We start from the raw sequence: 55,543 nt of genomic DNA, 5'->3' as shown, positions 1-55,543 counted from the left end.
TTCACGCGCTGCGTGCGCCGGGCGTCAGGCTCGTCGCTGCGTGGTATCAATTTCTCGACGCCGTGGGTGCATGAATGACGACAGCCAAACGGATGCTTCAAGACCCGACCATGCTGCGCGCCGCCACCATCGATCCTGCGGTGCGCCATCAGCGGCGCGAAGATCGCACGATGCTGCTGCTGATGGCGCCCGCGCTACTGACGATCGTGGTGCTGCTGGTGGTGCCGCTCGCGTGGCTCTCGTGGCAGTCCATCTATCACGACGGCGCCTTCACGCTGGTCAATTATCGGCGCGTCTTCACGGGCGCCTATCTCGACACGTTCCTGCTGACGTTCAAGCTCAGCTTCATCGTGACGGTCGTGACCTTGCTGCTCGGCTATCCGGTGGCGTATTTTGCCGCGTCCATCTCGCCGCGCTGGAGCGCACTCGTGCTCGGCATGGTGATCCTGCCGTTCTGGACCAGCGTGCTCGTGCGCACGTACGCCTGGCTCGTGCTTTTGCAGCGCACCGGTCTCATCAACAAGGCGCTGCTCGGGCTGGGTTTGATCGACCGGCCGTTGCAGCTTTCGTACAACCAGTTCGGCACGGTCATTGCAATGGTGCATATCCTGTTGCCGTTCATGGTGCTGCCGCTGTATTCCGCGATGCAGAAGATCCCCGCGAACCTGGCGCAAGCCGGCGCGAGCCTCGGCGGCTCGCCCCTGCATGTGTTCCTGCGCGTGTTCCTGCCGTTGTCGATGAGCGGCGTGCTCGCCGGCGTGACGCTGGTGTTCGTGCTGTGCCTCGGCTTCTACATTACGCCTGAGCTGATGGGCGGCGGCAAGTCGATGATGGTGTCGATGATCGTCAGCCGCAACGTCGAGATCTACAACAGCTGGGGCGCGGCGAGCGCGGTGAGCGTGGCGTTGCTGATCTGCGTGTTCGCGATCTTCTATGCGGTGAGCCGTGTGATTCCGCTCGAAAAAACGCTGGGGGCGAATTGATGCAGACGAATAACCAACTTTCGTTCGGACGCGTGACGCTGGGCGCGTCGGTGATGCTGATCCTCGCGTTTCTGATGCTGCCGGTGGTCATCGTCGTGCCGCTGTCGTTCTCCGATGCGCGCTTTCTGACGTTCCCGCCGCCGGGCTATTCATTGCGCTGGTATCACGCGTTTTTCGACAACCCCGAGTGGATCGACGCCGCCAGAACGACCTTCGTCGCGTCGACGTGTGCCGCGCTGCTCGCAACGCCGCTCGGCATCATGGCGGCTTACGGCATCCAGAACGGCTCGCACTGGTCGATGCGCTACCTGCGCACGCTGCTGATGCTGCCGCTGATGGTGCCGATCATCATCGTCGCGGTGGGCGTGTTCTTCGTCTATACGCAGGCGGGCTATGTGAACACGTTGAGCGGCCTGATCGTCGCGGACACGATGCTTGGCCTGCCGTACGTGCTGATTTCCGTCGGCGCCGATCTGCGCACCTTCGACCGCACGCAGGAAATGGTCGCGCGCAGCCTCGGCATGAATCGCTTGCGAGCCTTCATGACGGTGACGCTGCCGCAGATCAAGGCGAGCGTCATCGCGGCCATGGTCTTCGTTTTTATTCAGGCGCTCGATGAAACCGTCGTCGCGCTGTTCGTCTCGGGCGGCAACAATCAGACGCTCACGCGGCGCATGTTCGTCACCTTGCGCGACGAGATCGACCCGACCATCGCCGCGATCAGCACGATGCTCACGGCCATTACGCTGTGCCTCGTGCTGATCGTCGTCGTGAGCCGGCGCTCTGCTTCGGCGGCGCGCGCCTGACCTTTCTGGAGCGAGCATTGATGCAACATCTGCAGCAGTTCTATATCGATGGCGAGTGGGTCGAGCCGTCGGGCACCGCGCGGCTGGCCGTGATCGATCCTTGCACGGAGGAATCGCTGGGCGAGGTCGCGCTCGGCGATACGCTCGACGTAGACCGCGCAGTCGCGGCGGCACGGCGCGCTTTCATCGGGTTCTCGCAAACCGGCGTGCAGGAGCGGGTTGCGTTGCTCGAACGGATCCTCTCGATCTATCTGCAACGTTATGACGAGATGGCTGCGATCATCTCGCGCGAGATCGGCGCGCCGGCGCAGTTGTCGCGCGCGTGGCAGGCGGCGCTCGGCAAGCGCCATCTCGAGGAAACCCTGCGCGCCTGCGCGCAGTTTCGCTGGCAACGCCGCAAGGGCACGACGCTCGTCAATCATGAGCCGGTGGGCGTGGCCGCGCTCATCACGCCCTGGAACTGGCCGATCAACCAGATCGTCTGCAAGGTGGCGCCCGCGCTCGCGGCGGGCTGCACGATGGTGCTCAAGCCGAGCGAAGTGTCGCCGATGAACGCGGTGCTGTTCGCGGAAATCATCGACGCAGCCGGCGTGCCCAAAGGCGTCTTCAATCTCGTGAATGGCGATGGCCCGACGGTCGGCGCGGCGCTCGCGGCGCATCCCGATGTCGAGATGGTGTCCTTTACCGGTTCCACGCGCGCGGGTATCGAGATTGCCAGGCTCGCGGCGCCGACGGTCAAGCGCGTGCATCAGGAGCTCGGCGGCAAGTCGGCCAACATCCTGCTCGACGATGTCGATTTCGAAGCGGCGGTCACATCGGGCGTGCTTTCGTGCTTCAGCAACAGCGGCCAGTCGTGCAATGCGCCCACACGCATGCTGGTGCCGGCCTCGCGTCACGATGAAGCGGCGCGGATCGCCGCGCGGGTCGCCCGGTCGCAGCGCGTGGGACCTTGGGACGGCGCCGACACGACGATGGGCCCGGTTGTCAGCGACGTGCAGTTTGGGCGCGTGCAGCGGCTGATCGGGAGGGGTATCGAGGAGGGCGCTACGCTGGTCGCGGGCGGCCCTGGAAGGCCCGATGGTCTCGAGCGCGGCTACTTCGTCAAGCCAACCGTGTTCTCCAATGTGAGTCCTGCGATGACCATCGCGCGAGAGGAAATCTTCGGGCCGGTGCTGGCGATCATGCCGTATCGCGACGAAGCGCAAGCGGTGGCGATCGCGAACGATACGCCGTTCGGGCTGGCTGCCTACGTGCAATCGAAGGATCAGGAACGGGCGCGGCGCGTGGCCCTGCAAATGCGCGCGGGAAGCGTGTATGTGAACTACCCCGCGTGGGACCCGGCATCGCCATTTGGCGGATACAAGCAGTCCGGCAACGGACGCGAGTACGGCGAGTGGGGCCTGGAGGCGTTTCTGGAGGTCAAGGGGATCGTCGGTTACGGCGAGTGACGAGCGGGGCGCGCCACGGCTTCATGCGTGGCGACGCAGTAGATCCGCTACCCGTTCCGCGATCATGATCGTCGGTACACTCGTGTTCGCGCACGGAATGGACGGCATCAGCGAGGCATCGCACACATACAGGCCTTCCACGCCATGCACCGCGCCATCTGAATCCGTCACCGCGAGCGGATCACTGGCCGAACCCATGCGGCACGTTCCCGACGGATGCCATGTCCCGCCGACCGAACGCCTGACGAAATCCGTCATCGCACGATCATCGTCCAGCAGCGCGGCGAGCGTCACACCTTGCGTCACGACACGTTTGATCAAGCGGCCCCGCCAAGGCCCGGAAACCTCCAGCAAGCCGCTCAGCAAGCCGCGCTGCACCGCGTTCCACATGCCGGGCACCGCCACCGCCGCCACCCGCGGCGAATAGCTCGACGGGAAGATCACATCGCGACGCCCCGCCATCGCAGGCGAGGCCAGCGTCGCCGCGCCGAAGCGCAGCGCGAGCTTGAGCCGTTCGAGGTCGCGCACATCGGACAGCATGGCGAAATCGACTTTCGGCTCATCGAATACGCTGGACGAAGCAAGCGTCACGCGGCCGCGCGAATACGACTTGTTGACCCAGAAGAAGAGGGTCCCGAGCCGACGGCCCACCGAGTGCCATCCCGAGCGCGACAGAATCGCGCCGTGCATGTCGCCGGGCACGGTGCCCTGCAGCGCCGACGAGAAACGCACGATCGCCTGCTCATGATGCTCGTCGGGAAACGGCGCGCGTGCGCCGCGCGGCAGAAACGCGGACACCGCTATCGATGGATGCTCCATCAGATTGCGCCCCACGCCCTCGCAATCCGCGACGACGTCGATGCGATGGGCCGCGAGTTCATCGGCCGGACCAATGCCGCTGCGCATCAGCAAGGCGGGGCTATGAATCGCGCCGGACGACACGATCACGCGCCGCGCCTTCACGTCCTCACGCGTACCGTCGGCACGCACGATGCGCGCGCCGATCGCTACGCGCCCATCGAACAGAATGCGTTCGACGACTTCGCCGGTGCGTATCGAAAGATTGGGGCGGGCACGCGTGGCATCGTCGAGATAGCAGACGGAAGTGGGAATGCGCTCGCCTTGCGCGCTTACCGCGATCGACCCGATGAACGTACCGTCTTCCCACGGGCCGTTCTGGTCGTCATGAAGCGCGTAGCCGTTCTTGCCGAGCGTCTCCAGGACGGCGCGCACGAAGGGCGAGATACGCGGCCACTTCGTACGCTGTATGCGCAAAGGCCCGTCGCCGCCGTGACCCGGGCCGCGGAAATCGCAGTCGGTTTCGAGCTTGCGGAAGTAGGGCAGACACGACTCCCAGTTCCAACCCGACGCACCGAGCGCCTCCCATTCGTCGTAATCGGCCGGCGCGCCGCGATTGGCCATCAGCGCGTTGACGGCGGAGCCGCCGCCCAGCAGACGCGCCTGTTCATAACTGCGCACGGCGGCGCTCGCGCTCATGCGCGCCTTCAACTGCTGCCAGATGTTGCGCGTATCCAGATACGCGCGTCCCGGATAGCGGCTGCGGATCGCATCGGGCATCGTATGCGCGGAGATATCGCGGCCTGCTTCCACGAGGCAAACCTTCACGCCCGCATCTTCCGACAAACGCGCGGCCAGCACGCATCCCGCCGAGCCGCCGCCGAGGATCAGATAGTCGAACACGTCTGGATGGAGTGAGCCGCACATGTCAGACGATGCGCGGCACGTCAGGAACGAGGTGAAAAGAGCGGTGCGTTACTGCATGAACTTGAGCCAGCGCGCCTTCGCCTGAATGCCCGGCTCCGATGCCCACCATTCTTCCGCCATCAGTGCCTGCTTCGCCGCGTTGGCCGGCGAACTCGGCAGTTCGGCCGCGCGCTTTTCGGAGATCTTGCCGGTGTTGAACGCAGCCGGATTGCCCGGACCGTAATCGATAAACAGCGGCAGATTGGCCTGCAAATCCGGCGACAGCGCCGCATTGATGAAGCGCATCGCATCGTTCAGATTCGGCGCGTTCTTGAGCACGCACAATTGGGTGTTTTGCAGAATGCCGTCGTTATACGTGAAGCCGATGTCCGGATCGTCCTTCATCACGGCGCTCGCGCGCCCGTTCCAGATCATCGCCATGTCGACTTCGCCGTCATGCAGCAATTGCGCGGACTGGCCGCCCGATGTCCACCACACGGTAATGTCCGGCTTGATCTGCTCGAGCTTCCTGAACGCGCGATCGACGTCCAGCGGATACAGCTTGTTGCGCGGCACGCCGTCCGCGAGCAGGGCGGCTTCGAGCACGGTCACGGGATCGTTGCGCAGCGCGCGCGTGCCGGGGAAGTTCTTCACGTCCCAGAAGTCCTTCCAGCTTTGCGGCACTTTCTTCAGCGTTTTCTTGTTATAGCCGATGACCGTCGAGTAGAACTCGTACGCGACGGAATAGGGCGTGCGGTACTTTTCGGGCACGCTCGCCGCGTTGGGAAGCTTCGAGAAGTCGAGCTTTTCCAGCAAGCCCGCGCGGCCGCCGCGCAGACAGTTGGCGGTTGGGGTATCGACTACGTCCCAGACCGGCTTGGCGGTTTCGCCCTGTGCCTTGATCTGTGGCCACGCATCGGGAATGCTGTCCTGGTTGATGGTGATGCCGAGCTGCTTCGCCGCCGGGTCGAGAATCGCTTTGGTCTGGGCTTCCTGATAGGCGCCCCCCTGCGATACGAAAGTGATCTTGCCCGCCGCGAAGGCGGGCGCGGCGCCCGCGATGGTGAACAGCAATGTCATGGCCAGCGGGCGCAGCGGCAAACTCGAACAGCGGAACCTTGCAGTCTTCATCACGACATTTCCTCGACAGGGGTGAAGCGGTGGACGTCATGCAGGCAGCGCGCTTTCCCGGTACTACGTGAACGGGAAAGGCGAGTGTTCGAAGTGAATATATTGAGTCAATTTCGCGGCAGCAATGCCGGAATTGTTGGAGTGTCCATGACCTGATGTTATGTCCGGCAAACCTCATGCCTGCAGCCCGTCGTCGCAAGATCGACTTGTCTCGGTGATCCGAATGATCCCTTTCACACACCCATTCCTGCGGTTAGCAACTACAGTTAAGTGGGTGCGGACGGTCCTGCACGTTGGCCCCGCCGTTGCCTGATTGCTGTCCCAGGGTGTGAACGCCATGAAGAACTTCCTTAGCGCGCTAGTGCTCGCCTGTGCGCCGTTCGTCGCCTGGGCCGAAACGCCATTTCTCTATTCACATAGTGCAATCGTCTACGACGTCGGGCGCGGCGAAGTCCTGCTGGAAAAAAACGCCGACGACGTCCAGCCGATCGCGTCGCTCACCAAACTGATGACGGCGATGGTCGTGCTGGACAGCGCCCAGTCATTGAGAGACACGGTGACCGTAGCCGATGACGACATCGATCGGTTCAAGCACTCAGGGTCTCGCATCCCGGTCGGTGCGTCGCTCGAACGGGGAGAGATGCTGCGCCTTGCGCTGATGTCGTCCGAGAATCGCGCGGCGTCCGCACTATCGCGGGCGTTCCCGGGCGGCCAGCCCGTATTCGTCCGGAAGATGAACGAAAAGGCGCGCGCGCTGCATCTGGCCAATACGCGCTTCGACGATCCAACCGGGCTTTCGCCGGACGATCTCTCGACGGCACGCGACGTCGTGAAGATGGCGCAAGCCGCGGCGCACTATCCGTTGATCAGCGAATACACCACACTTCCCCGTTACGAAGAGGAGATCGGCACGAGGACACGGTTCTATCACAACACCGACCCGGTAGTCCGAGCCGCCGAATGGGACGTTCTGGTCGCCAAGACCGGCTATATCCGCGAGTCGGGACGCTGCATCGTGGTCGATGCGCAGATGCCGAATGGCCAGGTGATGATTGCGCTGCTCGGCTCGAAAACATCGTGGGGGCGCTCCGCCGATCTCGTCACGATACGTCGATGGCTGAACGGCGACGAAACGCCGGTCGTCGAGCCGCCTTCTTATTACGCAAGCGCCCGGCAGCATCATCACCATTCGATGCTCGCGCGTTCGCATCGCGTCAAGGTGGAGTTCGCATCGTACCGGACAGGATCGACGTCCGGCACGCACCGGCAGACCGTCAAGCACCATGCCGGCAAGCGGGAACGCCACACGCCGGTTGCCGCGTGAGCTACGCCTATAGGGCTGGGTTTGCCCCCGTACCTCCGGACACCGCCTCACAGGTTGATGATTCGGTCCTGCGCGGTCACCTTTTATCAAGGTCCATGCGAAAGGCTGTCGCGATCGGGGCAGGCAATGAATCGCCCTCCGTTTGGTCCGAAGCTCACCATTTATGACGCATGCCGATCACCGCGGAAACCTGCGTCCTGGTGGTGGACGGCGAGAGCGTGTAAATTTGCGCGAACTGCGCGTCTCCAGCTGCCTTCTGATAAATGCCGACAAGGAACAAATCGGTCCTCTTGCTGAGCAGGTAATCGACACCGGCGTTCACCTGATGCCACTTCGGACTATTGTCCTGCGGGTGATATTGCCCGGTCGTGAAGATGTACGCGGCGCCGAGCAAAAGATCAGGCCGTACATAGTCGGTCAGTGAAATCTGGGCGTTCTGAAGCGTGAGACGGGAGGCATCGAGATATTCGAATCGCACGTTGGTATAGAGCAGCGAAAGTTTCGCCGATCCAAACGCCCATGCGCCGCCCGCACCGAACATCCGTTGCTTGCTCACGCCGGAACCGGTAGCCGGATTCGTCACGAACGGCGATGAAAACCCGTAGTCGCCGACCACCGCGCCGTTGGGATTGTTGGGGTCATTCGGCATGTCGACCTGAAGATATGCCACCCCAATTGACAGCGGCCCGCTTCGGTACTGCGCGGCCGCGCTGTACGCGCTGTTGTCCGAGAAGCCTCCCGCCTTGTTTGAGAAGCCGTATAACCCTTCGAACTGGAGGCCCCGGTATACGACGCTCTTGTACTGCACTGCGTTGTTGATGCGGAAGGTGTCGAACACGTTGTCATTGTCGCCGATATGCGCGCCGTAGGCCGCGAACTGGCACGCCGACGAAAACACGCATAGCGTGACGGCTTCGTCGTATTGTCGACCAAATGTCACCGTGCCGAAGTCGTTCGACGATAGACCGACGAAAGCCTGCCGCCCGAATAACCGGCCGCCTTGCGACAGGGTGCCGTTGCCCACGTTGTAGCCGCTTTCCAGCGTGAAGATTGCCGAGAGGCCTCCGCCGAGATCTTCCACGCCGTTCATGCCCCAGCGAGGCGTCTGCATGGGCCCGCTTGCGAACTGCCAGGTGGCGTGTCCCTGCTTGTCGGTTCCTTTCTGATTGTTCGCGTAGACGATGCCCGTCGAGATCAGACCATACAGCGTCACGCTGCTTTGGGCGGATGCGACCTGGCAGGCAAGTGCGGCTACGGCGGCAACAACGACACGTCGATTCATGATTCCCCTGGGTGTTTGCATGCAAACGTGAAAATGAGTATGTGAACCGTTTGGTGAATTAGGATCGCGAAGTGAAAAGTTAACTGAAAGACCCTTCTGAGTGCTTCATCCTGCTCCGCTGTCCGCCTGCGTCACCGCGGCTTGAATCTGAACGCGAGCTGTCGCCCGGCGGGCAAAAATTTGCGCTTACGTCGTCTTCGGGCAAATTCTTGCGGAACAAAATTCGCGCCGCCTAGCATTGAATTTGACTCCCTGTGAACGAATTTTTCGCGCGTCTTTGCATCAGAGGCGCACGAATTGCGCACGGCTTCGCGGCTATCGCACACATCGTGCGTCGTACGGGTGCTCTAATTTTGGCATCGCCGGGCGCAAAAATTGATGCTTGTGGGGACACTTTTGGTTGCTGAGAATGGGTTCAACCGGCAACACCGCGAACAAAAAAGACCGGCCTCCTTGAACCCATGAAGGACCCTCGGAGATAGAGATGTCAGAACTCGAGAATGCCGCTCGCCGGCGTCTGCTGCGGATGACACTGGCAGCGGGCGGTATGGCCGCAACAGGCGCACTGCTTTCGGTGCGTGCGTTCGCGGGCGACAGGACAACCGTCAACATGCAACTCGGCTGGGTGCCTGGCGGCAACCAGGTTGGCGAAGTGGTGGCAAATCGCCTCGGCTATTACGCGCAGGAAGGCATCGATTTCCAGATCCAGCCCGGCGGACCGAACATCGATGGCGTCGCGATCGTCGCCTCGGGGCGCTGCGAGACCGGCGAAATTTCATCAAGTCCGTCGATCATGCTAGCGGTCTCAGAGGGTCTGCCAATCAAGTGCATCGCGGTTGGCCTTCAGCAGCACCCTTATTGTTTTTTTTCGCTCGAGAAGAATCCGATCCGTACGCCGCGCGACATGATCGGCAAGCGCATCGGCATTCAGTCCACGGGCATGGTGCTCCTCAAGGCGTTGCTGGCTAAGAACAAGATTCCCGAAAGCCAGGTCAACATCGTGCCGATCGGCGCTGACATGATGCCGCTTCTGAGCGGTCAGGTCGATGCGGTGACGGGCTGGCAAACTAACACCACGGCGCTCAAGCCGCTCGGAGCGGGGCGCGTCGACTTGCGTCTGTGGGACACGGGTGTGCGTCTCTATGCGCTGCCGTACTACGCGAGAACCGACACGCTCAAGGATCATCCCGACACCGTCGCGCGCTTTCTGCGAGCAACGGCGCGCGGTTGGACCTACGCGAACGCGCATCGTGACCAGGCCGTCGACCTGCTCGTCAAGGAATACCCGAATCTGAACCGTGCCGACGAACGCGTCGCCATCGATTCGCTGATGAGCTACGCGTTCGACCAGACCACCAAAACCCAGGGGTGGGGCACGATGGACGCGACGGTCTGGGAAGAGCAGATCTCGATGTATGGCCAACTCGGCCAATTCCGTACCCATCAGCCGAAGGTCGAGGACGTCATGACGATGGACGTGCTCAAGGCCACCCAATCTTCTCGCCTCACGGTGTAATCCATGCATGCTGCCACTATGAATCCGCCGCGCGCGGAGCGGTCCGGTGCGCCCTTCGGCTTGCCGTCAGAGGCGGGGCTGTCTATCAGCTGCCGCAACATCAACGTGCGCTTCTTCACTGACCGGCGCAGCGTGACGGCGATCGAGGGGTTGAGCCTCGACATCGCCACGGGCGAATTCCTGACCTTGCTGGGCCCGTCTGGCTGCGGGAAGTCGACATTCCTGCGAGTGGTCGCCGACCTCATCAAGCCGAGCCGTGGGGAGATCAGCGTGCTCGGCGCCGCGCCGCAAATGGCACGTGAGCGCCGCGACATCGGTTTCGTGTTTCAGGATGCGGCACTGCTGCCGTGGCGCACGGCCATCCAGAACGTGCAGTTGCCGCTTGAAGTTGCTGGCGGCAAGGCTCGTGCGGGCCGCGCCACGCCGCGCGAACTGCTCGAACTGGTTGGTCTCAAGGGCCGCGAGGACGCTTACCCGCATGAGATGTCGGGCGGCATGCGGCAGCGCGTGGCGATTGCGCGAGCCCTCGTGAGCGACCCGAAAGTGCTGCTGATGGACGAGCCGTTCGGCGCACTCGACGAAATCACGCGCGACCGTCTGAACGAGGAACTGCGCCGAGTGTGGAAGGAGATGAGCCTCACGACGCTCTTCGTCACGCACAGTATTTATGAAGCGGCGTTTCTCGGTCAGCGGGTACTGATGCTGGCGGCCAACCCCGGCCGTGTGAAGGAGATCGTGCCGGTGAACCTGCCCGAAGACCGCACGCTCGATATTCGCGAGAGCCGCGAATTCGTCGAACTCGCCGCCCATCTGCGGCGCGTACTGGAGACCTGCTGATGGCCACGTCCGAAATGCAATTGAACCTGTCCGCCCAGGCGGCTGATCCTGAAGCGCAGGCCTGGCTCGCGCGCCGTCGTCAGCGCATGTGGCGCGCGCGCATCCTGCCCGCGCTCGGAGTCGCGGGGTTGCTGTTCGCGTGGTGGGCGATCGTGGCGGGCTTTCACGTCAAGCCGTTTATCGCACCGTCGCCGGTGCTCGTGCTGCAAACGCTTTTCAGCAAGAGCGACGTGCTGCTGCAGAACCTGGTGCCGACCGCCATCGAGGCCTCTGCGGGCTTCCTGCTCGGCAATCTCGCGGCGATCCTGCTCGCTACCGTCTTCGTGCACAACAAGATCTTGCAGGACATCTTCTACCCGGTCGCGGTGATGATCAACTCGATCCCGGTGGTTGCAAAAGCGCCGATCCTCGTGCTGATCATGGGCAACGGACTGGAGCCGAAGATCACGATTGCGGCAATCGTCTGCTTCTTTCCGACGCTCGTGAACATGGTTCGCGGACTGCAAGCGGTGAACCCGCAGGCCATGGAACTGATGCAGATCCTGTCGGCAAGCAAGCGGGAGATCTTCTTCAAGCTGCGCCTTTATGCATCGTTGCCCTATCTGTTCTCCGCGCTGCGCATCGCCGCTTCCATGTCCGTGATCGGCGCGGTGGTCGGCGAATGGATCGGCGCGACGCAAGGTATCGGCGCGATGATCATTCAGGCGACTTACAGCTTTGATTCGGCTTTGCTGTACACGGCGATCATCATGAGCGCCGTCCTGTCCGGCCTCTTTTTCCTCGTCATCGCTGTGCTCGAGCGCTGGCTCATCCGGTGGCAGCCCGACGGCGCCCTTTGATAACGAGCGACACATCCCATTCCGATAGGAGACGAAAATGAACAGGATCAGTGACTGGATTCAGGAACCGGCGCGCGATGTGCGCGTGGCAGCAAAGGCAAACGTCGTCGTGGTTGGCGGCGGTCCCGCGGGCCTGTCGGCGGCGCTCGGCGCGGCGCGCAATGGCGCGGAGGTGATCCTGCTGGAGCGCTACAACCACCTCGGCGGTTTGGCTTCGGGCGGCATGGTGCTGGTGCTCGACGACATGTGGGACAACCACCTTCAGGAAATTTCGGTGCGCGGCACCTGCATGACCTTCATCGAGCGCATGGCGGCGCGCAAGCTCGCGACGTTCCCGCGTTCGCACGAATGGGGCGATGATCCCGCCGCGTATCGTCAGTGGGGTCGTTGGGGCACGTTCGATTTTCACAGCCAGAAGACGCCGCATCCGGTGTGCTTCGCGGCTGCGTTCGATCCGGACGCGATGAAGCGCGTCGCGCTCGAAATGGTGGAGTCGTACGGCATCCAGTTGCGTTTGCACTCGTGGTTCTCGCGCACGCTGGTCGAGAACGGCCAGGTGAAAGGCGTTATCTGCGAGACGAAAAACGGCCGTGAAGCAATTCTCGCCGACGTCGTGATCGACGCGACCGGCGACCTCGATGTCGCGGCGTCGGCGGGCGTGCCGCATGTGGGCGGCACCTATATTACGACGACGGTGTTCCGCCTCGGCGGCGTGGATACCGACGCGGCTGAGCGCTTCGAAGCCGAAGAGCCGGAAGCGTATGCGGCGCTCGATCGCCAGATCAAGCGCATTCTCGGTGGCTCGTGGGGTTACTGGTGGCTCAAGACGCCGCTGCCGGGCGTTGTCTGGTGCAACTGTCCGCACATGGCAGGTCTCGACGGACTCAAGCCCGAAGACCTGACGCGCGCGGAAGTCCAGGGCCGCAAGCACATTCACGCGGTAGTCGATTTCGTGCGTGAGAAGTTGCCCGGTTTCGAGCGCGCTTATGTGATCGACGTCGCGCCGCAGACAGGCGTGCGCCAAACGCGCCTGCTCGAAGGCGAATACGTGATGACCAAGGAAGACCTCGCGCAACGCACGCGTTTTGATGACAGCATCGCACGTGGGCGCGACTACTACATGCCCTATCGGGTGCTGTTGCCGAAGCAGGTCGACAATTTGCTGGTCGCGGGGCGGCACTACTCGGCGACGTCGCAGGCACAGAAGATGTCGCGCGAAATTCCGCCGTGCATGGCGATGGGCGAAGCCGCGGGCGTCGCCGCCGCGCTCGCGCTCGGCGCTGGCGTGTCGGTGCGCAACGTCGATGTGCGCGCGCTGCAGAAGACACTGCGCACGCAAGGCGCCGATCCCGGTGACCAGGCCGGCCGCAACGCGGACATCCCGGCGCTCGCAGTTCACGTCGATGCAAGGGAGGCAGCATGAGCGTCACGCACAACACGAACAAGCCCCACGATTTGCCGCTCGCTGGCGTACGCGTCATCGATCTGACGCAGGTCATGATGGGGCCGGTATGTACCCAGATGCTCGCGGATTACGGCGCGGATGTCATCAAGATCGAGAGAAAGGGCGCGGGCGACCTGAGCCGCTCGACGTTCGAGCCGGTGGCCGGCGCGGACAACCCGATCTTCTGCAGTCTGAACCGCAACAAGCGCAGCGTGGCGCTCGATCTGCGCGATGGCGGGCAGATGGCGGCGCTCAAGACCATGATCGCCGAGGCCGATGTGGTGGTCAGTAATTTTCGCGCGGGCGTCATGGACCGCATGGGCATCGGCTATGAAGATTGCCGCCGCCTCAATCCACGGATCATCTACGCGTCGGGATCGGGTTTTGGAGAAACCGGCCCTTATGCGCACAAGGGCGGACAGGACGTGCTCGCGCAGGCGATGAGCGGTGTGATGGCGCGCCGCGCCGACGACTCGCTACCGATTTCCGTGTACCCGACGGCGCTCGCCGACTATTCGGCCGGCATGCATATGGTGCAGGGCATTCTGCTCGCGTTGCTGCATCGCGAGCGCACCGGCGAAGGGCAAAAGGTCAACGTGTCGCTCTACAATTCGATGCTCGCCATGCAGATGCAGGAGGCCGCGATGATCATGATGGCCGACTCGGAAGTCAACTGGGCCGCGATGCCACTCTCCGGCGTATTCGACACGCAGGACGGTGCGCTCGTGCTGGTCGGCGCCTTCAAGGCAAACCCGTTGCGCGATATCTGCGCGGCGCTGCAAATCGACGACCTGTCCGCCGATTCGCGCTTTTGCAACCTCGATCAGCAGTTCGCGCACAAGGCGGTGCTGCAAGGTATCTTCCGCGATCGCTTCGCGACCAACACGCGTGATTTCTGGCTGGCGCGCCTCGACGAGCAGGATCTGCTATGCGCGCCGGTGCGCGATCTGCGCGAAGCGCTCGTCGATCCGCAGACTCTGCATAACCAGTTGATCATCGAAGGGCAGGGTGAAGGGCAGCCGGTGCGTTTCATCGGTAGTCCGATCGAGTTGTCGCTCGCCCCGGTCGGCTTGCGGCGCGCGCCGCCGAAGCTCGGGCAGCACACCGAGGAAGTGCTTCAGCAATTGCGCGGCGGCGTCGTCACGGAGGCGGCATGAGCGTACGTCTTGTTATCGATCGGCATGTCGCCACTGTGACACTCGCGCGGCCGGAAGCGCTCAACGCCGTCGACCTCGTGACCGAAGCCGAACTGCAACGCATCTGGACCGAGCTGGAGCATAACCGCGACGTGCGTGCCGTGGTTCTGACCGGCGAGGGCGAGCGGGCGTTCTGTGTCGGCGCGGACCTGAAGAACCCGTCGATGAGCGGTCTTGAATACTGGGCTGCGCCGCGTCCCGGCGGGTTCGGTGGCATCGCGCTACGCGAGACCCTCAACGTGCCGGTGATCGCGCGTGTCAACGGCTATGCGCTCGGTGGCGGCTTCGAAATGGTGCTGGGATGCGATCTCGTGATTGCGTGCGAGGAGGCGAGTTTCGGCTTGCCCGAGGCACTGGTCGGCCGGATGCCGCTCGACGGCGGCATGACACTGCTGCAACGCCAGATTCCGTATCGCCAGGCGATGGCGATGCTTCTGACCGGCCGGCGGGTTTCCGCACGCGATGGGCTCGACATGGGACTTGTCAACGAGGTCGTGCCGCGCGCCGAGCTCGATGCCGCTGTTCAACGCTGGGTCGATGCTGTGCTGGCGTGCGCGCCGTTGTCGTTGCAGGCAATCAAGCAGGTGGTCCGGCGCACCGCCACGCTGTCGGCGGTGGAAGCGCAGGCGCTGCGACTGCCCGCGCTGGTTAGCGCACTTCAATCCGAGGACGCGCACGAAGGCGTGCGCGCCTTCCAGGAAAAGCGCCAACCTTGCTGGAGCGGACGCTGATGGCCTACGTTATCACCTCGCCCTGCATCGACGTGAAAGACGGTGCATGCGTGAAATGCTGCCCGGTCGACTGCATCTATGAAGGCGGGCGCACCCTCTACATTCATCCCGAGGAATGTATCAATTGCGGGGTGTGCGTGTCGGTGTGCCCGACCGAGGCCATCTTTCACGACGAAGAACTCCCGCCCGCGGAGGCGTCGTTCGCCGCCGTGAACCGTGAATTCTTCGGCGCCCGGGTGACCGCCCTCGGTTCACCGGGTGGCGCTTGCGACGTGGGTAGGGTAGCCTGCGATCATCCCGAGGTCGCGGCGTGGCCGGTGCGGGTCACGTATTGAGGCAACACGATGCATGCGAACGTCCTGAAATATTTCGTCGAAGTGGCGCGGTGCAGTTCGATCCGCAAGGCGGCACAGAATCTCTATGTCGCGTCCAGCGCGGTGAACCGGCAAATCCTGAAGCTCGAAGCCGAGATGGGAACTGAACTGTTCGACAGGCTGCCGAACGGCATTCGCCTGAACGCGGCCGGCGAACGCGTGCTGCAGCACATTCGCGCGACGCTGAACGATTTCCATCTGATGCGCAGCGAACTCGACGATCTGAAGGGCGAACGCACAGGGCACGTGTCGGTCGCGGCAATGGACTCGCTGTTCGTGGACTTCCTGCCGGCCACGGTCGAGGAATTCTCGGACGTCTATCCGGCCGTGACCTATTCGATCGTTGCGGTGCCGCCGCACGATGTGCCGCCGCGACTCGTGAGTGGCGAATACGACATCGGAATTTCATTCATCACCAAGCTGCCCGCGGGTCTCGATGTCGTGACGGAAGTGCCGCTGCCGCCGGGCGTGGTGATGGCGTCTTCGCATCCGCTCGCGAAGAAGGAGCGAATCAGCTTCAACGATTGCCGCAACCATGCGTTTTTGCGGCTCGAGGGCCGCTCGCCGATCCAGGGTGTTGGCACGAGCGACTTCCCCGAGTTCTGGGAATCGTTGCAACCCAGCGTGACCTGCAACTCGACGACACTCCTCAAGCGGCTGATTGCGTCCGGCCGGGGCATTTCGTTCTTCTCAAAACTGGCTTTCCTCGACGAACTATCGCGCGGGGAAGTGGTGTGGCGTCCGCTCGACGACGAAAACGTGAACTCGCTCACGGTCGGCATCATCGTCCCGAATCAGCGTGCGCTGCCGCACGTGACGTTGGAATTCGTCGAGCGAATCATACGGCGCCTCAAGCACGTCGAACTGACGCTACGTGAAACCTGATCTATCAGGCAAAGTGATTCGGTCCTGCGCGGGAACTCGCGTGGCGAGCGTTATTTCAGCGCACTATGGGGATGCTTCTCGTTGTAGCTGTTCGAAGGCGACATTGCGTATGGCCTTCGCGATCTATGCAGGAATGTCCCGCACCACTTCGGTCAACTTGCCGGAACTGATCTCGTAGAAGAAGCCGTAGAGCTTGACGCGCTTCGGCACCGCCGGGCTCGAACGGAGCAACTTGATGTCATAGTTGAGCGACTCCTCGAAATCCATGATGGCCAGGCTATCGTGATCAAACAACGTCGAGATATCAGCGTGATGATGATCATGAAACTCCTCGATCATCAGCTCCGGCGTCAGGGTCGTCGTACCGCAGAACGAGTGGTGAACGACCACGACCTTTTCGACATCGAACAGATAATCCATGGCCGCCACAGACGCTAGAGCGAAGGCGGCGCGTCCACCCGCATTGGTCGCGGCAAACAGTGTTCGCGTTGATCCAACCCGGGTGCCATTTTCGTCGACGATGACTTCTCCCGGATAGACCTCGTCCCCAAAATAGTCGGCGACGGCCTGTGGGATTTCGACCGCCCGCGGGTCGAAGCAATGGATTACCAGTGTCTTCATCGGGATGGCCGGGTTCGCGCCCTCGAAGCTCTTCATATCGAACCCGGGTAGATTTCTATACTCGTAATCGCTGAACTTGCCCATTTTCTTGCTCCGTTGGCGTTAAACCAGGCACAAAACATCGCCCTTGAATGGCCGTTGAGCCTCGAAGCAGCCGCCCGTCGGTCGAGACGACGCTCGTCCGTGAAGGGTTGCTTGCGGTCGTCGGGATGGATTCGATTCTGTGCAAGTTTCGACGCGAAAGCATCATGGTCCGAGGCAATTCAATTGTTCCCTTCAGTCAACATGCGTCGGCCCTGAGCGTATCCGCGATGGCCGACCGAGTCACGAAACAGAAGAAAGTACGGCCGTTGTACTTCTGACCTGGCAGAAACCGCCGCTGAAGCTGAAGGAGATCTGGACGATCCGCGAGACGCTACACCGCTATCTGGTGTGCGGGTCATCCACCTGAAGCATGCCCATAACGAAAACGCCAATCGATTGATAAACCCGGAAAGCCTTGCGCCATCGACTGTGAGGAATGGTGGGTTCGAAATGGTGGAACGTTCGTTAGCCCCCTTGAACCAGAAAATAAAAAAAGCCCATTTCCCGCGGGGAAAGGGCTTTAACCAGACATTCTGCGGCGGGTCGTTTGAATTGCTTTCCCGCCGCGCAAACTCGCCTCAAGCGTTCCATGCGTAGGGCTGGAAGACCTCTTCAAGCGGCGACTGTGTGACGCTCGCGGTGTAGTTGGTCATCGTCGAGGCAGCGACCACGAGGACCACATCGAGCACCAGCGCCTGATCGAAACCCGCCTCGGTGAACGCGGCGATGTCGTGGTCGTCGATTCGGCCGCGCTTTTCAATCAGCGTGCGTGCGAGACGCGACAGCGCTGCATGCTTGGGGTCCTTCGGGTAGCGGCGTTCGCGGATCGCGTGCACGTCGGCCTCGCTCAGGCCTTCCTTGATCCCGAGGTACGAGTGGAATGCGACCGGCCAGGCGGAGCTGTTCGTCACCGCATTCGTGAGCAGCAGCACCTGCATCTGATCTTCGTTGAAGTTGCCGCCGTGCGCCTGATTGAACACGGCAACCAGGGCAGTGATGAGTCGCGGCGAGCCCGCCATCTGGGCGGGCATGTTAGGCACCATGCCGAAGATTTCAGCCAGACCTTTCAGCGCGGGCTTCGATTGTTCGGGTGCGGATTCGAGCGTATAGAGGGGAAAGTTAGCCATGATATTTCCTTGAGGGTCGAAGGTTTCGCCGAGAACGTTCAGGCGACACGCACAGATTAGTCAGACGCGCGAGTCCCGCCAATTACATGGCAGGTAATAATCGAACCGATTTTTCTACCGGCCACGTCGAGCATGACGATGTGCCGCGCTTCGGTCTCAACGGCGCGAGTGGCCGTTGAATCCGCCCGAGGTACCATCGAAGCATCACTGGGTCGAGTGACGGTTGAGGCTCGGTTTCTGCCCGCCGTATCAGGCAGCAGTCGGCAAATGCACGACATTCACCGAGGTCAACGCAGACTGCGTCGTTGCCCCGATCGGTCAGTCAATCGTAGGCAAGACGAACCGGTCATTGAACGTAAGATTGACGCCCACGAGAGGTCCGCCGGTTTGCTGGAGCCTGCCGCCAACCGCGAGGGAGCCGAGATCGAGGCTGTAGAAACCGATCTCCTCGATCAGGTCGCTCACCAGCTTTTTAGCGTCCGCATCGTCCCCGGCCACGAAGAATGCGGTCTTGCGCTTCGACGGCGAAAAGTCCGAGATCCACGACATCGGAACAGTGTTGAACGCCTTGACGACCTTCGCTCCGGGCGCGAGATCGGCGACGATTTCGCTCGACGTGCGTCCGGCGGTGTCGCCTAGCATCAAAGGCTGAATGCTGGCAACGCGGTTGGTCGTATCCACCAGGACCCGGCCCTTCCAGTTGCCGACTGAAAACAACGCTGCCTGCACGTTCCACCATTTGGTCGCAAGCACGACGAGGTCCTGCTCGGCAGCCTCCTGCGCCGTTCCGGCGGCGGCACCGAAACCCAATTCCGCCACGAGCTCGGCGAGCGACTCCGGCCCACGCGAGTTACTAAGTACAACCTGGTGACCAACCGATAGAGCGTGTTTGGCGATCGTCTGTGCGACAGGGCCGGCGCCGATAAAACCAATTTTCATTTCGAGATTCCTTGCCGTCATGGGATTGATGGTTCGTGGGGTACTGGCTCGAGCCAACGACTGCACTCAACCTATGGGCCATGCTAGTCATGTTACTTGCAAAACACAAGCAATCGACGAAAATTTACTTGCAACATGCAAGCGATGTTAAGATCCAGCCATGAAAACGACCAGCAAAGAGGACCTTCGGTCCCATTGCGCAGTGAACTACGGCGTGGAGATCTTCGGCGACAGGTGGTCGCTGCTGATCGTCCGCGACATCGTTTTCACTGGCAAGAAAACGTACGGAGAATTCCTGAAATCGGAAGAAGGAATCGCGACCAATGTGCTGGCTTCCCGGCTTGCCTTTCTTGAGGAGCAGGGAATTCTCGCGAGGGCGCCTAACCCCGACGATAGACGTAAGGATTTCTATACGCTGACCGAGAAGGGTCTGGATCTCATCCCCATCCTGCTCAACATCGTTCTTTGGAGCGCGAAGCACGATTCGAAGTCGTACATGCGGCGACACAAGGAGTTCGCTGCTCGATTGATTCGAAGCCCCTTGGAGGTGAGCGAAGAGATGAAGTCGTTGGTCCGCAACGGCGGGTGTCTCTTTCCTGAGGGCGAGCAGTAAGAAAGACGCAGCTGCGCCCAGTAGTGGACTAGCGTCTGTTGTACCGCTGGAAGCGGCCGCTACGGCTTGGGTAGGGTGATCGTTCGCTCGAGGTCGCCTGCCGACCCACACACCATTGCGAGGCTCGCGCAACATGCCCTCGTCGCACGAGTCAGACGTGACCACAAAACGAAACTCATAATTTCTGAAGCGCGCCTGGATCGTGCGGTTCCCGCGCTACATGTTGTTGCGCTCTGCAAGCAGTGACTCGACCTGTTACGCGGTACTCTCTAGCGAAGTGCCGCCGCCACGGCCTCGTCAATTTGCAGTGCAAAGCGCGATTCAACATCGGGCACCGTGTAGCCTATCGACAGTTCCAGATACGCGTCGCCGAGTACCAACTGAACGAATGTCGCTGCCCGCAATGCAGCGGTCGGTTCGTCGAATCGTTTGCGCAGAATTTTTGCGGCGAAGGCACGGACGACCTTCGCGCCATTTTCGTAAAACACCTGGCCGAGTTCCGGAAGGCGCTCGGCCTCAGCAACGATGGCCCGGTAAAGCCGCAGATAATCCGGCTCGATAAGGATGTGTGCCAACACCCATCCCAACTCATGCAACTCGACTTCGGGTGAGCCATCTGATTGCTTGCCCTGAGGGCTGGCAAGAAGTCCACCCACCTGAGCGCACATCGAACTCACCAGACCAACGAAGAGCGCCTCCTTCGACTTGAAGTGGCGGTAGACGGTCTGTTTGCCGACGCCAGCGGCCGCGGCGACATCGTCCATCGTTGCCAGGCCGAATCCCTGGCTTAAGAAAACGGCTTTCGCGCCGTCGAGGATTGCGGACCGCTTACGGCGTTGCAGCGGGCTCAGGTCGAGGGGAGAAAGCATGTTCATGGCAGATAAATAGCAGATCGTCGAGTAGTTGACAAGACTGGTCAGTCTCGTTTAGATTTGCCGGAACGAGACTGATGAGTCTCGTTTGTGTTGATTGTCAACTTCGTAGGTATTCGTCGAGGAAAACGCTATGGAACTGTTCATTACAGGTGGTACGGGGTACATCGGGCGAGCGGTCGCGCGCAAGGCTATCAGCCTTGGCCATCGGGTGACGGCGCTGGTGCGCGAAGACAGGTCGGCGGCCGCGAGCGCGCTGGCACGTCTCGGCGTGAAACTGCATCGGGGCGACTTGCGTGAGCCACAGTCTTTTGCTGCGACTGCCGGTGCCGCTGATGGCGTGGTGCACCTGGCGTCGACCAACGATGCTTCCGCCGCCGTTGCTGACGAGGCCGCAGTCGAGGCGATGCTTTCGCAATTGCATCCGGGCACCGCGTTCGTCTATACGTCGGGCACCTGGGTCTACGGCAATACGGAGGGCGACGCCGCGACTGAAGCAACGGCGCTGAACCCGACACCGCTCGTCGCCTGGCGGCCAGCAGTGGAGCAACACGTGCAGGCGCTGGCAGCAAGCCGCTCGATTGCCGCGGTGATCCTCAGGCCGGCGATGGTGCACGGCTATGGCGGCGGCATCTTCGGCATGCTTGCCGGCATGGTCCGTCAGACCGGCAGTGTGAGAGTCGTCGGCGATGGTCGCAACCACTGGCCGGCCGTGCACGTCGACGATCTCGCCACGGCATATCTGAGCGCGGTGGAGCAGGCGGCACGCGGAGACGGTCGAGTGGCGGGACAGATCTTCAACGTGGTTGCGGAAGATGCCGTTGCCGTTGCCGAAATGGGCGAAGCGATTCGGGCCTCGGTTGGCGCCGATCGCGTCGAATTCTGGCCACTCGACGATGCACGCAAATCGCTTGGACCGTTCGCTGACGCACTGGCGCTCGACCAGACAGTAAGCGGCCAGCATGCCCGGCGAGTTCTTGCGTGGAAACCCGATGGCCCCGGCCTGATTGCGGACCTCTCTGAACAAAAACACTTTCAGCCAATTAACGGAGCATGACGATGACGTGGAACGCTGTATCTTTCGAATCGATTCTCGCGACGATCGTAGCGGTTCTGTTCGCAGTTGCCGGGGTGGTCAATCTCGCAGGACGCGGCGCAGTGAAGCGCGACTTCGCACGCTGGGGTTATCCGGCATGGTTTCGTTTGCTCTGTGGCGCTCTCGAACTGTTCAGTGCGGCACTGCTTCTTGGGCAACAAACCAGACTCTTAGGCATCACGCTGGCCACTGCGATCATGATCGCAGTGCTCTTCACACTGCTACGAAACCGGGAGCCGTTCCGGCATCTCGCCCCGGCGCTGATCTTCTCGGCTCTCATTGTGGCTACTTTCGCGCTCCGCGGTTGAGGCCGCCTTTCCACCAGGCGAGTGAGCCCGGGGCGCTCACAGGCCGCGAGGGCAATCCGTGCTGCGGGTACTTTAAATACGCACATGGATAGCGGCATTGGAGCAATTCCAATTTGAACATGTGCGCCTGCGTCCGCTTTTTGTAGCGATGGCTGGGTGGTCCGGGTCTTCCGTCGCAGATCACCGCTTTACTTGCCAGGGAGACGGTCCTTCATGCATGGGGCAGCGGGTGGCCAGCAGCGGGCCGTCAGCAATTTTCGCCGTTAGCAGCCATTCGAGCTGTCACTGATCAATCGCCTATACCGAGCGCCAGAGGGGCCAGCGGGGGATTGATCGAGATCGAGTACGAGGAACTGGTCGACGGTTTCGAGGCGACCATGCGTCGCATGCTCGCGCATTGCGGACTCGAGTGGGACGAACGCTGCCTCGCGTTTCACGAAACGACGCGGCGCGTGAGCACCGCGAGTTCGGCGCAGGTGCGCCGACCGCTGTATCGAACGTCGATGCGGCGCTGGCAGCCGCGCCGCGAATTGCTCGAACCGCTATGGGAAGGTCTCGGAGCGGAGCTGGCGGCGGCCGAAGCTCAACGCGCAACCGCCGACAGGTGATGCAGCCACGGGTACACGCCGACGAGGAACGCCGCGTAGAGCGCGGCCATCGTCACGCCGGCAGCCGTGCCCCAGACGTCGCGCGAGGCCGCGCCCTGGCGAAAGTGCACGGGCAGTCCGACCGCCACGTAGCCGATCACGAAGAACAGGATCACCGCGCGCACCGGCGACAGATCGTGGCCGATGAATTCGAGCAACGCGGACAGGTTGAATTGGGACATGGACACACGGGCATTCACGAAGGCGGGGGATCGCACGGCGCCGGAACACATCGAAGCGGTTCAGTGAACGACGACTGAACCGCCTCACTATCGACGTTTCACGTCGCGACGACCTATGCCGATTAAAGGCCACGCGAACGCAATCCGCAAGAAAAAACCTGTATGAATTTGTACTGGCCTACATTGCTTGCAGCTTGCCTGCTTCGCGACTTTCAGCGGGCTTGGCAACGCTTTCACGGCGGCGGTTTCAACGCGCCAGGGAGTTCGGTTTGCGCAACGGGGCGAGCAGCGGTTTCAAACCGTTGTGATCGATCTCGTGCATCAACGCGAGCAGACGGCCGATCTCCCCGGGCGGAAAACCCTGGCTCGCGAACCAGTTCAGATAGTGACCGGGCAGGTCGGCGATCACGCGGCCTTTATATTTTCCGTAGGGCATCACGCGCGTGACCAGCAATTCGAGGTGTTCGTGATTCATGGCAACGAAGTCGTGATGAAACGCGCATCGAGAGCGCAAAGTGCGTACCGCGCAAGTCGGCACGCGGCGCGCTGCAACGCATGGGCTTGACATTCTAGCCCCGCAGGCAATGCGCCGGCGTGGTAACGTCTGCGCTTTCTTCACCTCTTTGACAGGACAAGTAAATGGAATACCGCAGACTCGGCGACTCCGATGTGCAGGTTAGCCTGATTGGTCTCGGCACCATGACGTGGGGCGAACAGAACACCGAGCAGGAAGCGCACGCACAGATCGACTACGCGCTCGATCACGGCGTCAACCTGATCGACACCGCCGAAATGTATCCGGTGCCGCCGCGCGCCGAAACACAAGGTTCGACGGAGCGCTACATCGGCACGTGGCTCGCGCAGCACAAGAGCGCGCGCGAGAAGATCGTGCTCGCCAGCAAGATCGCGGGCCCGGCGCGTCAGCCTCACAATCCGCGTCATATTCGCGGCGAGGGCAATCAGTTCGACCGCAAGAACCTGACCGAAGCGCTCAACGACAGCCTCAAGCGTCTGCAAACGGACTACGTCGATCTGTATCAGCTGCATTGGCCCGATCGCAGCACGATGACGTTCGGCCGCCCGTCCTATCCGTGGGTCGACGACGCGTACACGGTGCCGATCGAAGAAACGCTGACGGTGCTCGCCGAATTCGTGAAGGCTGGCAAGGTGCGCCATGTCGGTGTGTCGAACGAAACGCCGTGGGGCGTCGCGCAGTTTCTGCGCGCGGCCGAAAAGCTCGGCTTGCCGCGCATCGTCAGCATCCAGAATCCGTACAGCCTGTTGAACCGAACGTACGAAGCGGGTCTGTCCGAGTACGCGCATCGCGACAACATCGGCCTGCTCGCGTATTCGCCGCTCGCGTTCGGCTGGCTGTCCGGCAAGTACGAGGGCGGCGCGCGTCCGGCCGGCGCGCGCATCACGCTGTTCGAGCGCTTCGCGCGCTACAGCAAGCCGCAAGCCGTGCAGGCGACCACGCGTTACGTCGAACTCGCGAAGCGCCACGGCATGACGCCCGCGCAATTCGCGCTCGCGTTCGTCAATAGCCGGCCGTTCGTGACCAGCAATCTGATCGGCGCGACGTCGATGGAGCAGTTGAAGGAGAACATCGGCAGTGCGGAGGTGAAGCTGTCGGCGCAGGTGCTGGCGGAAATCGACAGGCTGCACGAGCTGCAGCCTAATCCGGCACCGTGATGTCGATGTAATCGCGATGTGCTTGCCGTGGTGGCCCCGGCCGGTCGACGGGGCGGCTTCGGCAAGCTGATTGGCGTGTTAGGGCAGTCGCCCGATTCAGATGTGTTTGCGGGACGGACGTGCAGCGGGTCGTTAACCGGTCCCGCTGCGCGCCACTTCGAATCAATCGGCGTCAGCCGGATTCAACCCGCGGCCTTTGCCGTATCCTCCGCCAGGCGCTTCGCCGCAAGCGGCGAATTCTCGCCGAGATCCCAGAACAGTCCCGCCATCATCTGCAGACCCTCGCGCACCACGGGCCCGAGCAGATGCTCGTTCGGCGCATGCTGCGAGCAGGCCGGATAAGAATGCGGCACCCAGATCGTCGGCAAACCGAGCGTGTCGGCGAATACCTCGTTCGGCAGCGTGCCGCCGAGATTCGGCAGCAGCGCGGTCTTCTTGGCGGTGGTGGCTTCGAGCGACGCGAGCGTCCACGTGACCCACGGATCGTCCGGATCGAGCCGCGTGGCCGGCGCGCCGCGCTCGACCTCGAGTTCGACCAGCTGAAAGCCGTGCGCATCGAGATGCGCGCGCAGATGCTTGCCGAGATTTTCCCAATCGGTGCCGACCACGAAACGCAACTGGCACACCGCGAACGCCGACGGCGGAATCGCGTTGACCGGATTCTCAGGATTGCCCGCCTTGAAGGCCAGCACTTCGAAGCTGTTCCAGCCGAACACGCGCTCGGGCGCGGACAGACCCGGCTCGCCCCAGTTGTCGTCGACGGTGGGATCGCCGGGACCGTCGCCCACCGTGATGTCGGCAAGCGCGCGGCGCACGGCTTCGGGGATCGGCGGCGGACGCAGGCCGTCCACCGCAATCACGCCGCGCGCATCGACGAGACTCGCGAGCGCATTGGCGAGCACTGTCGCCGGATTGCGCAGCAGGCCGCCCCAGTTGCCCGAGTGATGCGCGCCGTCGCGCAGGTTCAGCGACAGCCTGAAATTGACCGCGCCGCGCGAGCCGAGAAACACGGTCGGACGACGCGCGGCAAGACGCGGACCGTCGGAGGCGATCAGCACGTCGGCGGCGAGTTCGTCGCGATGCGCATGACAGATCGCGTCGAGCCCCGGCGAGCCGGTTTCCTCGCCCATCTCGATCAGCAGCTTCGTGTTGAAGCCGAGTTTGCCGTCGCGCGCGGCAAGCGTGCTCGCGAGCGCGGCGAGATTGATCGAGTGCTGGCCTTTGTTGTCGGCAGTACCGCGACCGAACCAGCGTTCGCCTTCGACCGTCACCGCCCACGGCGTCAGCGGCGCGCGCCACTGGCTGTCGTAGCCGCGCACGACGTCGCCGTGGCCGTAGATCAGCACGGTCGGCAGATGATCGCCTTCGTGACGGCTGGCGATCAGGAACGGACCGAAGCCATCGACCGGGTTATCGACGATGCGCGTGCCAAAGCCGAGGCGTTCCGCTTCGGGCTTGATCTCGTCGGTCAGATAGGACAGCAGCAGCGCGCCGCGATCGCTTTCCTGGCTTTCGGTGCGAATCCCGACGCGGCGGTTCAGGTCGGCGAGAAAAGCGCCGGATTCGAAGTGCCGGGTGGCAAGCTCGATGGCCTGGTTGCGGCTCATGTCGATGTCTCCAATGCGGGGAATGGGTGAGTGGGGCAGAGCGCGGCGAGGCACGCTGGCTGGACGCCCGGCGCGGCCTTCGGCCGAAAACGCCTGCGATGTCGTTGCGACCGATTCTAGAAGCGCGCCATTTTTGTCACAATGATCATGTTTCGAAGCTTGCGTTGCCGGAAAGGCAAAGCGTCGCACGTCGCCTCGAACCGCGCCAGCTACCCGCGGCATCGTTGCAACTGATTCAATGGAGGCGTCCCGGATGGCACGTTCACTGCATGGCATCGCGTTGCGTTATTTCGTCGAAGTCGCGCGCAGCGGTTCGCTGAGCGATGCGTCCGAACGACTGCACGTCGCGGTATCTGCGATCAGCCGGCAGATCGTGCGGCTCGAGAGCGAACTCGGCGTGACCCTGTTCGAGCGGCGCCCGCGCGGCATGGCGCTGTCCGAGGCTGGCGAGCGGCTGCTCGCGTACGCGCAGCGCAGCCTGCTCGAAGCCGAGCACGTGATGAAGGAGATCAGCGGCCTCGCGAGCCTGCACGGCAGCCGGATCAAGATCGCGACCGCCGAGGGCTTCGCGGTCGACTTCCTGCCCGCCGCGATCGCGGATTTCCGCGCCGAGCACCCCGGCATCGATTTCACGCTGACCGTGATGTCGCCGGCCGACGCGACCCGCCATGTGCGCGACGGCGACGTCGATATCGCGTTGTCGTTCAGCCTCGCGCCCGAGAAGGGCGTCAAGGTCGAGCACACCGAACGCGCGCCGGTATTCGTGCTGGTGCGCGCCGATCATCCGCTCGCGGCGCGCGCGAAACTGTCGCTCGCCGAGGTGAGCCGCTATCCGCTCGCGCTGTCGGAGGCGGGCACCACGATTCGCCAACTGATCGACATCACGTGCGCGCTCGAAGGCATCCTGCTCGAGCCGGACCTGATCTGCAACAACAGCGGCGCGATCTATCGCTATGCGCAGAAGTCCGGCGCGATCATGTTCACCGGGCTGCTGTCGGTGCGCGACCGCTATGCCGACGACGGCTTCGTCGTGATTGCGCTGACCGACCCGCAGATGCGCCAGCGCAGCATCCAGGTGCAGACGATGGCCGGGCGTGAGTTGCCGCCGTCGGTGCGCGCGTTTCGCGACCATCTGATCGCGCGGATCGCGGCTGCGAAGCCGGCCGGGGAACAGGCGGCGAAGGCTTTGAAGACGCCGAAGGCGGACCGGGCCCGCGGCAAGCGCACGCCGCGGCGCTCGCGAGTCGATGCATGAAATGCGACACATGCAACGCACTAAGCGGCAAATGTTCTCCCGGAATCCGAATCACGACCTAAACTGTGGTGGACGGCAAGGGCGGCTTTGAGAAAACGACCCTGACGGTGCGCGCAACCATCAGGCAAAACGGCGGAACCACGACAGTCGAGCCGCGGACATGTCGCCCAGCCCGCGATGCTGCAATGCACACAAGCGGCGGCAGGTGGACCCAAAAAGAAACGCGGCGCGTCGTCCCGATGGCGCGTTGCCCACAACAGAGCGATAGGACCAACACATCCATGGCGCAACAGAAAACCAATCCGAAACTCGAGCAGGCGCTTACGCGTGGTGATCTCGCGATCCGTCAGGCAAACTCGGCGCGAGCGACCGCGTTGTTGCGTGCGCTCGCCAAGATGATCGTCGATGCGTCGGCGACCATCGGCGTGGAAGCCTTCACGCTGATTCACGACGGCGACAAGATCTACGATCCCGCCGATGGCCTCTGGCCGCAGGCGCTGCTGATCTCGCTCGACGGTCCGGTCGAGGACGCCGATCCGGACGAATTGCGCACGGTGCGGCTGATCGCCGATGATCCGGCTACCGTGTTCCGGGTCGAATGGCAGCGCGCCGATGGCAAGATCGGGCGTCACGAGGGCGGCCCGTTCGCGACGGTCGCGTTCATCTCCGACGTCGACATTCCGTGGACCGATGACGAGGACTGAGCGCGCGCGTCGATAGGAAACACGCAAAGCGACGACCAACGCGGCGCCGTCTCGCGCGGGCGCAGGTACAACGCGGCACCACGTGCCGTCCGCGCGTTCGGCTTACTTCATCATGCGGCGCCGAAACAGGATCGCCGACACGATAAAGCCGCCGATCGCATAGGCGGCCAGCACGCTCACATGCAGCGCGACGTGCTCCGTCGGCCGGGCGAGCATCGCCGGTCGCATCAGATCGACCGCATTGGCGAGCGGCAGCGCAGCGGTCACCGCTTGCGCGGCACCGGGCAGTTGCGAGATCGGAAAGAACACGCCGGAGAGCAGCAGCATCGGCGTGAGCACCAGCGTCTGATAGAACATGAAAAAGTCGTACGACGGCGCGAGCGCCGTCACGATCATCGCAAGGCTCGCGAACGCGAGACCGGCCAGCACGATGACCGGCAGCGCGAGCAGCATCGACGGAAAACTCGCATAGCCGAGCGCGCCCGCCACCAGCATGATCGCGACACCCGACAACACCGATTTGCTCGCGGCCCACACCACCTCGCCGAGCACGATATCGCCGAGCGTGAGCGGCGTATGCATGATCGCTTCCCACGTGCGCTGCACGTGCATGCGCGAAAAGCCCGAATACATCGACTCGAAGCTCGCCGACATCATCACGCTCGACGCCACCGTGCCCGCCGCGAGGAACGAGATATACGACACGCCGTCGACGTGCCCGACCATCAGCCCGAGCCCGAGGCCGAGACCGAACAGATAGATCATCGGATCGGCGAGGTTGCCGAACATCGACGCGATCGCGAGCTTCTTCCACACCAGATAGTTGCGGCGCCACACCGCGATCCAGTTCGTGGCGTTGGCGGGGAAGGCGCCGAACGGCTCCTGTGCCGATGGCGTACCGTCGTGGGTTTCGTAGGTGCGTGCGTCCATCCGATGCCTCTTTGCGTATTCAGTCCTGCATTTCGCGGCCGGTGAGCCGCAGAAACACATCTTCGAGATTCGCCGGCCGATGCAGATAGCGCAAATCGGCGCGCTGCTTGAGGCGCATATGCACGGGCTGCGCGTCGTTCACATAACAGAACAGCGTCTCACCGCTGATCTCGGTGCGCTCGGCGAGCGGCGCGAGTTCGTCGCGCAACGCAAACGGATCGGGTCCGTAGATCTCGATCACGTCGCAGCCGATCTCTGACGCGATCAGCTCGCGCGGCGCGCCTTCGGCGATCTTGCGTCCTTCCTCGATCACGCACAGCCGATGACAAAGCCGTTCCGCTTCTTCCATGAAGTGGGTGGTCAGCAGGATGGTCTTGCCGCGCGCGAGCAGCGAGCGCAGCCGTTCCCAGATCAGATGGCGCGCCTGCGGATCGAGACCGGTGGTCGGCTCGTCCATGACCAGCACCTCGGGATCGTTGATCAGCGCACGCGCGAGCGTGAGGCGCCGCTTCATGCCACCCGACAGTTCGCTCACGCGCGCGTCCGCCTTGTTCTCGAGGCGCGCGAATTCGAGCAGACCGGGTACCGCCGCGCGGCACTGCGCGGCGCTCAGACCGAAGTAGCGGCCGAACACGAGCAGATTCTCGCGCACCGTGAAATCGGGATCGAGATTGTCGAACTGCGGCACCACGCCGACGCGCGAACGCGCGAGGCGTGCGCGGCCCGGGATCGGCTCGCCGCACAGGCGGATCGTGCCGGCGTCGGGCGCCGCGATGCCGAGCAGCATGCGCAAGGTGGTGGTCTTGCCGGCGCCGTTGGGGCCGAGCAGCCCGAAGCATTCGCCGGTGTTCACATGAAACGACAATCCGTCGACGACCGTCTTTTCGCCGTAGCTTTTCCTGACCTGATGGAATTCGATGGGGGCGGCGGGCATGAGTCGGGCAAGGCTCCGGAAGAAGACACAACGTACGCGCTACACACACAACATACCTGCGACGCACGCATTGCGCACGCGGAGCCGCCTATTCCAGGGTATCGGTCGCCGATGCGAGCGGGTGTCCGGGAACGCGTAATGCGTGGGGTGCAACGCGGCTGTCGGTGTCGGTCAGTGCAGTGGCGCGACTGGCGCGCCACATCGCCCGTAGCTTGCCGATGCAACGTTCGCATACGAAGTTTTGCGATGCGGCATACGTGTGCAAACGTTGTCGCAGGTGGCCCAACGCTTGTGCAGACGGCTTCAGCATGCACCGACCGTGCACTTAGCGTTTTCCATCCCTTGCAAGCCGAATTGCGGCGCACCATGATTGATTCAGACGCGCTTTCCGCGCGAATGGGAGAAAACAGATGGCGAGCTACCAGAAAATCCTGTTGTGCTACGACGGCTCGCGCGAAGGCCGCAAAGCCCTGCGTTGCGGTGCCGATCTGGCGTTGGACCTGAAGGCGGAAACGCACCTGCTGTCGGTCGTGGACATGCGTTCGAGCATCGCGCAAAGCGCGGGTTTGTTGACGGACGTGGCCTGCGGCAGCTTCGAAAAAACGGCCCGCGAGATTCTGCAGGAGGGCGTGAACTGGCTGACCGAGCGCGGCGTGAACGCGCAGGGGCATTTCGCCTTCGGCCATCCGATCGACGAGATCGCCAATCTCGCCAACGAGTTGCAGGTCGACCTCGTGGTGGTCGGCCATCGCTGCCGGACGGGTTTGTCGCGATGGTGGATGGGGGCGGGCAACACGCCGCTGCTCGACCGGGTGTCGTGCAGCATTCTGGTGGCGTGCTCCTCCGCGCAGGAGCAGCAGCAGGCGGCCGCGGCGTAATGCATCAGCGCGGGGCACGAAGCCGCGTGCCCCGTCAGATAGCCCGGATGCGCATCAACCCATCACGCGGGTGGCCGCCATGGCCAGCCCGCGTATCCCTTCAACTTAGGGCTTGAATCTCACTCGTTCAGATTGATCGCCGCGAGCTTCCACGTGACCAGACCTTCGCGACGGAAGATGGCCGAATAGTTCGCGTTGCCTTCGCCACGCCGGTACGTGACGACAAATTCGTTGAGACTGCGATAGCCGGCCGTGCTTTGGCGCCCGGGCGGCGGCGCACTGGCCTGCGTGGTGGTGTCACCCGCGGCGGGTGCGGCCGGCGCTTCGCCACCCGCGGCCGGCGGCGTGGCTGGCTGCTCGCCCGGCGTGCCGCGCGGCGGCATCCCGTTCAGCAGCGCCGCGACGCCGTCGGGTGTCGCATAGGCATCGACAAGCGGGCCGATCAATGTCACCCCGATCACCGCGCCGATCGTGGCCAACTTGTTGCCGGCATCCGCCTCGAGTCGGCGCGTCAGCATGGCGCCTACCTGCTGCTTCAGGCTATCGCGGAGCGCGGGAAAATCCACGTACTGATTGACGGTTTGCACGTCGCGCGCATCTGCCGCGCGTTTGAGATTGTTCACCGCGAGATACGGTGACGCATAAATAAACCCCAGCACGGCAATCACGATCACCACGATCAGCGTGATCAGCAACGGCCGGGTGGCGCTGCCATGCATGCGTTTCGGAATTGTCATCGAATGGGACTCCGCGTTAGTGATGATCTAACGTCGACCACGGCGAGGTCGAAACGATCCCATCCCACGCGAATCTCTGAACACCCGATGTGCTTATTGCATGCGTGCTCAGGATTCGCTCAGGCTTCGAACACCGCGCCGTGCACGTTGGCTTCTTCGGCTATGCAACGATCGATCATACGACATACGGCGTCGACCGTGCCGACCATGATCAATCGCGACGGTCCATGATAGACCCGCACCGGTGCGCGACGCGCGGGCTCGGCGATGTTCAGCGCCGAATTCAGCGACACGCGCGCGAACGCCGGCAGCGACGACGGCAGACCGGAAGCTTCGGCAGGCGCGTCGAACAGCGACGCCGTGCGCGCCGCGGGCGCCTCGAGCAGTGCGCAGGGGGTGAGCTTGCGCAGATGGCGCAGACGGCCGAACTGGCGAAAAGGCAGCAGGCGGGCAAGTCGTTCCATGAGTCTCTCCAGACGATGCGGCTTAAATGCGCGGCTTAAATGCGGCAAAAATGCGGCTTGGGTCGAACAAACCGAAGCGAGCGTTCCGGTGACAGCTAAAGATCAGAACTCGCCAGGGCGGATCAGCCCGACCGCGATCCCTTCGAGCGCGAAATCCGCGCTGCCGGTTTCCACGAAGATGTTGTCGTAATCGGGGTTTTCGGCGATCAGCTCGATGCCGTTCGGCCGGCGCTTCAGACGCTTGACCGTCACGTCGTCGCCCAGTCGCGCAATGATGATCTGGCCGTCCTTCGCTTCGCTGCGCTTTTGCACCGCGAGCAGGTCGCCGTCGAGAATGCCCGCGTCGCGCATCGACAGGCCGCGCACCTTCAGCAGGTAGTCGGGCCTGCTCGAGAACAGCGCCGGATCGCACGCGTAATGCTGCGAGATATGTTCCTGCGCGAGGATCGGGCTACCCGCCGCGACCCGGCCGATCAGCGGCAGCGACAACTGCATCAGCCCCGCATGCGGCAGCGTGAACTGGTGCGGCGCATCGTCCTGCCCGGCCAGCAGGCGGATGCCGCGCGACGCGCCCGCTGCGAGTTCGATCACACCCTTGCGCGCCAGCGCGCGCAGATGCTCTTCCGCGGAATTGGCCGAGCTGAAGCCGAGTTCGGCGGCAATTTCCGCGCGAGTGGGCGGAAAGCCGGTGCGTTCGATCGCGCGGCGGACCAGATCGAAAACCTGCTGCTGTCGTGCGGTGAGTTTTGTCATGGCCACTGTATGTATGAACAGGTGACTGTATTTTTATACAGTATTCGGCGCATTTCAAGCTTTACTTTAAGTTCGTCGCGAGGGGTGCGCTGCGGCGTCGCTGATCGGCGACATCGCAGCGTTTTTGACGTCCGAACAGGCGGCGCCTCTGCCGTTACCACTTTTGAGCATTAAAAAATGAAGAAACATTATTTTTAATGATGAAAGCCCTTCGATAGACTGGCCTCCGAGTTGGCGCTCATGTGCACGTGACCGCGACGCAGAACAACACCAGACGCTTATCAGCGGACCATCACGCGGAGAAAAACTGAGATGAACCATCGGCATACGGGGCTTGCGGCTCGAACCCAAAAACTGATCGCGGCGCTTGCCGTCGGCGCGGCGGGTGCGCTCGGCATGTTCGGCGCAAGCGGCGTCGCGCACGCCGACGCCACGCTGCTGAACGTGTCCTACGATCCGACGCGCGAGCTGTATCAGGACGTCAATCAGGCGTTCGCCAAGGAATGGAAAGCGAAGACCGGCGAGACCGTCACCTTCAAGCAGTCGCACGGCGGCTCGGGTGCGCAGGCGCGCTCGGTGCTCGACGGTCTGCAGGCCGACGTCGTGACGCTCGCGCTCGCTTATGACATCGACGCGATCGCTAACAAGGGGCTCGTCGACAAGAACTGGCAGAAGCGCTTGCCGGACAACGCATCGCCGTACACGTCGACGATCGTGTTTCTGGTGCGCAAGGGCAACCCGAAACACATCAAGGATTGGGACGATCTGGTGAAGCCGGGCGTGTCGATCGTGACGCCGAATCCGAAGACTTCGGGCGGCGCGCGCTGGAACTACCTGGCCGCGTGGGCGTACGCCGCGCATCAGCCGGGCGGCAACGACCAGAAGGCCAGGGAGTTCGTCGGCAAGCTGTACAAGAACGCCGGCGTGCTCGATTCGGGCGCGCGCGGCGCGACCACGAGCTTCGTGCAGCGCGGTATCGGCGACGTGCTGATCGCGTGGGAAAACGAGGCGTTCCTGTCGCTGAAGGAGTTCGGTCCGGACAAGTTCGAGATCGTCGTGCCGTCGGTGAGCGTTCTGGCCGAGCCGCCGGTCGCGGTGGTGGACAAGGTCGTCGACAAACACGGCACGCGCAAGCTCGCCGAGGCGTACCTGAACTTCCTGTATAGCGAGGAGGGCCAGGAGATCGCCGCGCGCAACTTCTATCGTCCTCGTTCGAACAAGGTGCCCGCCGATCTGACCGCGAAGTTTCCGAAGCTGAAGCTGTACACGATCGACGATTCGTTCGGCGGCTGGGCAAACGCGCAGAAGACCCATTTCGCGGACGGCGGCGTGTTCGATTCGATTTATCAGCCGCAGTGACGGCCACTGCCTGAGTCACAGGCAAAAGGCGCGCCCGGTGGGCGCGCTTGCGGCTAACCCGGGTCGGGTGGCCCGCAGTGCGGCGGCAGTACCGCAATACCGAGGTACGGCAACACGGCAACACGAACAACCGCGCGAGCATCAACCATGATCGAGTATCCAGCATGACCACGTTGACCTTCCGCAAGCCGAGCGCATTGCCCGGCTTTGGCCTGACACTCGGCATCACGGTGGCGTATCTGAGCCTCGTGGTGCTGATTCCGCTGGCGGCGACCTTCCTGAAGACCGCCACGCTCGACTGGAACCAGTTCGTGCGCGCGGTCGCTTCGCCGCGCGTGCTCGCGTCGTATCGGCTGACATTTTTCTCGGCGCTCGGCGGCGCGCTGATCAACGCGGTGTTCGGCTTTCTGGTCGCGTGGGTGCTGGTGCGCTACACGTTCCCGTTCAAGCGCATCGTCGATGCGATCGTCGATCTGCCGTTCGCGCTGCCTACTTCCGTCGCGGGTATCTCGCTCGCGGCCGTGTACTCGGGCAACGGCTGGATCGGCCAGTTCCTCGTGCCGCTCGGCATCAAGATCGCGTTCACGCCGGCCGGCGTGCTGGTCGCGCTGACGTTCATCGGCCTGCCGTTCGTCGTGCGCACCGTGCAGCCGGTGCTCGAGGAGTTCGAGCGCGAGCAGGAGGAGGCGGCCGCATGCCTCGGCGCATCGCGCTGGCTCACGTTTCGCCGCGTCGTGCTGCCGGCCGTGTTCCCGGCGCTCTTGACCGGCTTCGCCCTCGCGTTCGCGCGCGCGCTCGGCGAATATGGCTCGGTGATCTTCATCGCCGGCAACGTGCCGATGAAGTCGGAGATCACGTCGCTGCTGATCATCACGAAGCTCGAGCAATACGACTACGCGGGCGCCACGGCACTCGCGGTCGTGATGCTGGTCGTGTCGTTCCTGATGCTGCTGTTGATCAACACGCTGCAGTGGTATCTGCAGCGGCGCACGAGCCGCGGCAGCGCAGGACCGGCGCCAGCGGCCGCGAGCGTCGCCGCTATCGGTGGAGGTGTGCAATGAGCCGCGTTCCGACCAACCCCGCCGCCGGCGCGCGTCGCCCCGATCCGGTCAGCGAGCCGCCCCTCGTGCGCTGGCTGCTGATCGGCCTCGCGCTGCTGTTTCTCGCCCTGTTTCTGGTCGTGCCGCTCGTCGCGGTGTTCTATCAGGCGCTGAACAAGGGGCTCGGTTTCTATTTCGCATCGCTCGTCGATCCGGATGCGCTGTCGGCCATCAAGTTGACGTTGCTGACCGCCGCGATCGCCGTGCCGCTGAACCTCGTGTTCGGCCTCGCGGCGTCGTGGTGTATCGCAAAGTTCGAATTCCGCGGCAAGGCGCTCTTGACCACGCTGATCGATCTGCCGTTTTCGGTGTCGCCGGTGATCTCCGGTCTGATCTACGTGCTGATGTTCGGTGCGCAGGGCTGGTTCGGCCCGTGGCTCGAAGATCACAACGTGCAGATCATCTTCGCGGTGCCGGGCATCGTGCTCGCGACGATCTTCGTCACGTTTCCGTTCGTCGCGCGCGAGCTGATTCCGCTGATGCAGGCGCAGGGCAACGATGAGGAGGAAGCCGCGCACGTGCTCGGCGCATCGGGCTGGCAGACGTTCCGGCGCGTCACGCTGCCGAACGTCAAGTGGGGCCTGCTGTACGGGGTGATTCTGTGCAATGCGCGCGCGATGGGCGAGTTCGGCGCGGTGTCGGTCGTGTCGGGCCATATTCGCGGGCAGACCGACACGATGCCGCTGCATGTCGAAATTCTCTACAACGAATACAACTTCTCGGCCGCGTTCGCGGTGGCCTCGCTGCTCGCGCTGCTGGCGCTGGTCACGCTGGGGCTCAAGCTGCTGGCCGAGCGCCATATGTCGGCGGAACTGTCGGCCGCGCGCGAGGTGCCCGCGTATGCGGGGCCGGTGTCGCCGTCGGGTGCCTCACAGGGTAGTAACGCGCCGTCTGCTTCCCGTTCGTTTTTCGTCAACGCCACGCCTGCGTCGCAGCGACATCCGCTCAAGCAAGGAGAGCTGTAAATGGGTATCACCGTTCGTAACCTGCAAAAGCGTTTCGGCGATTTCGTCGCGCTCGACAACGTGTCGCTCGACTTCCCGCCGGGCGAACTCGTCGCGCTGCTCGGGCCGTCGGGTTGCGGCAAGACGACCTTGCTGCGGGTGATCGCCGGCCTCGAATACGCGGACGGCGGCCAGGTCGAACTGCAAGGCCAGGACGTCGCGGCGGTCGGCGCGCGCGAGCGTGAGGTGGGTTTCGTGTTCCAGCATTACGCGCTGTTCCGGCATATGACGGTGTTCGAGAACGTCGCGTTCGGCCTGCGCGTGAAGCCGCGCAACGAGCGTCCGTCGGAGAAGGTGATTCGCGAGAAGGTGCATGAACTGCTGAAGCTCGTGCAGCTCGACTGGCTCGCGCAGCGCTATCCGTCGGAGCTGTCCGGCGGTCAGCGGCAACGCATCGCGCTCGCGCGCGCGTTGGCCGTGGAGCCGAAGGTGCTGCTGCTCGACGAGCCGTTCGGCGCGCTCGATGCGAAGGTGCGCAAGGAACTGCGCAGCTGGCTGCGCCGCCTGCATGACGATCTGCATATCTCGACGATCTTCGTCACGCACGATCAGGAAGAAGCGCTGGAAGTAGCCGATCGCATCGTCGTGCTCAATCGCGGGCATGTCGAGCAGGTGGGCAGCCCGCAGGACGTGTACGACCATCCGCAGACGCCGTTCGTCTACGAGTTTCTCGGCGCGGCGAACCGTCTGCACGGCAGTGTCGACGCGCAAGGCTTCGTCGTCGACGGCGCCGCGCTGCCGGTCGCGATCGCGGCGGGTTTCAGCGGTCCCGCGTTCGCCTATGTGCGGCCGCACGATCTGCAACTGTATCCGCAGGCGGCCGGGCATCGCGACGGGATCGTCGTCGACGTGCGGCGCGTGGTGACGCTCGGCGGCTCGGTGCGCGTCGAGCTCGCGGGTCGCGAGGGCAATCTGCTCGAAGCCGAACTCGATCGGGAAACGTGGCGCGATCTGCAGCTCGCGGTCGGCGACGGCGTGACCGCGGTGCCGCGCGCGCTGCGCGTGTTTCCGGCACAGTGAGAGGGCGGCGTCGCCGCGCGACGCTCAGGACAAGAGACAAACGTATCAGCCGAACCGGGTGGTTCCACCTGGCACCGGGCGGCTCCAATAACTCAACTCTGGCAGAACCGGAGACACAACGATGAATTTCCAGCAATTGCGCTTCGTGCGCGAGGCCGTGCGGCAGAACATGAACCTGACCGAAGTGGCGAACGTGCTGTACACGTCGCAGTCGGGCGTGTCGAAGCAGATCAAGGATCTCGAGGACGAACTCGGCGTCGACATTTTCATTCGCCGCGGCAAGCGGCTGACGGGCCTCACCGAGCCGGGCAAGGCCGTGCATCAGCTGATAGAGCGGATGCTGCTCGATGCGGAGAATCTGCGCCGCGTCGCGCGTCAGTACGCGGACCAGGACAGCGGCCACCTCGTCGTCGCGACCACCCACACGCAGGCACGCTACGCACTGCCGAAGGTGGTCCGGCAGTTCACGTCGGTGTTCCCGAAGGTGCATCTGGCGCTGCGCCAGGGCAGCCCGCAGCAGATCGCGCAGATGATCATCAACGGCGAGGCCGATATCGGCATCTCGACCGAGGCGCTCGACCGCTTCCCCGACATCGTCACGTTCCCGTGCTATTCGTGGCATCACGTGGTGGTGGTGCCGAAGGATCATCCGCTGGTCGGCCGTGAAAATCTGACGCTCGACGAGATCGCCGAATTCCCGATCGTCACCTACGACCAGGACTTCACGGGCCGCTCGCACATCGACCAGGCGTTCGCGAAGGCGGGCGCGTTGCCCGACGTCGTGCTGACCGCGATCGACGCCGACGTGATCAAGACCTACGTCGAGCTCGGCATGGGCATCGGCGTGGTCGCGGCGATGGCCTACGATCCGAAGCGCGACACCGAGCTCGTCGCGCTCGACACGCAGCATCTGTTCGAGGCGAGCACGACGCGCGTCGGCTTGCGCAAGGGCGCGTTCCTGCGCGCATACGCGTATCGGTTGATCGAGATGTTCGCGCCGCAACTGAACGAGACCGATATCGCGGCGCAGTTGCGCGAGGCGGCCTAGCGCTGCGGACAGCTTAGGGTGGAACTTGCACCTGCAGGAGGGGCGAGAAAAGTCTGGCCGTTGCCGGCGCCCTTCAGACTGCTGACCAACCCAACGTTTTTCGGAGCGGGGGTGTTTTTCTGGTGGGGTGCGTCGTGGTCTGAAGCACGATCTTTGCGCGCCAAGGGGCAGAAGCATGCGGACGAGCGGGGAGCGACGCATGGCCGATGCGTGAGGCGTCTTTGAACACGCCTTCAGGCGTGTCACCAGCAGGGCGATCTTCTTGATGTTCTGTGTGCGCGCCCAACAGGCATTGCACTGCTACCTTGCAATCCGCGCATCCTCGCGTGGCGATGCCCGTGCAGCTGCTTCACATCTGCGAAGCCGCGCTCCACCGGTTTCTTGCGCCGCTTGTAGATGGCCACGCGCCAGTCAGTCCGGCGTCGGGCATCGACGCGCTCCCTCGCGCGCTCGCACGTGTGTCGTACGATACCTTCTCGCGGATGAACTCGAAATCCACCGCCGCCTCGATCTTGCGCAGCAGGTGGTCCGTCGGCACGTGCTCCTCAAGTGCCACCATCTCGAGTTCGTGAGGAGGGGCGGATTCTTGAGTATGACGCTCGCTAAACGATAAAGCCTGGCGCGTGGCCAGACTTTCGAGGGTACTTACTCCTGGATTAACGGACATCCGGCTCTTTATGTGACATGGCAGTTAAAACTCGTAGCCAACCTGCGCACGTACGCCAGCGTCACCAGTCGACGTGACCGACAGCGCGGCGTTGACGAGCCACTTATTGTTCCGTGAGCGGTACGTGGCTCCTACTGCTGCGGCGCTGCCGCCCTTATAGGTCGCTCCCCCCGCTGCGACGATCGTTTTGCCCGGGCCCGACGGCGTCATGTTCGGCATTGCCATCGCTGCTGCGATACCGGCGTAGGCGCTCTTCGCGACGTTGTTGATTGCCTGGTTGGTGGCGTTGATACGCTGATCGGTGTAGCTATTGGCCTGCTGAACGCCTTGTGCGACCGAGCTGTTCATCTGACCGACATTGACTGCATCGGTGTTCGCCGTACCCGCTGCCACGTTGGTGATCTGGCGTTCGTTACCCGCTGAACCCACCGACACCGAGTTATCGCGGTCCGTTGCCGAACCCTGACCCAACGCTACCGAGTTCGCGTTGCCAGCTTGCGAGCCCGTGCCGATCGCCGTCGAGTTGACGCCGGTCGCCGCCGCATTGGTGCCCATTGCCACCGCGTTGTCCGCTGCTGCATTGGCGTTTGCTCCGACCACCGTGCTGCCCACACCGGTACCCGGCATCGCCGCATTGACCACTGCACCGTTGCCGCTGTCCGGTGCCGAAACATCCGGGGTGTTGAGGATCGGGTTGCCCGGCTGGATGTTCGACATCTGGGAACCGAGATCCTTCACCTGCCCGTTGAGATCCGTCACCTGGTCCTGCAAAGCCGACAGCTGGCCAAAGTTCACCGCGTCGTACGGGCTCTGGCCGTTGGCCACATTGGTCAGGATTACCTGACCTGCGCTCTGGCTTCCGCCCAGCGTCACGGACCCGAAGTTCACCGAGCCGTCAGCGTTACGGTCGTACTGCACCGCGCCCGACAGTTGCGTCCCGACATCGCCCACCTGAGTCTGCAGCTTCGTGATGTCTGTGGTGTTCTGCGTCACCCGGTCATCCAGGTTGGCGACGGCATCGCCCACGTTATGCACCGTGGTGCCATCCACGCTATAGCTCGGTGCGCTGACCGTGCCGTCCGGGTTCACGGTCGAACCGCCGCCCAGACCCGCTGCCATACTCTCCGAGTTCGCATACAGCTGGCTGCCGTTGACGGCTTCCTTGCTGCCCGCAGCAACCGCACCATCGGCCACGCCGCTCAGCGTGCGTACGCCATCGGTGCCACTGAAGTCCACCGTCGTGCCGTCCAGGCCCTTTGCCACCGTAATGGCCTTGCTGGTCGAGTCCTGCTGCACCAGACCGATGGTGCCGTCATTGAGGTTGTTAGTGATATTCGTGATGTCGCCCGCCATGTTCGCAATCTCGGACTTGTTGATCGCGATGTTCTTGCTGTTGTCGGTCACACGGTTGTCGATGTTGGTGACTGCGTCACCCATATTGTCGACCGTCGTGCCGCCCACATTGTAAATAGGCGACTTGATGGAACCGTCTGCATTGACCGAAGCACCGCCGCCGAGCGCGGCCGTCACGCCCTTGAGCTGCGAGACAACGACCGCGTCCGAGTCTTGCGTGCCGGCCGCTACGTTCGTGATCTGACGCCTGGCCGTCGCGCTGCCAACCGACACCGTATTTGCGCGATCGGCGATTGAACCCGCACCCAGTGCCATCGAGTTTGCTGCCGATGCAGAGGCGCCTGCGCCAAACGCGCTTGAATTGGTCCCACTGGCCAATGCGCCGCGACCAACTGCAGTCGCCTTGTCCGCTGTGGCCCTTGCAGTATCGCCCAATGCGACAGCGCCATCACCGGTTGCGACTGAATTGGTGCCGAGAGCAGTAGCACTATATGCAGTTGCCGATGTACCAGAATCGGCGGAGGCGCTAAGCCCGATAGCGATACTGCTGATATTTTTGCCCGTGGTCTTAGCTCCTGTGCCCACCGCAATCGAAGTAGCTCCGGCGGCAACACCGCCGCCCGCGCTGTACTGGGCGTGTGCTACCGGCGCCCACGAGGCTGCGGCCAAAGCCGTCGTCGCCACAACTGCGAAAACCGTTGCCTTGCTACGCTTGCCGCGCGCTACAGCATTCTCCGACGCTGCCACCCACGAACCAAGGGCTTCATTCCAGATGCTGATATATGACTTGTTCATGACGTCAATCCTTCGATATGTTAAAAATCAGTCATGCGAACTATTTATAGGTCGCCGTTTCCAATTTTTTACTGTTCAATATCCGGCGAAAAAGCAGGGGCAATAACGTTCCCGCAAGCTCATCGCCGCAGTAAGCCCCGTGGAGGTTCTGCCGAGTCAATCGGGGTCTGGCGGTTGGTCAATCTCTGCAACTGGATTCAGTCTATATTTTTTGAGATAGAGCAAAGATAGGTCACGTCTGAATCGTCGTGGGTAGGTATTGGGGCGCTGCAGGGGCGGTAGACGGGAGCACAACCTGTTGATGAGGAAGGCTTGGCAATGTCGGAAATCCTGACAGGGCAGCGAGCGAGGCACCCCAGGTGTTCCATCAAGTATCGGTAGTTAAGCGATGTCCGTCGACAATGCTCGTGCTGATCGGTGCCAGTGGGCGCCGCATGGGATTCAGACCGGCTCGCATGTCGCGTACGCGGACGAGCGACGAGCCGGCGTCGGGTCTTTCACGCATGGCGGCACGCGGCGCATCGCTTACAATCGCCGCCATGAATACCTCGACTTCCTCTCTCCCGACTCCTTCCGGTACGCCGGGCGCCACGTCCTCGCTGCCACGCATCGCCGTGCTCGCGACCGGCGGCACGATCGCCGGCGCCGCGGCGGATGCCGCCAACACGTCCGGCTATCAGGCGGGCGTCGTCGGCGTCGATCAGTTGCTGGCGGCGGTGCCGGCGCTGTCGGCGGTCGCGCGGATCGCACCGGAGCAGATCGCCAGCGTCGACAGCAAGGACATGGCGCTGCCGCTGTGGACCACGCTCGCGCAACGCATCAACACGCTGCTCGCGAGCGACGACATCGACGGCGTGGTCGTCACGCATGGCACCGACACGCTCGAAGAGACCGCTTATCTGCTGCATCTGACCGTCAGGTCGCACAAGCCGGTCGTGCTGACCGCGGCGATGCGGCCGGCGTCGGCGCTATCGGCCGATGGTCCGTTGAATCTGCTGAACGCGGTGACGGTGGCCGGGCATGCGGCTGCGCACGGGCAGGGCGTGCTGGTCGCGTTCAACAACCGCATTCATAGCGCGCGCGACGTCGTGAAGACGAGCACCTATGCGGTCGATGCGTTCCAGTCGCCGGAAATCGGTGCGCTCGGTTGGGTGCAGGACGGCCGCGTCGAGTTCCAGCGCGGCGTGGTGCGCGCGCATACGCTCGAGAGCGAATTCGCGATCGATACGGCGTGGCCGCATGTGGAGATCGTCGCGAGCTATGCGGGCGTGTCGCGGATTGCCGTCGATGCGCTCGTCGCCGCCGGCGTGCGTGGCATCGTCGTCGCGGGCACGGGCAATGGCTCGATCCATCAGGCGTTGCAGCAGGCGCTCGCCGACGCGGTGGCGCGCGGCATCGCGGTGGTGCGTTCGTCGCGCGTGGGCTCGGGACATGTGATGCGCAACGGCGCGGCCGCCGACGACGCGCTCGGCTTCGTCAGCGCCGGTACGCTGAATCCGTACAAGGCGCGCGTGCTGTTGATGCTGGCGCTGGCGGCGGGCCATACGGCGCCGGCCGCGTTGCAGAAGGTGTTCGATACGTATTGATTGAATCCGACAGCCGGACACCCGACGACGACGTCTGACCGACCAAGGCTTCCCCGTCACCGTCAGGTGCCGCTGCGGACCCCACTTGCCGCTCTCAGCCCAGAGCGGCGCGATTTGCCCGTTGCGCCGCGTCAGCAGCCGAAGCTGCCGGGCGGCGAACGGGCGCCCCACCTGCGCTCGCCGTGAGCTCGCCGATCCCGGAGCGGGCATCGGCGCATTCAACGGCGAGCTGATTCACAGAGCAGCCACGAAGGCCTCAAGCCGCCTTCGCTTCCTTGCTATCGGGCGCCTGCGCGATCTCATGATTCGCCATGATCTCGAGCGCGCGCACCATCGCCGAGTGATCCCACGCCTTGCCGCCGTTGGCCGCGCACACGCTGAACAACTGCTGCGCGCTCGCGGTATGCGGCAGCGCGATGCCGAGCTTGCGGGCGCCATCGAGCGCGAGATTCAGGTCCTTCTGATGCAGCTCGATGCGAAAGCCCGGATTGAACGTGCGCTTCGTCATGCGCTCGCCATGCACTTCGAGGATCCGCGAAGCCGCGAAACCGCCCATCAACGCGCGCCGCACGCGTTCCGGATCGGCGCCGGAGCGCGACGCGAACAACAGTGCTTCCGCGACCGCTTCGATGTTCAGCGCGACGATGATCTGGTTCGCGACCTTGCAGGTCTGACCCGCGCCGTTCTCGCCGATCAGCGAGATGTTCTTGCCCATCAGCTCGAACAGCGGCTTGGCCAGCGCAAAGGCTTTTTCCGGACCGCCGACCATGATCGTCAGCGACGCATCGCGCGCGCCGATTTCACCGCCGGACACCGGGGCGTCGAGATAGTCGACGCCGAGCGCGTTGATCTTCTTCGCGAACGCCTGGGTGTCGAGCGGCGAGATCGAGCTCATGTCGATCACGAGCTTGCCCTTGGCGAGGCCAGCGGCGACGCCGTCGTCGGCGAACAGCACGTTGGCGACGTCAGGCGTGTCCGGCACCATGATGATGACGATGTCGGCGGCCTGCGCGACCGCGGTCGAACTGGCGACCACGCTCGCGGTCTTCGCAATGTCGTCCGGCACCGGATAGGCGCCGTTCACGAACAGCGAGTGACCGCCCTTGATGAGGTTGCGCGCCATGTGCGCGCCCATGATGCCGAGCCCGATGAAGCCGATCTTTGCCATGTGTGTGAATCTCCAGGGTGATAGGGGGCGCGGGTTGAGGCGCTTCAGGGAGTCGTGACGATCCCCGGGCCGCCTCAAGCCGCCTCAAGCCGCCGCATGCGCCGCGCCGCGCGCCTGACCGGCCACGCTTTGCACCCAGCCGAGGCCGGCCTCGGTCGTCGTGCGCGGCTTGTATTCGCAACCGACGTAGCCGTCGTAGCCGAGCGAGTCGAGCAGCGCGAACAGATACGGATAGTTGATTTCGCCGGTGCCCGGTTCATGCCGCCCGGGGTTGTCCGCGAGCTGGATGTGCGCGATCTGCGCGAGGTTCTTTTCGATCGTCGCCGCGAGTTCGCCTTCCATCCGCTGCATGTGATAGATGTCGTACTGCAGGAACAGATTGTCCGAACCGACCTCGCGAATCACGTCGAGTCCGTCGCGTGAACGGTTCAGCGCGAAGCCCGGAATGTCGTACGAGTTGCACGGCTCGACGAGCAGCCGGATGCCGGCCTTCTTCAGCTCGCGCGCGGCAAAGCGCAGGTTCTCGACGATCGTCGCGCGGGCGGTGTCGGCAGACACGTTCGCGCCTGGAATGCCGACGAGGCAGTTCAGTTGCGGCACCTTCAGTGCGCTTGCGTATTCGATCGCGCGACCGACGCCTTCCTGAAACTCGCCGACCCGATCGGGCAGGCACGCGATGCCGCGTTCGCCGGCTTCCCAGTTGCCCGCCGGCAGGTTGTGCAGCACCAGCTTCAGGCGGTTCTGCTGCAGACGCTCGCTCAATTCGGCGATCGAATACGGATAGGGGAACAGGAATTCGACGGCATCGAAGCCTGCGTTGGCCGCCGCCGCGAAACGGTCGAGGAACGGCACTTCGTTGAACAGCATCGTCAGGTTCGCTGCGAATTTCGGCATGGTGCTTGTGTCTCTCAGGTCGGTCAGGGAATGGCGCGCGGGTCGTGATGACTGTTGACGCAAGGGCGCGGAGCATGAGTCCGGCCCTCGCGCATCGTGCGCGCTGAATGCTGCGGGTACCGCGAACGGGCGACGCTTAGTCGAGCAGGCTGATCGCCGTCGGCGCGTCCTCGCGCTTTTCCGCGAGTTCTTCGAACTCGTTGATCGCGTTGATCTCGGTGCCCATCGAGATGTTCGTCACACGCTCGAGAATCACTTCGACGATCACCGGCACGTTGAACTCGGAGAGCATCGACTGCGCTTTTTGCAGTGCCGGCTTCAGCTCTTCCGGCTTGAACACGCGGATCGCCTTGCAGCCGAGACCTTCGGCCACCGCGACGTGATCGACGCCATAGCCTTCCATCTCCGGCGAGTTGATGTTCTCGAAGCCGAGCTGCACGCAGTAGTCCATCTCGAACGCGCGCTGCGCCTGGCGGATCAGCCCGAGGTACGAGTTGTTCACGACCACATGCACGTACGGCAGCTTGAATTGCGCGCCGGCCGCGAGTTCCTCGATCATGAACTGGAAGTCGTAGTCGCCGGACAGCGCAACGATCGGCCGTTGCGGATCCGCTGCGCGCACACCGAGCGCCGCCGGAATGGTCCAGCCGAGCGGGCCGGCCTGGCCGCAGTTGATCCAGTTGCGCGCCTTGTACACGTGCAGGAATTGCGCGGCGGCGATCTGCGACAAGCCGATCGTGCTCACGTAGCAGGTATCGCGGCCGAACACCTGGTTCATCTCTTCGTAGACGCGCTGCGGCTTCATCGGCACGTTGTCGAAGTGGGTCTTGCGCAGCATCGTGCGCTTGCGCTCCTGACAATCGGCGACCCACGCGCTGCGATCCTTCAGCTTGCCCGCGGCCTTCCATTCGCCGGCGACTTCGACGAACAGTTCGAGCGCGGCCTTCGCGTCCGACACGATGCCGAGATCCGGGCCGAACACACGGCCGATCTGCGTCGGTTCGATATCGACGTGCACGAACTTGCGGCCCTTCGTATAGACCTCGACGCTGCCGGTATGACGGTTGGCCCAGCGGTTGCCGATGCCGAGCACGAAGTCCGACGCGAGCATCGTCGCGTTGCCGTAGCGATGCGAGGTCTGCAGACCGACCATGCCGACCATCAGCGGATGGTCGTCGGGAATCGCGCCCCACGACATCAGCGTCGGGATCACCGGCACGCCGACCGTTTCGGCGAACTTCACGAGCAGGTCTTCGGCCACGGCGTTCAACACGCCGCCACCCGAGACGATCAGCGGCTTGTCGGCATCGTTGAGCAGCGTCAGCGCGGCTTCGATCTGCTTGCGGGTCGCCTTCGGCTTGTAGACCGGCAGCGGTTCGTACGTGTCGATGTCGAATTCGATTTCGGCGAGCTGCACGTCGATCGGCAGATCGACCAGCACCGGGCCCGGACGGCCCGAGCGCATCAGATGGAACGCCTGCTGGAACACGCGCGGCACCAGCGCCGGCTCGCGCACGGTCACGGCCCACTTGGTGACGGGCTTGGCGATCGATTCGATATCGACAGCCTGGAAGTCTTCCTTGTACAGACGCGCGCGCGGCGCCTGGCCCGTGATAGCCAGAATAGGAATCGAGTCGGCCTGCGCTGAGTACAAACCGGTGATCATGTCGGTGCCGGCGGGGCCCGACGTGCCGATGCACACGCCGATGTTGCCCGGCTGGGCACGGGTGTAGCCCTCGGCCATGTGCGACGCACCTTCCACATGGCGCGCGAGCACGTGGCTGATGCCGCCGGCTTTGCGCATCGCCGAGTAGAACGGGTTGATCGCGGCGCCCGGCACACCGAACGCGGTGTCGATGCCTTCTTTTTCGAGCACCAGAACGGCGGCGTCTACGGCTCTCATCTTGGCCATGGAATGTCTCCTCAATGTCGGGAATTACGTCGGTTGAGGGACACTTTAGGCCTGCGCGAAAGGTTTGATAAGATCAGTCCGGGTCGCTTATTCCGAAACAAAAAGTATTGAATGGCATGAAGCCCGGCGCACGGCCGGCGGCAGCCCGGCAACAGACAGGTGGGAGACGAGCATGGACCGCTTCAAACAGATCGAAACCTTCGTGCGGGTCGCCGACGCGGGCAGTCTCGCGGCAGCGGCGCTGGAGGAGGGGGTGTCGCCGGTGATCCTCGGGCGGCGCATCGACGCGCTCGAAAAGCGCCTCGGCGTGAAGCTGATGTATCGCACGACGCGGCGGCTGGTGGTCAGCGAGGACGGCGCCGCGTTTCTCGAACGCTGCCGGGGGCTCCTCAGCGAGTGGGATCAGGCGGAAAACGAACTGAGCGCGGGGCGCCGCGCGGTGAACGGCCATCTGATCGTGTCGGCGCCGGCCGCGTTCGGCCGCAAGCACGTTGCGCCGCTCGCGCCCGCGTTTCTGCGCGACAAGCCCGAGTTGCAGATGTCGTTCAATCTGACCGATCGGGTCGTCGATCTGGTGCGCGAGGGCTATGACCTGTCGATTCGCATCGGCGGCGCGGTCGACCCGAACTTCGTCGCGGTGAAGCTCGCGTCGAACCGGCGCGTCGTCTGCGGCACGCCCGACTATTTCCGCCGTCACGGCAAGCCGAAGACGCTCGAGGATCTGCCGGCCCACAACTGTCTCGCGTTCAATCTGCAAGGCGGGCAGAACCGCGGCTGGTATTTCCGCCGCAACGGCAAGCTCGCGACGGTGCGGGTGGGCGGCACGCTCGACTGCAACGACGGCGAACTGCTGCATCGCTGGGTCTCGGAAGGGCTCGGGCTCGGCTGGCGCTCGACATGGGAGATTCAGCAGCAGCTCGCGCGCGGCGAGCTCGAAACCGTGCTCGACGAGTATGCGCTGCCCGATTACGACATCCTCGCGGTCTATCCGCAGCAGCGCTACGTGCCCGCGCGGGTGCGCTATTTCATCGACTACCTGAAAGACGTGTACGCGAGCGACGAGTACTGGAACCAGCCGTCGTACTAGCCGGTGAGCGGCGCGCGGCGGCGATCCCGATCTTTTTTGGGAATCATCGCCGCAGTCGGGAATAAACTGGGGCTATGGCCAGTTCTGCTGTGAAAGACACGTCAGGAACGACACCACCCGGGGCGCTCGACAACAGCGACCCGCACGATGCAGCCGCCATGCCCTTGGAGGGGCCCACGTGGTCCAGACCGACTCAGACGCCGCCCGCGCACGCGGCGAGCCCAATGCCGGCACCGGCGCCAACGCCGATGCCGCTGCAGCGAAAAGCCGCCGCTTCCAGCAGCTGGCGCTGCCGCATCTGGACGCCGCGTACAACCTCGCGCGCTGGCTGTGCGGCAATCCGAACGATGCCGAGGACGTCGTGCAGGAAGCGTTCATGCGCGCGTTCCGCTTCTTCGATACGTTTCGCGGCGACTCCGCGCGGCCGTGGCTGCTCGCGATCGTGCGCCGCACCTGGTACACGGAATGGCGGCGGCGCGCGCCGACGCACGACATGCTCGAATTCGACGAAACGATGGACGACGCGACCCTCGACGGCTGGAGTGCGGGCGGCGACGATCCGCAGACACTGCTGATCCGCGACGAGGATGTACGGCAGGTGCACGACGCGTTGGCGCTTTTGCCCGTCGAGTATCGCGAGGTGCTGATTTTGCGTGAGCTTGAAGAGATGGGATATCGGGAGATCGCGGTGGTGGCCGATGTGCCGATCGGTACGGTGATGTCGCGGCTCGCGCGTGGGCGGCGCAAGCTGGCAGAGATTTTGATGGCGCAGCAGCGAGGCGGGGGAGAGGCGACTGGCACGGGGCGCAAAGGCGGGCAGGGTGGGCGGCGCGGGTCGACGGAGACGCCGTCGGGTCATGGCGCGCAATCCGGGCGGCTCGCGCAGTCCGCGGCTGCTGCACCCGCTGCACCCGCTGCACCCGCTGCATCCGCTGCATCCGCAGGATCCGGCGCGTCCTCCGGGCCTGCAGCCCGGTCGCCGCGAAGTCCCGGCGATGGCCGCCCGGCATCATCGGCGGGTACGCCCGTCACCGCCACAGTGACACAGCTCCGGGCGTTTGCCGACGGCCGGCCACTCAACATTCCCGGCGCTGCCGCCGGACCCGCTCAGGAGACGCCGGATGGACTGTAACGAAGCTCGGCCGCTCCTCGATGCGAACGCCGATCACGAACTCCCGGCGCCCGATGCGCGCCGGGTCCAGCAGCATATCGAGAGCTGCGACGACTGCCGGCGCGCGAGCGACAACCTGCGTGCGCTGAGCGGTGCACTGCGCGCGGCGCCATATCATCGGGCGCCGCAGTCGTTGCGGGCGCGGATCGTGGCCGGCTTGCCCGATGCCCTCGCCGAAGGACCTGCGGTGTCGGCGGCGACGGCCGCGGCTGAAGAAGGTCCGGCGGAGTCTGCCGGCAACGCTGGCGCGGGGACGACGGAGCCGGCGGCGCTGGAGCCTCGGCGTCAGCGTCGCGGCGCGTGGTGGCCCGCGTGGCTCGACGGGTGGCTCAGGAGCTTCAGTGGTTCACATGGCGCGGACCGCCCGGGCGACTCACGCGGGCAGCAAGCGGGCTCCGGCAATGGGGGCGGCTGGGCCGGCTTCGGCGGCGCAGCCACTGCGGGCGGCGCAAACCGGGCGACCGCGCGCGGCGGGTTCGCGGCGCTCGTGATCGCGCTGTGCGCGGCCGCCGCGGTCCTGACCCTGACGCTGCACCGCCCGGCCGAAGTCTCGCCATTCACCGACGAACTCGTCGAAAGCCACGTGCGCGCGCAGGTCTCCGGTCGCGACATCGACGTCATTTCGACCGATCGTCACACGGTCAAGCCGTGGTTTAACGGCCGGCTCGACTATTCGCCGCCCGTCGAGGATCTCGCGGCGAACGGCTTCGCGCTGCAGGGCGGTCGGCTCGACTACCTTGCGCATCAGCGGGTCGCGGTGCTCGTGTACCGCTACGGCAAGCACGTGATCGACGTGTACGTGTTCCCGCAGTCGACGGTCGGCGGCGCGGCGCGTGGCATCGACGGCGCGGCGCCCGCATCGCTCGGTCACGACGGCTATTCGATCGCGCACTGGGACGCCGCGGGCATGACCTGGTGGGCCATCACGGACGCCGCGCCCGATGCGCTCAGTGGCCTCGAAGCGGCGCTCAGAGCGCGTTTGCAGAGCGGAAGCCAGCGCACGGAAGCGGGCTGATGGACAAGAACAGCCCGGCTTCACGGGTCCTGTTGCCTCTAAGCTCTTGAAAACACATCCGATTCCGCCGTCGAATCGGCGGAATGCCTTGCAACCCGTCCCCATTCGGGTTACACTCTTGGGCTTCTCACTTGCCGCACCGGTTCAGACGCCCGGGCGGCTTCTATCCAAAAGTCAGCACAAGGAGTGTGTAATGCGTCATTACGAAATCGTCTTTATCGTGCATCCCGATCAAAGCGAGCAGGTGCCCGCCATGATCGAGCGTTACAAGAGCACGATCACGTCGCACGGTGGTCAGATCCACCGCGTCGAAGACTGGGGCCGTCGTCAACTGGCCTACATGATCGAGAAACTCGCGAAGGCTCACTACGTCTGCATGAACATCGAATGCGACCAGACCACGCTCGACGAACTGGAACACGCGTTCAAGTTCAACGACGCCGTTCTGCGTCACCTCATCGTCAAGATGAAGAAGGCCGAAACCGGCCCGTCGCCGATGATGAAGGAAGTGCAGCGCGAAGAAGCCAAGAAGTCGGCAGCCGCTCAGCCGACCGAAGCGCAGGCTTAAGACACACTATTTAAGCTGCCAGACACGCAGCGTCGCTCCGCTCACGTACACGAAGGCATCTGAAGTACATGAACCGGCTGCAACTCAAGGCAAGCGTCGTCGAACGCGAACCGGTGCGTTACACCCCCGCCGGCGTTCCGATTGCAACCTGCACGTTGCACCACCGCACGGAAGTCGTCGAGGCGGGCATTGCCCGTCAGGTCGAACTGACCATACAGGCGGTCGCCGCGGGCGAAGCGAGCGGTAAGCTCGAAAACTGTCAGATGGGCGTCGAAACGCTCTTCACAGGTTTTCTGGCGAAAAAGCACCGTAACGCGCGAACTCTGGTATTTCACATCACAGCATTGCAGGACATTGGAAAGGACTAATCATGCCCCGCCCGACTGGTAAGAAATTCGACAAGCGTCGTCAGCAACAGAACCCGCTCTTCAAGCGCAAGAAGTTCTGCCGTTTCACGGCTGCTGGCGTCGAGTACATCGACTACAAAGACATCGAAACGCTGAAGGACTTCATCGGCGAGAACGGCAAGATCACGCCGGCACGTCTCACGGGTACCAAGGCGCATTATCAACGCCAGCTGGACACGGCTATCAAGCGCGCGCGTTTCCTCGCGCTGGTGCCGTACACCGACCAGCACAAGGCCTAACCCGACGACGCGATAAGGAGTATCCGAATGCAAATCATTCTTCTGGAAAAGGTCGTCAATCTGGGTAACCTGGGCGACATCGTGAAGGTCAAGGACGGTTACGCACGTAACTTCCTGATCCCGAACAAGCAAGCTCGCCGTGCAACGAAGGAAGCCCTGGCTGAATTCGAAGTGCGCCGCGCAGAACTCGAAAAGGTCGCCGCTGAAAAGCTGGCCGCCGCTCAGGCACAAGGCGAAAAGCTCGCAGGCCAAACCGTTCAGATCAACCAGAAGGCTGGTGTCGACGGTCGTCTGTTCGGCTCGGTGACGAACGCCGACATCGCCGAAGCACTGGGCAAGCAAGGCTTCGCAGTCGAAAAGTCGCAAGTGCGTCTGCCGGAAGGCCCGCTGAAGATGGTTGGCGAGCACCCGGTTCAGATTTCGCTGCACACCGACGTTCTCGTCGATGTGACGGTGGCAGTGATCGGCGAGCACGTCTAAGTCGACCGCTGAGCATCACGCAGGATCAGCCAGCATTGCGCTGGTGAAGGGCAGGGGCCGGGTAACCGGCCCCTGCTTTTTTTGTGCCCGACCGTCTATCGTGTACGCCCGAGTTGGCGTTTTTTCCGCTCGCAGCCGTCGCCGGATTGCCCGATAATTCCACCCCATGAACGCACCGTCCAAAGATCCCCAACTCGAGTCGCTGAAAGTCCCCCCGCATTCGATCGAAGCCGAGCAATCGGTGCTGGGCGGCCTGTTGCTCGACAACGCGGCATGGGACCGCATCGCCGACTTCCTCGCGCAAAGCGACTTCTACCGCTACGACCACCGCATCATCTTCGAGCACATCGGCAAGCTGATCGCGGCCACGCGACCGGCCGACGTGGTCACCGTCTATGAGGCGCTCGGCACTTCGGGCAAGGCGGAAGAGGTGGGCGGCCTCGCTTACCTGAATGCGCTCGCGCAGAACACGCCGAGCGCGGCCAATATCCGCCGCTACGCCGAAATCGTGCGCGACCGTGCGGTGCTGCGCCGGCTCGTGTCGGTCGCCGATGAAATCTCCGCCGACGCGTTCAACCCGCAAGGCAAGGAAGTCCGGCAATTGCTGGACGAAGCGGAATCGAAGGTGTTCTCGATCGCCGAAGACGGCGCGCGCGGCACCCAGGGCTTCCTCGAGATCGGGCCGTTGCTGACCGAAGTGGTCGAGCGGATCGACACGCTCTACCACACCGCCAATCCGAGCGACGTGACCGGCACGCCGACCGGCTTCGTCGATCTGGACCGCATGACCTCGGGCATGCATGGCGGCGAGCTGATTATCGTCGCGGGCCGTCCGTCGATGGGTAAGACGGCGTTTTCGATGAACATCGGCGAATACGTCGCGGTCGAGTATGGGCTGCCGGTCGCGGTGTTCTCGATGGAAATGCCGGGCACCCAGCTCACGATGCGTATGCTCGGCTCGGTCGGCCGGCTCGATCAGCATCGCATGCGAACCGGGCGCCTGACCGACGAGGATTGGCCGAAGCTCACGCACGCGGTGCAGAAAATGAGCGAGGCGCAGATCTTCATCGACGAAACGGGCGGTCTGAACCCGATGGAACTGCGCTCGCGCGCGCGCCGGCTGTCGCGCCAGTGCGGCAAGCTCGGGCTGATCATCATCGACTACCTTCAGCTGATGAGCGGCTCGTCGTCGGGTGAAAACCGCGCGACCGAAATCTCGGAAATCTCGCGTTCGCTGAAGAGCCTCGCGAAGGAGCTCGACGTACCGGTGATCGCGTTGTCGCAGCTGAACCGTGGCCTCGAGCAGCGGCCGAACAAGCGGCCGATCATGTCGGACCTGCGCGAGTCGGGCGCTATCGAGCAAGATGCCGACGTGATCCTGTTCATCTACCGCGACGAAGTGTACAACCCGGACAGCCCCGACAAGGGCACCGCAGAGATCATCATCGGTAAGCAGCGGAATGGTCCGATCGGTCCTGTTCGACTCACGTTCCACGGTCAATACACGAAGTTTGACAATTTTGCGGGCGCGCAGAACTTCTACGGCGGCGAGTGACGGCAAGCGCCGCAGGCTGTTGTAACGGCGCTGTCACGAGTGCGGCAATGAACCCGGAACGGTACAATATGGCGGTTTTATGTCAGCCATTACGTGACCCATTTCCAGGATCCCAATGTTCGGTCGATTCATGCCCACTGAGGGCAAGTTCTTTGAAATCTTCAATGCGCACGCAACGTGCATCATGTCGGCCAGCCGCGAACTCGAGCTCCTGATCGACAATCTGCAGGACGCCGAAAGCCATAAACAAAACGTGCAAAAGGCCGAGAAAGCGGCCGACAAGCTCACGCACGAAACCATCGACCTGCTGCACAAGACTTTCATCACGCCGCTCGACCGTGACGAGATCCACAAGCTGATCACGACGATGGACGACATCCTCGACCTGATGGAGGACGTCGCCACCGCGATCTCGCTGTACGACGTGCAAGCGGTCACGTCGGAGGCGAGCCAGCTCGCGCATATCTGCACGGCGACCTGCGAGCGCGTGCAGTTCGCGGTCAGCCTGCTGTCGGACATGAAGCAGGCGAGTCAGATCCTGAAGGCCTGCGAGGAAATCGACCGGCTCGAATCGGAAGCCGACCGTGTGCTGCGCGCGGCGATGTCGAAGCTGTTCCGCGAGGAAGACGACGTCAAGACCCTGATCAAGCTGAAGGCGATCTACGAGCTGCTCGAAACGATCACGGACAAGTGTGAGGATGTGGCGAACATCATCGAAGGCATCGTGCTGGAAAACGCATAATGCAATCGATACAACTCGCTATCTGGGTCGTCACCGGCCTGGTTGCCATTGCGCTCGTGTTCGACTTCATGAACGGCTTTCACGACGCGGCGAACTCGATCGCCACGGTCGTGTCGACCGGCGTGTTGAAGCCGCAGCAGGCGGTGGCGTTCGCGGCGGCGTTCAACGTCATCGCGTATTTCGTGTTCCACCTGAAGGTGGCCGCGACCGTCGGCAAGGGCACGATCGATCCCGACATCGTCGACCACTACGTGATCTTCGGCGCGCTGGTCGGCGCGATCGCGTGGAACGTGATTACCTGGGTCTACGGCATTCCGTCGAGCTCGTCGCACGCGCTGATCGGCGGACTCGTGGGTGCGGCGCTCGCCAAGTCGGGCTGGGGGTCCCTGAACTGGGATGGCCTGATGAAGACCATCGCGTTCATCTTCATTTCGCCGCTGCTCGGCTTCGTACTCGGCTCGTTTTTCATGCTGCTGGTGTCGTGGCTGTACTTCCGCACGCCGCCTAGCAAGGTCGACCGGCGCTTCCGCCGTCTGCAATTGCTCTCCGCCGGACTGTACAGTCTCGGTCACGGCGGCAACGACGCGCAGAAGACCATCGGTATCATCTGGATGCTGCTGATCGCAACCGGCTTCGCATCGATGAAAGCGGATGCGCCGCCGCTGTGGGTGATCGGCGGCTGCTATCTGTCGATGGGCCTCGGCACGCTGTTCGGCGGCTGGCGCATCGTGCGCACGATGGGTCAGAAGATCACGAAGTTGAAGCCGGTTGGTGGCTTCTGCGCGGAGGCGGGCGGAGCGATCACGCTATTTACCGCCTCGGCGCTCGGCATCCCGGTGTCTACCACGCATACGATTACCGGCGCGATCGTCGGGGTCGGCGCGACGCAGAAGTTGAGCGCGGTGCGCTGGGGTGTGGCCGGCAATATCGTCTGGGCGTGGATTCTGACCATTCCGGCTTCCGCGGTGCTGTCAGGCGGGGCCTGGTGGCTAGGTCACCACTTTCTGTAATCACCGTGCGATGCAGGCCTGCGCTGCCGCATTGAGCTGAATCCGGCTGAATGGCATGCGCGGGCTTCGGCTTCATGCCGCCCGTTGCATCGCTCCGGTTTCTCCCCAGGTCGTTCGACCTCAAAGGCGCGATTGCGCGGTCCCGCAGGCTGTCGCGTCGCGCGATCCGTTCAGATCAGCGGTGCGTTTGCGCCGTCCATCGGGATGATCGCGCCCGTCACATAGCTCGCGCGCCGGCTTGCGAGGAACAGCGCCACGTCGGCGACTTCCTCCGGCTTCGCATAGCGGCCGAGCGGCGTCTTGGCCTGGCCGCGCGCGAGCGCTTCCTCATTACCGATGCCTTGCTGCGCGGCCTCCAGCCGGACCGCTTCCTCGACCCGCTCGGTCAGCGTCGCGCCCGGATTGATCGCGTTGATGCGG

57 protein-coding genes and 1 pseudogene (2 of these 58 cut by a window edge) are annotated in these 55,543 nt (G+C 63.4%); 37 read left to right on the top strand and 21 right to left on the bottom strand.

From position 1 onward, the window contains the following. The 4 genes in view from EVC45_RS07810 to EVC45_RS07795 are tightly spaced (at most 20 nt apart) and all read left to right on the top strand, a layout consistent with a single transcriptional unit that may run on beyond the window. Positions 1-74 carry the end of an FAD-binding oxidoreductase gene (locus EVC45_RS07810; protein WP_129957433.1) on the top strand. The gene continues 1,261 nt to the left of window position 1, outside the view, so only the last 74 of its 1,335 coding nucleotides appear in the window; its start codon lies off the left edge, out of view; its stop codon occupies positions 72-74. After that, positions 75-983, top strand: coding sequence for an ABC transporter permease (locus EVC45_RS07805; protein WP_129957432.1), 909 nt, complete (start codon positions 75-77; stop codon positions 981-983). Next, positions 983-1,789 carry an ABC transporter permease gene (locus EVC45_RS07800; protein WP_129957431.1) on the top strand — a complete coding sequence of 269 codons (807 nt, stop codon included), beginning with the start codon at positions 983-985 and terminating at the stop codon, positions 1,787-1,789. Before EVC45_RS07805 ends, EVC45_RS07800 begins: the two co-directional genes overlap by 1 nt. 20 nt (positions 1,790-1,809) lie before the next feature. Then, a complete protein-coding gene (locus EVC45_RS07795; RefSeq protein WP_129957430.1) occupies positions 1,810-3,237 on the top strand; it encodes an aldehyde dehydrogenase family protein in 1,428 nt (475 codons plus the stop codon). A gap of 21 nt (positions 3,238-3,258) precedes the next feature. On the opposite strand, the gene EVC45_RS07790 is transcribed toward EVC45_RS07795, so the two are convergent. Both EVC45_RS07790 and EVC45_RS07785 read right to left on the bottom strand, forming a co-directional pair. Beyond that, positions 3,259-4,938, bottom strand: a complete 1,680-nt coding sequence (locus tag EVC45_RS07790; RefSeq protein ID WP_129957525.1) for a GMC family oxidoreductase — start codon at positions 4,936-4,938, stop codon at positions 3,259-3,261. Between the two features lie 72 nt (positions 4,939-5,010). Next, positions 5,011-6,072 (bottom strand): ABC transporter substrate-binding protein, encoded by a 1,062-nt coding sequence (locus EVC45_RS07785; protein WP_129957429.1) that lies wholly within the window; start codon positions 6,070-6,072, stop codon positions 5,011-5,013. A gap of 337 nt (positions 6,073-6,409) precedes the next feature. Between EVC45_RS07785 and EVC45_RS07780 the strand changes: the two genes are divergently transcribed. Beyond that, positions 6,410-7,396, top strand: coding sequence for a D-alanyl-D-alanine carboxypeptidase family protein (locus tag EVC45_RS07780; RefSeq protein ID WP_129957428.1), 987 nt, complete (start codon positions 6,410-6,412; stop codon positions 7,394-7,396). A 154-nt stretch (positions 7,397-7,550) separates the two neighbouring features. Here EVC45_RS07780 and EVC45_RS07775 read toward each other — a convergent pair whose 3' ends face one another. Beyond that, positions 7,551-8,678, bottom strand: a complete 1,128-nt coding sequence (locus EVC45_RS07775) for a porin (RefSeq protein WP_129957427.1) — start codon at positions 8,676-8,678, stop codon at positions 7,551-7,553. A gap of 484 nt (positions 8,679-9,162) precedes the next feature. Between EVC45_RS07775 and EVC45_RS07770 the strand changes: the two genes are divergently transcribed. Genes EVC45_RS07770 through EVC45_RS07735 form a run of 8 tightly spaced genes read left to right on the top strand, consistent with a single transcriptional unit; the run spans position 9,163 to position 16,500 of the window. After that, a complete protein-coding gene (locus EVC45_RS07770) occupies positions 9,163-10,194 on the top strand; it encodes an ABC transporter substrate-binding protein (protein ID WP_129957426.1) in 1,032 nt (343 codons plus the stop codon). Positions 10,195-10,197: 3 nt separating this feature from the next. Beyond that, positions 10,198-11,031 carry an ABC transporter ATP-binding protein gene (locus EVC45_RS07765; RefSeq protein WP_129957425.1) on the top strand — a complete coding sequence of 278 codons (834 nt, stop codon included), beginning with the start codon at positions 10,198-10,200 and terminating at the stop codon, positions 11,029-11,031. Continuing rightward, complete coding sequence (locus EVC45_RS07760; protein ID WP_129957424.1) at positions 11,031-11,870, top strand: ABC transporter permease; 840 nt, start codon at positions 11,031-11,033, stop codon at positions 11,868-11,870. The genes EVC45_RS07765 and EVC45_RS07760 overlap by 1 nt, the downstream gene beginning before the upstream one ends. Before the next feature lie 37 nt (positions 11,871-11,907). Next, the gene (locus EVC45_RS07755; protein WP_129957423.1) at positions 11,908-13,293 is read left to right on the top strand and encodes an FAD-dependent oxidoreductase; all 1,386 of its coding nucleotides are present in this window, start codon (positions 11,908-11,910) and stop codon (positions 13,291-13,293) included. Then, positions 13,290-14,471, top strand: a complete 1,182-nt coding sequence (locus EVC45_RS07750) for a CaiB/BaiF CoA-transferase family protein (RefSeq protein WP_129957422.1) — start codon at positions 13,290-13,292, stop codon at positions 14,469-14,471. The genes EVC45_RS07755 and EVC45_RS07750 overlap by 4 nt, the downstream gene beginning before the upstream one ends. Continuing rightward, entirely contained in the window at positions 14,468-15,241 is a 774-nt protein-coding gene (locus tag EVC45_RS07745) for an enoyl-CoA hydratase-related protein (RefSeq protein WP_129957421.1), read from the top strand. Before EVC45_RS07750 ends, EVC45_RS07745 begins: the two co-directional genes overlap by 4 nt. Further along, on the top strand, positions 15,241-15,576 hold the full coding sequence (gene fdxA / locus EVC45_RS07740) for a ferredoxin (protein WP_129957420.1): 336 nt from the start codon (positions 15,241-15,243) through the stop codon (positions 15,574-15,576). Before EVC45_RS07745 ends, fdxA begins: the two co-directional genes overlap by 1 nt. 9 nt (positions 15,577-15,585) lie before the next feature. Beyond that, positions 15,586-16,500: a LysR family transcriptional regulator gene (locus EVC45_RS07735; protein WP_129957419.1), complete on the top strand. Its 915-nt coding sequence runs from the start codon at positions 15,586-15,588 to the stop codon at positions 16,498-16,500. Between the two features lie 123 nt (positions 16,501-16,623). Here the strand turns inward: EVC45_RS07735 and EVC45_RS07730 are convergent, their stop codons facing one another. The 3 genes from EVC45_RS07730 to EVC45_RS07720 form a co-directional block, all read right to left on the bottom strand. Next, positions 16,624-17,205 (bottom strand): carbonic anhydrase, encoded by a 582-nt coding sequence (locus EVC45_RS07730; RefSeq protein WP_129957418.1) that lies wholly within the window; start codon positions 17,203-17,205, stop codon positions 16,624-16,626. A 578-nt stretch (positions 17,206-17,783) separates the two neighbouring features. Then, on the bottom strand, positions 17,784-18,332 hold the full coding sequence (locus EVC45_RS07725) for a carboxymuconolactone decarboxylase family protein (protein WP_129957417.1): 549 nt from the start codon (positions 18,330-18,332) through the stop codon (positions 17,784-17,786). 318 nt (positions 18,333-18,650) lie between these two features. Continuing rightward, positions 18,651-19,271, bottom strand: coding sequence for an NADPH-dependent F420 reductase (locus EVC45_RS07720; protein ID WP_129957416.1), 621 nt, complete (start codon positions 19,269-19,271; stop codon positions 18,651-18,653). 160 nt (positions 19,272-19,431) lie between these two features. Between EVC45_RS07720 and EVC45_RS07715 the strand changes: the two genes are divergently transcribed. Continuing rightward, positions 19,432-19,884, top strand: a complete 453-nt coding sequence (locus EVC45_RS07715) for a helix-turn-helix domain-containing protein (RefSeq protein WP_129957415.1) — start codon at positions 19,432-19,434, stop codon at positions 19,882-19,884. Between the two features lie 269 nt (positions 19,885-20,153). Here the strand turns inward: EVC45_RS07715 and EVC45_RS07710 are convergent, their stop codons facing one another. Then, a complete protein-coding gene (locus EVC45_RS07710) occupies positions 20,154-20,759 on the bottom strand; it encodes a TetR/AcrR family transcriptional regulator (RefSeq protein WP_129957414.1) in 606 nt (201 codons plus the stop codon). Positions 20,760-20,889: 130 nt separating this feature from the next. Between EVC45_RS07710 and EVC45_RS07705 the strand changes: the two genes are divergently transcribed. The 3 genes from EVC45_RS07705 (at position 20,890) to EVC45_RS07695 (ending at position 22,768) form a co-directional block, all read left to right on the top strand. Further along, on the top strand, positions 20,890-21,813 hold the full coding sequence (locus EVC45_RS07705; protein WP_129957413.1) for an NAD-dependent epimerase/dehydratase family protein: 924 nt from the start codon (positions 20,890-20,892) through the stop codon (positions 21,811-21,813). Positions 21,814-21,815: 2 nt separating this feature from the next. Continuing rightward, positions 21,816-22,160 (top strand): DoxX family protein, encoded by a 345-nt coding sequence (locus tag EVC45_RS07700; protein WP_129957412.1) that lies wholly within the window; start codon positions 21,816-21,818, stop codon positions 22,158-22,160. Positions 22,161-22,489: 329 nt separating this feature from the next. After that, positions 22,490-22,768, top strand: coding sequence for a sulfotransferase (locus tag EVC45_RS07695; protein ID WP_248295056.1), 279 nt, complete (start codon positions 22,490-22,492; stop codon positions 22,766-22,768). Here EVC45_RS07695 and EVC45_RS07690 read toward each other — a convergent pair. Together EVC45_RS07690 and EVC45_RS07685 are read right to left on the bottom strand one after the other, a co-directional pair. Continuing rightward, a complete protein-coding gene (locus EVC45_RS07690; RefSeq protein ID WP_129957411.1) occupies positions 22,744-22,989 on the bottom strand; it encodes a hypothetical protein in 246 nt (81 codons plus the stop codon). The two genes, EVC45_RS07695 and EVC45_RS07690, sit on opposite strands and share 25 nt — an antisense overlap. Positions 22,990-23,236: 247 nt before the next feature. Next, complete coding sequence (locus EVC45_RS07685; protein WP_129957410.1) at positions 23,237-23,464, bottom strand: DUF3820 family protein; 228 nt, start codon at positions 23,462-23,464, stop codon at positions 23,237-23,239. Between the two features lie 164 nt (positions 23,465-23,628). Between EVC45_RS07685 and EVC45_RS07680 the strand changes: the two genes are divergently transcribed. After that, complete coding sequence (locus EVC45_RS07680; RefSeq protein WP_129957409.1) at positions 23,629-24,681, top strand: NADP(H)-dependent aldo-keto reductase; 1,053 nt, start codon at positions 23,629-23,631, stop codon at positions 24,679-24,681. 182 nt (positions 24,682-24,863) lie between these two features. Here EVC45_RS07680 and EVC45_RS07675 read toward each other — a convergent pair whose 3' ends face one another. Continuing rightward, entirely contained in the window at positions 24,864-26,288 is a 1,425-nt protein-coding gene (locus tag EVC45_RS07675; protein WP_129957408.1) for a M20 family metallopeptidase, read from the bottom strand. Between the two features lie 253 nt (positions 26,289-26,541). On the opposite strand from EVC45_RS07675, the gene EVC45_RS07670 reads away from it, so the two are divergent. Next, a complete protein-coding gene (locus EVC45_RS07670; RefSeq protein WP_129957407.1) occupies positions 26,542-27,543 on the top strand; it encodes a LysR family transcriptional regulator in 1,002 nt (333 codons plus the stop codon). A gap of 281 nt (positions 27,544-27,824) precedes the next feature. Then, positions 27,825-28,247: a hypothetical protein gene (locus tag EVC45_RS07665; protein WP_013089291.1), complete on the top strand. Its 423-nt coding sequence runs from the start codon at positions 27,825-27,827 to the stop codon at positions 28,245-28,247. Between the two features lie 102 nt (positions 28,248-28,349). On the opposite strand, the gene EVC45_RS07660 is transcribed toward EVC45_RS07665, so the two are convergent. Then, positions 28,350-29,177: an ABC transporter permease gene (locus tag EVC45_RS07660; RefSeq protein ID WP_129957406.1), complete on the bottom strand. Its 828-nt coding sequence runs from the start codon at positions 29,175-29,177 to the stop codon at positions 28,350-28,352. A 19-nt stretch (positions 29,178-29,196) separates the two neighbouring features. Next, on the bottom strand, positions 29,197-30,111 hold the full coding sequence (nodI, locus tag EVC45_RS07655) for a nodulation factor ABC transporter ATP-binding protein NodI (protein WP_129957405.1): 915 nt from the start codon (positions 30,109-30,111) through the stop codon (positions 29,197-29,199). 410 nt (positions 30,112-30,521) lie between these two features. On the opposite strand from nodI, the gene EVC45_RS07650 reads away from it, so the two are divergent. Continuing rightward, positions 30,522-30,989, top strand: a complete 468-nt coding sequence (locus EVC45_RS07650; RefSeq protein WP_062122949.1) for a universal stress protein — start codon at positions 30,522-30,524, stop codon at positions 30,987-30,989. Positions 30,990-31,108: 119 nt separating this feature from the next. On the opposite strand, the gene EVC45_RS07645 is transcribed toward EVC45_RS07650, so the two are convergent. The 3 genes from EVC45_RS07645 to lexA form a co-directional block, all read right to left on the bottom strand. Further along, entirely contained in the window at positions 31,109-31,726 is a 618-nt protein-coding gene (locus EVC45_RS07645) for a DUF2939 domain-containing protein (RefSeq protein ID WP_129957404.1), read from the bottom strand. A 119-nt stretch (positions 31,727-31,845) separates the two neighbouring features. Continuing rightward, positions 31,846-32,190 carry a hypothetical protein gene (locus EVC45_RS07640; RefSeq protein ID WP_129957403.1) on the bottom strand — a complete coding sequence of 115 codons (345 nt, stop codon included), beginning with the start codon at positions 32,188-32,190 and terminating at the stop codon, positions 31,846-31,848. A gap of 102 nt (positions 32,191-32,292) precedes the next feature. Next, positions 32,293-32,943: a transcriptional repressor LexA gene (lexA, locus tag EVC45_RS07635; protein ID WP_129957402.1), complete on the bottom strand. Its 651-nt coding sequence runs from the start codon at positions 32,941-32,943 to the stop codon at positions 32,293-32,295. Positions 32,944-33,255: 312 nt separating this feature from the next. Between lexA and EVC45_RS07630 the strand changes: the two genes are divergently transcribed. The 5 genes from EVC45_RS07630 (at position 33,256) to EVC45_RS07610 (ending at position 38,474) form a co-directional block, all read left to right on the top strand. Continuing rightward, a complete protein-coding gene (locus EVC45_RS07630; protein ID WP_129957401.1) occupies positions 33,256-34,302 on the top strand; it encodes a sulfate ABC transporter substrate-binding protein in 1,047 nt (348 codons plus the stop codon). Between the two features lie 164 nt (positions 34,303-34,466). Beyond that, positions 34,467-35,363 carry a sulfate ABC transporter permease subunit CysT gene (cysT, locus tag EVC45_RS07625; protein ID WP_129957400.1) on the top strand — a complete coding sequence of 299 codons (897 nt, stop codon included), beginning with the start codon at positions 34,467-34,469 and terminating at the stop codon, positions 35,361-35,363. Next, positions 35,360-36,367, top strand: a complete 1,008-nt coding sequence (cysW, locus tag EVC45_RS07620) for a sulfate ABC transporter permease subunit CysW (protein WP_129957399.1) — start codon at positions 35,360-35,362, stop codon at positions 36,365-36,367. Before cysT ends, cysW begins: the two co-directional genes overlap by 4 nt. Next, positions 36,368-37,426 (top strand): sulfate/molybdate ABC transporter ATP-binding protein, encoded by a 1,059-nt coding sequence (locus EVC45_RS07615; RefSeq protein ID WP_129957398.1) that lies wholly within the window; start codon positions 36,368-36,370, stop codon positions 37,424-37,426. It abuts the gene before it with no gap. A 121-nt stretch (positions 37,427-37,547) separates the two neighbouring features. Then, positions 37,548-38,474, top strand: a complete 927-nt coding sequence (locus EVC45_RS07610) for a CysB family HTH-type transcriptional regulator (protein WP_008922411.1) — start codon at positions 37,548-37,550, stop codon at positions 38,472-38,474. A gap of 213 nt (positions 38,475-38,687) precedes the next feature. Here the strand turns inward: EVC45_RS07610 and EVC45_RS07605 are convergent. Together EVC45_RS07605 and EVC45_RS07595 are read right to left on the bottom strand one after the other, a co-directional pair. Continuing rightward, positions 38,688-38,944, bottom strand: a pseudogene (locus tag EVC45_RS07605) (transposase); the annotation flags it as partial. Positions 38,945-39,165: 221 nt separating this feature from the next. Then, entirely contained in the window at positions 39,166-41,289 is a 2,124-nt protein-coding gene (locus tag EVC45_RS07595; RefSeq protein WP_129957397.1) for a YadA-like family protein, read from the bottom strand. A 539-nt stretch (positions 41,290-41,828) separates the two neighbouring features. On the opposite strand from EVC45_RS07595, the gene EVC45_RS07590 reads away from it, so the two are divergent. Next, positions 41,829-42,875, top strand: coding sequence for an asparaginase (locus EVC45_RS07590; protein ID WP_129957396.1), 1,047 nt, complete (start codon positions 41,829-41,831; stop codon positions 42,873-42,875). A 256-nt stretch (positions 42,876-43,131) separates the two neighbouring features. Here the strand turns inward: EVC45_RS07590 and EVC45_RS07585 are convergent, their stop codons facing one another. The 3 genes from EVC45_RS07585 to gcl form a co-directional block, all read right to left on the bottom strand. Beyond that, on the bottom strand, positions 43,132-44,043 hold the full coding sequence (locus EVC45_RS07585) for a 2-hydroxy-3-oxopropionate reductase (protein ID WP_129957395.1): 912 nt from the start codon (positions 44,041-44,043) through the stop codon (positions 43,132-43,134). A gap of 84 nt (positions 44,044-44,127) precedes the next feature. Beyond that, positions 44,128-44,937, bottom strand: coding sequence for a hydroxypyruvate isomerase (hyi, locus tag EVC45_RS07580; protein WP_129957394.1), 810 nt, complete (start codon positions 44,935-44,937; stop codon positions 44,128-44,130). A gap of 136 nt (positions 44,938-45,073) precedes the next feature. Continuing rightward, positions 45,074-46,849, bottom strand: coding sequence for a glyoxylate carboligase (gene gcl / locus EVC45_RS07575; RefSeq protein WP_129957393.1), 1,776 nt, complete (start codon positions 46,847-46,849; stop codon positions 45,074-45,076). Positions 46,850-47,021: 172 nt separating this feature from the next. Here gcl and EVC45_RS07570 point away from each other — a divergent pair, with 172 nt between their 5' ends. From EVC45_RS07570 to EVC45_RS07525, 10 genes are all read left to right on the top strand, one after another. After that, positions 47,022-47,936: a LysR family transcriptional regulator gene (locus EVC45_RS07570; protein ID WP_129957392.1), complete on the top strand. Its 915-nt coding sequence runs from the start codon at positions 47,022-47,024 to the stop codon at positions 47,934-47,936. Positions 47,937-48,114: 178 nt separating this feature from the next. Further along, positions 48,115-49,068, top strand: coding sequence for an RNA polymerase sigma factor (locus EVC45_RS07565; protein WP_129957391.1), 954 nt, complete (start codon positions 48,115-48,117; stop codon positions 49,066-49,068). Beyond that, positions 49,058-50,122 (top strand): anti-sigma factor, encoded by a 1,065-nt coding sequence (locus EVC45_RS07560; RefSeq protein ID WP_129957390.1) that lies wholly within the window; start codon positions 49,058-49,060, stop codon positions 50,120-50,122. The genes EVC45_RS07565 and EVC45_RS07560 overlap by 11 nt, the downstream gene beginning before the upstream one ends. Before the next feature lie 193 nt (positions 50,123-50,315). Continuing rightward, a complete protein-coding gene (gene rpsF, locus EVC45_RS07555) occupies positions 50,316-50,690 on the top strand; it encodes a 30S ribosomal protein S6 (RefSeq protein WP_013089311.1) in 375 nt (124 codons plus the stop codon). Positions 50,691-50,758: 68 nt separating this feature from the next. Continuing rightward, positions 50,759-51,058 (top strand): primosomal replication protein N, encoded by a 300-nt coding sequence (gene priB / locus EVC45_RS07550; RefSeq protein ID WP_129957389.1) that lies wholly within the window; start codon positions 50,759-50,761, stop codon positions 51,056-51,058. 2 nt (positions 51,059-51,060) lie between these two features. Continuing rightward, entirely contained in the window at positions 51,061-51,336 is a 276-nt protein-coding gene (rpsR, locus tag EVC45_RS07545; protein WP_013588504.1) for a 30S ribosomal protein S18, read from the top strand. Between the two features lie 27 nt (positions 51,337-51,363). Next, positions 51,364-51,816 carry a 50S ribosomal protein L9 gene (gene rplI / locus EVC45_RS07540; RefSeq protein ID WP_129957388.1) on the top strand — a complete coding sequence of 151 codons (453 nt, stop codon included), beginning with the start codon at positions 51,364-51,366 and terminating at the stop codon, positions 51,814-51,816. Positions 51,817-51,982: 166 nt separating this feature from the next. Then, positions 51,983-53,371 (top strand): replicative DNA helicase, encoded by a 1,389-nt coding sequence (locus EVC45_RS07535; protein WP_013089314.1) that lies wholly within the window; start codon positions 51,983-51,985, stop codon positions 53,369-53,371. A gap of 115 nt (positions 53,372-53,486) precedes the next feature. Then, positions 53,487-54,113: a DUF47 domain-containing protein gene (locus tag EVC45_RS07530; RefSeq protein WP_129957387.1), complete on the top strand. Its 627-nt coding sequence runs from the start codon at positions 53,487-53,489 to the stop codon at positions 54,111-54,113. Beyond that, on the top strand, positions 54,113-55,123 hold the full coding sequence (locus tag EVC45_RS07525) for an inorganic phosphate transporter (protein ID WP_129957386.1): 1,011 nt from the start codon (positions 54,113-54,115) through the stop codon (positions 55,121-55,123). Before EVC45_RS07530 ends, EVC45_RS07525 begins: the two co-directional genes overlap by 1 nt. 170 nt (positions 55,124-55,293) lie before the next feature. Here EVC45_RS07525 and EVC45_RS07520 read toward each other — a convergent pair whose 3' ends face one another. Further along, positions 55,294-55,543, bottom strand: the 3' portion of a protein-coding gene (locus tag EVC45_RS07520) for an SDR family oxidoreductase (protein ID WP_129957385.1). The gene runs 557 nt beyond the window's last position; 250 of the gene's 807 nt are visible here — the last part of the coding sequence; its start codon lies beyond the right edge, outside the window; the stop codon is at positions 55,294-55,296.

It is taken from the genome of Paraburkholderia sp. UYCP14C (genome assembly GCF_004197395.1).
Lineage (GTDB): Bacteria > Pseudomonadota > Gammaproteobacteria > Burkholderiales > Burkholderiaceae > Paraburkholderia.
This window is presented reverse-complemented; position numbering and strand designations above follow the sequence as displayed.

Bases quoted from the DNA above. Each gene is read 5' to 3' on its own strand.
- EVC45_RS07805 (WP_129957432.1), top strand. From the start codon at position 75: ATGACGACAGCCAAACGGATGCTTCAAGACCCGACCATGCTGCGCGCC.
- EVC45_RS07800 (WP_129957431.1), top strand. From the start codon at position 983: ATGCAGACGAATAACCAACTTTCGTTCGGACGCGTGACGCTGGGCGCG.
- EVC45_RS07795 (WP_129957430.1), top strand. From the start codon at position 1,810: ATGCAACATCTGCAGCAGTTCTATATCGATGGCGAGTGGGTCGAGCCG.
- EVC45_RS07785 (WP_129957429.1), bottom strand. From the start codon at position 6,072: ATGAAGACTGCAAGGTTCCGCTGTTCGAGTTTGCCGCTGCGCCCGCTG.
- EVC45_RS07780 (WP_129957428.1), top strand. From the start codon at position 6,410: ATGAAGAACTTCCTTAGCGCGCTAGTGCTCGCCTGTGCGCCGTTCGTC.
- EVC45_RS07775 (WP_129957427.1), bottom strand. From the start codon at position 8,678: ATGAATCGACGTGTCGTTGTTGCCGCCGTAGCCGCACTTGCCTGCCAG.
- EVC45_RS07770 (WP_129957426.1), top strand. From the start codon at position 9,163: ATGTCAGAACTCGAGAATGCCGCTCGCCGGCGTCTGCTGCGGATGACA.
- EVC45_RS07765 (WP_129957425.1), top strand. From the start codon at position 10,198: ATGCATGCTGCCACTATGAATCCGCCGCGCGCGGAGCGGTCCGGTGCG.
- EVC45_RS07760 (WP_129957424.1), top strand. From the start codon at position 11,031: ATGGCCACGTCCGAAATGCAATTGAACCTGTCCGCCCAGGCGGCTGAT.
- EVC45_RS07755 (WP_129957423.1), top strand. From the start codon at position 11,908: ATGAACAGGATCAGTGACTGGATTCAGGAACCGGCGCGCGATGTGCGC.
- EVC45_RS07750 (WP_129957422.1), top strand. From the start codon at position 13,290: ATGAGCGTCACGCACAACACGAACAAGCCCCACGATTTGCCGCTCGCT.
- EVC45_RS07745 (WP_129957421.1), top strand. From the start codon at position 14,468: ATGAGCGTACGTCTTGTTATCGATCGGCATGTCGCCACTGTGACACTC.
- fdxA (WP_129957420.1), top strand. From the start codon at position 15,241: ATGGCCTACGTTATCACCTCGCCCTGCATCGACGTGAAAGACGGTGCA.
- EVC45_RS07735 (WP_129957419.1), top strand. From the start codon at position 15,586: ATGCATGCGAACGTCCTGAAATATTTCGTCGAAGTGGCGCGGTGCAGT.
- EVC45_RS07730 (WP_129957418.1), bottom strand. From the start codon at position 17,205: ATGGGCAAGTTCAGCGATTACGAGTATAGAAATCTACCCGGGTTCGAT.
- EVC45_RS07725 (WP_129957417.1), bottom strand. From the start codon at position 18,332: ATGGCTAACTTTCCCCTCTATACGCTCGAATCCGCACCCGAACAATCG.
- EVC45_RS07720 (WP_129957416.1), bottom strand. From the start codon at position 19,271: ATGAAAATTGGTTTTATCGGCGCCGGCCCTGTCGCACAGACGATCGCC.
- EVC45_RS07715 (WP_129957415.1), top strand. From the start codon at position 19,432: ATGAAAACGACCAGCAAAGAGGACCTTCGGTCCCATTGCGCAGTGAAC.
- EVC45_RS07710 (WP_129957414.1), bottom strand. From the start codon at position 20,759: ATGAACATGCTTTCTCCCCTCGACCTGAGCCCGCTGCAACGCCGTAAG.
- EVC45_RS07705 (WP_129957413.1), top strand. From the start codon at position 20,890: ATGGAACTGTTCATTACAGGTGGTACGGGGTACATCGGGCGAGCGGTC.
- EVC45_RS07700 (WP_129957412.1), top strand. From the start codon at position 21,816: ATGACGTGGAACGCTGTATCTTTCGAATCGATTCTCGCGACGATCGTA.
- EVC45_RS07690 (WP_129957411.1), bottom strand. From the start codon at position 22,989: ATGTCCCAATTCAACCTGTCCGCGTTGCTCGAATTCATCGGCCACGAT.
- EVC45_RS07685 (WP_129957410.1), bottom strand. From the start codon at position 23,464: ATGAATCACGAACACCTCGAATTGCTGGTCACGCGCGTGATGCCCTAC.
- EVC45_RS07680 (WP_129957409.1), top strand. From the start codon at position 23,629: ATGGAATACCGCAGACTCGGCGACTCCGATGTGCAGGTTAGCCTGATT.
- EVC45_RS07675 (WP_129957408.1), bottom strand. From the start codon at position 26,288: ATGAGCCGCAACCAGGCCATCGAGCTTGCCACCCGGCACTTCGAATCC.
- EVC45_RS07670 (WP_129957407.1), top strand. From the start codon at position 26,542: ATGGCACGTTCACTGCATGGCATCGCGTTGCGTTATTTCGTCGAAGTC.
- EVC45_RS07665 (WP_013089291.1), top strand. From the start codon at position 27,825: ATGGCGCAACAGAAAACCAATCCGAAACTCGAGCAGGCGCTTACGCGT.
- EVC45_RS07660 (WP_129957406.1), bottom strand. From the start codon at position 29,177: ATGGACGCACGCACCTACGAAACCCACGACGGTACGCCATCGGCACAG.
- nodI (WP_129957405.1), bottom strand. From the start codon at position 30,111: ATGCCCGCCGCCCCCATCGAATTCCATCAGGTCAGGAAAAGCTACGGC.
- EVC45_RS07650 (WP_062122949.1), top strand. From the start codon at position 30,522: ATGGCGAGCTACCAGAAAATCCTGTTGTGCTACGACGGCTCGCGCGAA.
- EVC45_RS07645 (WP_129957404.1), bottom strand. From the start codon at position 31,726: ATGACAATTCCGAAACGCATGCATGGCAGCGCCACCCGGCCGTTGCTG.
- EVC45_RS07640 (WP_129957403.1), bottom strand. From the start codon at position 32,190: ATGGAACGACTTGCCCGCCTGCTGCCTTTTCGCCAGTTCGGCCGTCTG.
- lexA (WP_129957402.1), bottom strand. From the start codon at position 32,943: ATGACAAAACTCACCGCACGACAGCAGCAGGTTTTCGATCTGGTCCGC.
- EVC45_RS07630 (WP_129957401.1), top strand. From the start codon at position 33,256: ATGAACCATCGGCATACGGGGCTTGCGGCTCGAACCCAAAAACTGATC.
- cysT (WP_129957400.1), top strand. From the start codon at position 34,467: ATGACCACGTTGACCTTCCGCAAGCCGAGCGCATTGCCCGGCTTTGGC.
- cysW (WP_129957399.1), top strand. From the start codon at position 35,360: ATGAGCCGCGTTCCGACCAACCCCGCCGCCGGCGCGCGTCGCCCCGAT.
- EVC45_RS07615 (WP_129957398.1), top strand. From the start codon at position 36,368: ATGGGTATCACCGTTCGTAACCTGCAAAAGCGTTTCGGCGATTTCGTC.
- EVC45_RS07610 (WP_008922411.1), top strand. From the start codon at position 37,548: ATGAATTTCCAGCAATTGCGCTTCGTGCGCGAGGCCGTGCGGCAGAAC.
- EVC45_RS07595 (WP_129957397.1), bottom strand. From the start codon at position 41,289: ATGAACAAGTCATATATCAGCATCTGGAATGAAGCCCTTGGTTCGTGG.
- EVC45_RS07590 (WP_129957396.1), top strand. From the start codon at position 41,829: ATGAATACCTCGACTTCCTCTCTCCCGACTCCTTCCGGTACGCCGGGC.
- EVC45_RS07585 (WP_129957395.1), bottom strand. From the start codon at position 44,043: ATGGCAAAGATCGGCTTCATCGGGCTCGGCATCATGGGCGCGCACATG.
- hyi (WP_129957394.1), bottom strand. From the start codon at position 44,937: ATGCCGAAATTCGCAGCGAACCTGACGATGCTGTTCAACGAAGTGCCG.
- gcl (WP_129957393.1), bottom strand. From the start codon at position 46,849: ATGGCCAAGATGAGAGCCGTAGACGCCGCCGTTCTGGTGCTCGAAAAA.
- EVC45_RS07570 (WP_129957392.1), top strand. From the start codon at position 47,022: ATGGACCGCTTCAAACAGATCGAAACCTTCGTGCGGGTCGCCGACGCG.
- EVC45_RS07560 (WP_129957390.1), top strand. From the start codon at position 49,058: ATGGACTGTAACGAAGCTCGGCCGCTCCTCGATGCGAACGCCGATCAC.
- rpsF (WP_013089311.1), top strand. From the start codon at position 50,316: ATGCGTCATTACGAAATCGTCTTTATCGTGCATCCCGATCAAAGCGAG.
- priB (WP_129957389.1), top strand. From the start codon at position 50,759: ATGAACCGGCTGCAACTCAAGGCAAGCGTCGTCGAACGCGAACCGGTG.
- rpsR (WP_013588504.1), top strand. From the start codon at position 51,061: ATGCCCCGCCCGACTGGTAAGAAATTCGACAAGCGTCGTCAGCAACAG.
- rplI (WP_129957388.1), top strand. From the start codon at position 51,364: ATGCAAATCATTCTTCTGGAAAAGGTCGTCAATCTGGGTAACCTGGGC.
- EVC45_RS07535 (WP_013089314.1), top strand. From the start codon at position 51,983: ATGAACGCACCGTCCAAAGATCCCCAACTCGAGTCGCTGAAAGTCCCC.
- EVC45_RS07530 (WP_129957387.1), top strand. From the start codon at position 53,487: ATGTTCGGTCGATTCATGCCCACTGAGGGCAAGTTCTTTGAAATCTTC.
- EVC45_RS07525 (WP_129957386.1), top strand. From the start codon at position 54,113: ATGCAATCGATACAACTCGCTATCTGGGTCGTCACCGGCCTGGTTGCC.